General features: G+C 36.5%; 59 protein-coding genes, 1 pseudogene and 1 other annotated feature (1 of these 61 running past the window's edge). Of the genes and pseudogenes, 37 read left to right on the forward strand and 23 right to left on the reverse strand.

The genetic code is table 11. The annotated features are described in order from the left end of the window. From DT250_RS13940 to aceA, 6 genes are all read left to right on the forward strand, one after another. A partial coding sequence (locus DT250_RS13940) for a methyl-accepting chemotaxis protein (RefSeq protein WP_255450141.1) occupies positions 1-643 on the forward strand: 643 nt, incomplete at its 5' end. 212 nt (positions 644-855) lie between these two features. Further along, entirely contained in the window at positions 856-1,758 is a 903-nt protein-coding gene (locus DT250_RS13945) for a DMT family transporter (RefSeq protein ID WP_081253853.1), read from the forward strand. 359 nt (positions 1,759-2,117) lie between these two features. Then, positions 2,118-2,774 (forward strand): S-layer homology domain-containing protein, encoded by a 657-nt coding sequence (locus DT250_RS13950; RefSeq protein ID WP_088095489.1) that lies wholly within the window; start codon positions 2,118-2,120, stop codon positions 2,772-2,774. A 138-nt stretch (positions 2,775-2,912) separates the two neighbouring features. After that, positions 2,913-3,683, forward strand: a complete 771-nt coding sequence (locus tag DT250_RS13955) for an S-layer homology domain-containing protein (protein ID WP_179952842.1) — start codon at positions 2,913-2,915, stop codon at positions 3,681-3,683. A gap of 217 nt (positions 3,684-3,900) precedes the next feature. Then, complete coding sequence (gene aceB, locus DT250_RS13960; protein WP_149213191.1) at positions 3,901-5,490, forward strand: malate synthase A; 1,590 nt, start codon at positions 3,901-3,903, stop codon at positions 5,488-5,490. 23 nt (positions 5,491-5,513) lie between these two features. Beyond that, positions 5,514-6,791, forward strand: a complete 1,278-nt coding sequence (gene aceA / locus DT250_RS13965) for an isocitrate lyase (protein ID WP_000787360.1) — start codon at positions 5,514-5,516, stop codon at positions 6,789-6,791. Between the two features lie 119 nt (positions 6,792-6,910). On the opposite strand, the gene DT250_RS13970 is transcribed toward aceA, so the two are convergent. Continuing rightward, the gene (locus DT250_RS13970; RefSeq protein WP_149213192.1) at positions 6,911-7,702 is read right to left on the reverse strand and encodes a phosphotransferase; all 792 of its coding nucleotides are present in this window, start codon (positions 7,700-7,702) and stop codon (positions 6,911-6,913) included. A 374-nt stretch (positions 7,703-8,076) separates the two neighbouring features. On the opposite strand from DT250_RS13970, the gene cspA reads away from it, so the two are divergent. Further along, on the forward strand, positions 8,077-8,280 hold the full coding sequence (gene cspA, locus DT250_RS13975) for an RNA chaperone/antiterminator CspA (protein WP_000301521.1): 204 nt from the start codon (positions 8,077-8,079) through the stop codon (positions 8,278-8,280). 114 nt (positions 8,281-8,394) lie between these two features. Beyond that, a pseudogene (locus DT250_RS13980) lies at positions 8,395-8,562 on the forward strand (IS5/IS1182 family transposase); the annotation flags it as partial. A gap of 150 nt (positions 8,563-8,712) precedes the next feature. Here the strand turns inward: DT250_RS13980 and DT250_RS13985 are convergent. Together DT250_RS13985 and DT250_RS13990 are read right to left on the reverse strand one after the other, a co-directional pair. After that, positions 8,713-8,925: a hypothetical protein gene (locus DT250_RS13985; protein WP_000412666.1), complete on the reverse strand. Its 213-nt coding sequence runs from the start codon at positions 8,923-8,925 to the stop codon at positions 8,713-8,715. 317 nt (positions 8,926-9,242) lie between these two features. Then, positions 9,243-9,428: a hypothetical protein gene (locus tag DT250_RS13990; RefSeq protein WP_097858136.1), complete on the reverse strand. Its 186-nt coding sequence runs from the start codon at positions 9,426-9,428 to the stop codon at positions 9,243-9,245. Positions 9,429-9,711: 283 nt separating this feature from the next. On the opposite strand from DT250_RS13990, the gene DT250_RS13995 reads away from it, so the two are divergent. From DT250_RS13995 to DT250_RS14025, 6 genes are all read left to right on the forward strand, one after another. Next, positions 9,712-10,293, forward strand: coding sequence for a competence protein ComK (locus DT250_RS13995; RefSeq protein ID WP_149213193.1), 582 nt, complete (start codon positions 9,712-9,714; stop codon positions 10,291-10,293). Between the two features lie 888 nt (positions 10,294-11,181). After that, positions 11,182-11,775: a TVP38/TMEM64 family protein gene (locus tag DT250_RS14005; protein WP_000347517.1), complete on the forward strand. Its 594-nt coding sequence runs from the start codon at positions 11,182-11,184 to the stop codon at positions 11,773-11,775. Positions 11,776-11,971: 196 nt separating this feature from the next. Further along, positions 11,972-12,535 carry a signal peptidase I gene (gene lepB, locus DT250_RS14010; RefSeq protein ID WP_000751908.1) on the forward strand — a complete coding sequence of 188 codons (564 nt, stop codon included), beginning with the start codon at positions 11,972-11,974 and terminating at the stop codon, positions 12,533-12,535. 116 nt (positions 12,536-12,651) lie between these two features. Beyond that, a complete protein-coding gene (addB, locus tag DT250_RS14015; RefSeq protein ID WP_149213194.1) occupies positions 12,652-16,167 on the forward strand; it encodes a helicase-exonuclease AddAB subunit AddB in 3,516 nt (1,171 codons plus the stop codon). Next, positions 16,164-19,889: a helicase-exonuclease AddAB subunit AddA gene (gene addA / locus DT250_RS14020; protein ID WP_149213195.1), complete on the forward strand. Its 3,726-nt coding sequence runs from the start codon at positions 16,164-16,166 to the stop codon at positions 19,887-19,889. The genes addB and addA overlap by 4 nt, the downstream gene beginning before the upstream one ends. 12 nt (positions 19,890-19,901) lie before the next feature. Then, complete coding sequence (locus tag DT250_RS14025; RefSeq protein ID WP_001240558.1) at positions 19,902-20,189, forward strand: RNA polymerase alpha subunit C-terminal domain-containing protein; 288 nt, start codon at positions 19,902-19,904, stop codon at positions 20,187-20,189. 81 nt (positions 20,190-20,270) lie between these two features. Here DT250_RS14025 and gerPF read toward each other — a convergent pair whose 3' ends face one another. The 7 genes from gerPF to DT250_RS14060 all read right to left on the reverse strand — a co-directional run bounded on the left by gerPF (position 20,271) and on the right by DT250_RS14060 (position 22,529). Further along, positions 20,271-20,486 (reverse strand): spore germination protein GerPF, encoded by a 216-nt coding sequence (gerPF, locus tag DT250_RS14030; protein WP_001141570.1) that lies wholly within the window; start codon positions 20,484-20,486, stop codon positions 20,271-20,273. Between the two features lie 42 nt (positions 20,487-20,528). Then, entirely contained in the window at positions 20,529-20,915 is a 387-nt protein-coding gene (locus DT250_RS14035; protein WP_000902337.1) for a spore germination protein GerPE, read from the reverse strand. A gap of 15 nt (positions 20,916-20,930) precedes the next feature. Then, a complete protein-coding gene (gene gerPD / locus DT250_RS14040) occupies positions 20,931-21,125 on the reverse strand; it encodes a spore germination protein GerPD (protein ID WP_001052804.1) in 195 nt (64 codons plus the stop codon). A gap of 6 nt (positions 21,126-21,131) precedes the next feature. Continuing rightward, complete coding sequence (gene gerPC, locus DT250_RS14045) at positions 21,132-21,746, reverse strand: spore germination protein GerPC (RefSeq protein WP_001070746.1); 615 nt, start codon at positions 21,744-21,746, stop codon at positions 21,132-21,134. 68 nt (positions 21,747-21,814) lie between these two features. Further along, a complete protein-coding gene (gerPB, locus tag DT250_RS14050) occupies positions 21,815-22,021 on the reverse strand; it encodes a spore germination protein GerPB (RefSeq protein ID WP_001012506.1) in 207 nt (68 codons plus the stop codon). Positions 22,022-22,035: 14 nt separating this feature from the next. Next, on the reverse strand, positions 22,036-22,257 hold the full coding sequence (gene gerPA, locus DT250_RS14055; RefSeq protein ID WP_001111187.1) for a spore germination protein GerPA: 222 nt from the start codon (positions 22,255-22,257) through the stop codon (positions 22,036-22,038). Positions 22,258-22,349: 92 nt separating this feature from the next. Continuing rightward, complete coding sequence (locus DT250_RS14060) at positions 22,350-22,529, reverse strand: aspartyl-phosphate phosphatase Spo0E family protein (protein WP_000462847.1); 180 nt, start codon at positions 22,527-22,529, stop codon at positions 22,350-22,352. A 246-nt stretch (positions 22,530-22,775) separates the two neighbouring features. Between DT250_RS14060 and DT250_RS14065 the strand changes: the two genes are divergently transcribed. Then, positions 22,776-23,675, forward strand: a complete 900-nt coding sequence (locus DT250_RS14065) for a fumarylacetoacetate hydrolase family protein (RefSeq protein ID WP_179952843.1) — start codon at positions 22,776-22,778, stop codon at positions 23,673-23,675. Positions 23,676-23,709: 34 nt separating this feature from the next. Here the strand turns inward: DT250_RS14065 and DT250_RS14070 are convergent, their stop codons facing one another. Together DT250_RS14070 and rocD are read right to left on the reverse strand one after the other, a co-directional pair. Next, the gene (locus DT250_RS14070) at positions 23,710-23,994 is read right to left on the reverse strand and encodes a hypothetical protein (protein WP_046956998.1); all 285 of its coding nucleotides are present in this window, start codon (positions 23,992-23,994) and stop codon (positions 23,710-23,712) included. A gap of 115 nt (positions 23,995-24,109) precedes the next feature. Further along, positions 24,110-25,300, reverse strand: a complete 1,191-nt coding sequence (rocD, locus tag DT250_RS14075; protein WP_064056843.1) for an ornithine aminotransferase — start codon at positions 25,298-25,300, stop codon at positions 24,110-24,112. Positions 25,301-25,450: 150 nt separating this feature from the next. Here rocD and DT250_RS14080 point away from each other — a divergent pair, with 150 nt between their 5' ends. After that, positions 25,451-25,819 (forward strand): YisL family protein, encoded by a 369-nt coding sequence (locus DT250_RS14080; protein ID WP_000233500.1) that lies wholly within the window; start codon positions 25,451-25,453, stop codon positions 25,817-25,819. A 54-nt stretch (positions 25,820-25,873) separates the two neighbouring features. Here the strand turns inward: DT250_RS14080 and DT250_RS14085 are convergent, their stop codons facing one another. Then, a complete protein-coding gene (locus tag DT250_RS14085) occupies positions 25,874-26,428 on the reverse strand; it encodes a DUF2777 domain-containing protein (RefSeq protein ID WP_048559584.1) in 555 nt (184 codons plus the stop codon). 239 nt (positions 26,429-26,667) lie between these two features. On the opposite strand from DT250_RS14085, the gene asnB reads away from it, so the two are divergent. The 3 genes from asnB to katB all read left to right on the forward strand — a co-directional run bounded on the left by asnB (position 26,668) and on the right by katB (position 31,188). Then, positions 26,668-28,515: an asparagine synthase (glutamine-hydrolyzing) gene (gene asnB, locus DT250_RS14090; RefSeq protein WP_149213196.1), complete on the forward strand. Its 1,848-nt coding sequence runs from the start codon at positions 26,668-26,670 to the stop codon at positions 28,513-28,515. Between the two features lie 188 nt (positions 28,516-28,703). Beyond that, positions 28,704-29,663 (forward strand): ferrochelatase, encoded by a 960-nt coding sequence (gene hemH / locus DT250_RS14095; protein WP_149213197.1) that lies wholly within the window; start codon positions 28,704-28,706, stop codon positions 29,661-29,663. Between the two features lie 58 nt (positions 29,664-29,721). After that, on the forward strand, positions 29,722-31,188 hold the full coding sequence (gene katB, locus DT250_RS14100) for a catalase KatB (RefSeq protein ID WP_149213198.1): 1,467 nt from the start codon (positions 29,722-29,724) through the stop codon (positions 31,186-31,188). A 271-nt stretch (positions 31,189-31,459) separates the two neighbouring features. On the opposite strand, the gene DT250_RS14105 is transcribed toward katB, so the two are convergent. Next, positions 31,460-32,692 carry an ammonium transporter gene (locus tag DT250_RS14105; RefSeq protein ID WP_149213199.1) on the reverse strand — a complete coding sequence of 411 codons (1,233 nt, stop codon included), beginning with the start codon at positions 32,690-32,692 and terminating at the stop codon, positions 31,460-31,462. A 213-nt stretch (positions 32,693-32,905) separates the two neighbouring features. On the opposite strand from DT250_RS14105, the gene DT250_RS14110 reads away from it, so the two are divergent. The 3 genes from DT250_RS14110 (at position 32,906) to DT250_RS14120 (ending at position 35,581) form a co-directional block, all read left to right on the forward strand. Further along, positions 32,906-34,207 carry an alpha-amylase family glycosyl hydrolase gene (locus DT250_RS14110; RefSeq protein ID WP_149213200.1) on the forward strand — a complete coding sequence of 434 codons (1,302 nt, stop codon included), beginning with the start codon at positions 32,906-32,908 and terminating at the stop codon, positions 34,205-34,207. Between the two features lie 45 nt (positions 34,208-34,252). Further along, entirely contained in the window at positions 34,253-34,480 is a 228-nt protein-coding gene (locus DT250_RS14115; protein WP_149213201.1) for a hypothetical protein, read from the forward strand. Between the two features lie 213 nt (positions 34,481-34,693). Beyond that, on the forward strand, positions 34,694-35,581 hold the full coding sequence (locus DT250_RS14120) for a helix-turn-helix domain-containing protein (RefSeq protein ID WP_060489311.1): 888 nt from the start codon (positions 34,694-34,696) through the stop codon (positions 35,579-35,581). 529 nt (positions 35,582-36,110) lie between these two features. On the opposite strand, the gene DT250_RS14130 is transcribed toward DT250_RS14120, so the two are convergent. Next, positions 36,111-36,602 (reverse strand): YajQ family cyclic di-GMP-binding protein, encoded by a 492-nt coding sequence (locus DT250_RS14130; protein ID WP_001040146.1) that lies wholly within the window; start codon positions 36,600-36,602, stop codon positions 36,111-36,113. Positions 36,603-36,841: 239 nt separating this feature from the next. Here DT250_RS14130 and DT250_RS14135 point away from each other — a divergent pair, with 239 nt between their 5' ends. After that, positions 36,842-37,696: a CvfB family protein gene (locus DT250_RS14135; RefSeq protein WP_064056836.1), complete on the forward strand. Its 855-nt coding sequence runs from the start codon at positions 36,842-36,844 to the stop codon at positions 37,694-37,696. Between the two features lie 52 nt (positions 37,697-37,748). Here DT250_RS14135 and prsA read toward each other — a convergent pair whose 3' ends face one another. Next, positions 37,749-38,606 (reverse strand): peptidylprolyl isomerase PrsA, encoded by an 858-nt coding sequence (gene prsA, locus DT250_RS14140; RefSeq protein WP_149213203.1) that lies wholly within the window; start codon positions 38,604-38,606, stop codon positions 37,749-37,751. Between the two features lie 130 nt (positions 38,607-38,736). After that, on the reverse strand, positions 38,737-38,868 hold the full coding sequence (locus DT250_RS14145) for a DUF3941 domain-containing protein (RefSeq protein WP_001120851.1): 132 nt from the start codon (positions 38,866-38,868) through the stop codon (positions 38,737-38,739). Positions 38,869-38,968: 100 nt separating this feature from the next. Here DT250_RS14145 and DT250_RS14150 point away from each other — a divergent pair, with 100 nt between their 5' ends. Beyond that, complete coding sequence (locus DT250_RS14150) at positions 38,969-39,826, forward strand: YitT family protein (protein WP_000364450.1); 858 nt, start codon at positions 38,969-38,971, stop codon at positions 39,824-39,826. Between the two features lie 25 nt (positions 39,827-39,851). On the opposite strand, the gene DT250_RS14155 is transcribed toward DT250_RS14150, so the two are convergent. The 3 genes from DT250_RS14155 to DT250_RS14165 form a co-directional block, all read right to left on the reverse strand. Then, positions 39,852-40,049, reverse strand: a complete 198-nt coding sequence (locus DT250_RS14155) for a DUF3813 domain-containing protein (RefSeq protein WP_046957006.1) — start codon at positions 40,047-40,049, stop codon at positions 39,852-39,854. After that, positions 40,050-40,190, reverse strand: a complete 141-nt coding sequence (locus DT250_RS14160) for a hypothetical protein (RefSeq protein WP_000516816.1) — start codon at positions 40,188-40,190, stop codon at positions 40,050-40,052. It abuts the gene before it with no gap. A gap of 105 nt (positions 40,191-40,295) precedes the next feature. Beyond that, positions 40,296-41,105 (reverse strand): Cof-type HAD-IIB family hydrolase, encoded by an 810-nt coding sequence (locus DT250_RS14165; RefSeq protein WP_048545178.1) that lies wholly within the window; start codon positions 41,103-41,105, stop codon positions 40,296-40,298. A gap of 491 nt (positions 41,106-41,596) precedes the next feature. On the opposite strand from DT250_RS14165, the gene DT250_RS14170 reads away from it, so the two are divergent. Further along, positions 41,597-41,776 (forward strand): YjzC family protein, encoded by a 180-nt coding sequence (locus tag DT250_RS14170; protein WP_000531420.1) that lies wholly within the window; start codon positions 41,597-41,599, stop codon positions 41,774-41,776. Between the two features lie 199 nt (positions 41,777-41,975). Next, the gene (clpB, locus tag DT250_RS14175) at positions 41,976-44,576 is read left to right on the forward strand and encodes an ATP-dependent chaperone ClpB (RefSeq protein ID WP_048545176.1); all 2,601 of its coding nucleotides are present in this window, start codon (positions 41,976-41,978) and stop codon (positions 44,574-44,576) included. Between the two features lie 37 nt (positions 44,577-44,613). Here clpB and DT250_RS14180 read toward each other — a convergent pair whose 3' ends face one another. After that, positions 44,614-44,796: a YjzD family protein gene (locus tag DT250_RS14180; protein WP_001211113.1), complete on the reverse strand. Its 183-nt coding sequence runs from the start codon at positions 44,794-44,796 to the stop codon at positions 44,614-44,616. A gap of 156 nt (positions 44,797-44,952) precedes the next feature. On the opposite strand from DT250_RS14180, the gene DT250_RS14185 reads away from it, so the two are divergent. From DT250_RS14185 to DT250_RS14215, 7 genes are all read left to right on the forward strand, one after another. Next, a complete protein-coding gene (locus DT250_RS14185) occupies positions 44,953-45,687 on the forward strand; it encodes a lipase family protein (protein ID WP_149213204.1) in 735 nt (244 codons plus the stop codon). 29 nt (positions 45,688-45,716) lie between these two features. After that, a complete protein-coding gene (locus DT250_RS14190; protein WP_116300189.1) occupies positions 45,717-46,589 on the forward strand; it encodes an NAD-dependent epimerase/dehydratase family protein in 873 nt (290 codons plus the stop codon). A gap of 53 nt (positions 46,590-46,642) precedes the next feature. Beyond that, positions 46,643-46,819 (forward strand): ComZ family protein, encoded by a 177-nt coding sequence (locus DT250_RS14195; RefSeq protein ID WP_001003337.1) that lies wholly within the window; start codon positions 46,643-46,645, stop codon positions 46,817-46,819. A 231-nt stretch (positions 46,820-47,050) separates the two neighbouring features. Next, positions 47,051-47,983 carry a beta-ketoacyl-ACP synthase III gene (fabH, locus tag DT250_RS14200; RefSeq protein ID WP_001100551.1) on the forward strand — a complete coding sequence of 311 codons (933 nt, stop codon included), beginning with the start codon at positions 47,051-47,053 and terminating at the stop codon, positions 47,981-47,983. Between the two features lie 31 nt (positions 47,984-48,014). After that, positions 48,015-49,253 (forward strand): beta-ketoacyl-ACP synthase II, encoded by a 1,239-nt coding sequence (fabF, locus tag DT250_RS14205; RefSeq protein ID WP_000412643.1) that lies wholly within the window; start codon positions 48,015-48,017, stop codon positions 49,251-49,253. Positions 49,254-49,359: 106 nt separating this feature from the next. Further along, complete coding sequence (locus tag DT250_RS14210; protein ID WP_149213205.1) at positions 49,360-50,148, forward strand: DUF2268 domain-containing putative Zn-dependent protease; 789 nt, start codon at positions 49,360-49,362, stop codon at positions 50,146-50,148. 143 nt (positions 50,149-50,291) lie between these two features. Beyond that, positions 50,292-51,038, forward strand: a complete 747-nt coding sequence (locus DT250_RS14215; RefSeq protein WP_000966116.1) for a YjbA family protein — start codon at positions 50,292-50,294, stop codon at positions 51,036-51,038. A 279-nt stretch (positions 51,039-51,317) separates the two neighbouring features. Here the strand turns inward: DT250_RS14215 and trpS are convergent, their stop codons facing one another. Both trpS and DT250_RS14225 read right to left on the reverse strand, forming a co-directional pair. Further along, positions 51,318-52,307: a tryptophan--tRNA ligase gene (trpS, locus tag DT250_RS14220; protein WP_000110998.1), complete on the reverse strand. Its 990-nt coding sequence runs from the start codon at positions 52,305-52,307 to the stop codon at positions 51,318-51,320. Positions 52,308-52,382: 75 nt separating this feature from the next. Further along, positions 52,383-52,599 (reverse strand) — a binding site (T-box leader). 105 nt (positions 52,600-52,704) lie between these two features. Then, the gene (locus DT250_RS14225; protein WP_088062464.1) at positions 52,705-53,085 is read right to left on the reverse strand and encodes a DUF3899 domain-containing protein; all 381 of its coding nucleotides are present in this window, start codon (positions 53,083-53,085) and stop codon (positions 52,705-52,707) included. Between the two features lie 319 nt (positions 53,086-53,404). On the opposite strand from DT250_RS14225, the gene DT250_RS14235 reads away from it, so the two are divergent. The 4 genes from DT250_RS14235 to DT250_RS14250 form a co-directional block, all read left to right on the forward strand. Then, complete coding sequence (locus DT250_RS14235) at positions 53,405-55,036, forward strand: peptide ABC transporter substrate-binding protein (protein WP_000727226.1); 1,632 nt, start codon at positions 53,405-53,407, stop codon at positions 55,034-55,036. A 127-nt stretch (positions 55,037-55,163) separates the two neighbouring features. Further along, complete coding sequence (gene opp3b, locus DT250_RS14240) at positions 55,164-56,093, forward strand: oligopeptide ABC transporter permease (RefSeq protein ID WP_000534165.1); 930 nt, start codon at positions 55,164-55,166, stop codon at positions 56,091-56,093. Next, a complete protein-coding gene (gene opp3C / locus DT250_RS14245; RefSeq protein WP_000974096.1) occupies positions 56,090-57,106 on the forward strand; it encodes an oligopeptide ABC transporter permease in 1,017 nt (338 codons plus the stop codon). The genes opp3b and opp3C overlap by 4 nt, the downstream gene beginning before the upstream one ends. 18 nt (positions 57,107-57,124) lie before the next feature. Further along, a protein-coding gene (locus tag DT250_RS14250) for an ABC transporter ATP-binding protein (protein WP_000854346.1) crosses the window boundary here: on the forward strand, positions 57,125-57,671 show its 5' portion. Its footprint extends 497 nt past the window's final position; only the first 547 of its 1,044 coding nucleotides appear in the window; its start codon is at positions 57,125-57,127; its stop codon lies off the right edge, out of view.

Genomic DNA, 57,671 nt, shown 5'->3' on the forward strand with positions numbered 1-57,671 from the left:
TCAACAGATGGATACAATCCAGAATTCAGTACATAACGGTGTGAAACAAGTAGAGACTATGAAAGAACAATCAGAAGAAATTGTTAAAATCATTGATGTTATGCAAGGTATTACCTCTCAAATTAACTTATTAGCATTAAACGCCGCAATTGAGGCTGCCCGTGCTGGGGAAAGTGGTAGAGGATTTGCAATTGTGGCAGATGAAGTAAGAAAATTAGCAGAACAATCTAGTGATTCTGCAAAACAAATTGAGAAGCTTATTACTCAAGTTATGGGAACAACGAACCATACGGTACATATGATGGGGAAAGTAGATAATGAGGTACAGGCAGGTACACAAGTAGTAATGCATACAGAAAAAGTATTTGGAAAAATTACAGAAAAAGTACAGCAAGTATCTGAGCAAATTCAAACGGTATCTATGTCTACAGATGAAATTGCAGCGAGTAGTGAAGAGATTTCGGCTTCTGCAGAAGACATGGCTCAAATATCTCAAAGATCATCTGACCGTACTGATAGGGTAAAAGAGTCTATTCAACAGCAAGAAAAATCTGTTCAAGAGATCTCGGTTTCAATTGAACATATGCATAATGCAGCAGGAGGATTAAAACAAATAGTTGCCCAATTTACTCTTCAAAAGTAGTAGTATATTTAAGTTTTAATATAGAAAAATTCCACTCAATAAATAAAAAAATCATCCTATATAACAAAGGATGATTTTTTTATGGGAATTTTGTGCAGTTATCACTTAATATATTCTAATTTTTTACAATTTTCCGATTGTAATATATAATAATACGTAATGTTTTGGAGATTTTTCATTTGTAAAAGATAGTTTATAGGAGGAGAGAAAGGGTGTTCAATAAAAAATCAATGCCGGCTATAAAAATGATCCTTTCGATGTCTATTTTCGGATCAATTGGATTTTTTTCTACTCAAACAGGTTTACCGTCTTTTGAATTAGTATTCGTTCGTTGCATTTGTGCAACTATATTTTTAGCATTGTGTTGGCTCGTAACAGGACAGTATAAAAGTGAGAAATGGAATAAAAAAGAAGTAATGCAAATATTAGCATGCGGTGTATTTCTCGTTTTTAACTGGGTATTTTTATTTAAAGCATTTGAAGTTATGTCGATTACAATTGCGATTTCAGTTTACCATCTTGCACCTATTATCGTATTAATGATTGGTAGTATTGTATTTAAAGAGAGACTTACAGTATTTGCGGTTATGTCCATTGTCATTTGTTTCATCGGTACCGTTTTAGTCGCTGGAGTAGACGGTAGTATGTCGTTAGAGAAATTAATGTCGTCTGGAATGGTATGGGCACTTCTTGCAGCCTTATTTTATGCCTTTACCACTTTATTAGGAAAAGGAATTCAGCATACGAGCGCATATGCGATGACATTTTTACAAACGTTTTTAGGTATATTTTTATTGCTACCATTCGTAGATTTTGGCAAGTTTCAAGGGTTAACAGAGATGAACTGGATGATGATTACAGCAACAGGACTTATACATACGGGATTTGTATATTACTTATTTTTTGACAGTTTAAGAGGTTTATCGACGAGATTAATTTCGGTATTAGTGTTTTTAGATCCTGCGGTTGCAATATTATTAGATACAGTCTTTACCGGGTTTAGACCGACTAGTATGCAAGTAGTAGGGATTGTTCTTATATTTGTAGGAATGGCATTTACTTTTCGCAAGGGAACAGAGAAGGAATTATCGATGAAGGAAAGTGCTACTTTATAATTTGAATAAAATGATATTGAAAAGACGCATATATATACTATTTGCGTCTTTTTGTGTCAATAAAGTGAAATTTAAAAATGTAAAGGAGTTCACAAAGAGATTGTAGAATTTTTAATATATAGCACCTTAGGTGTGACAGCTTCCTTTTTGAAATAAGAAAGAAGGAGGTATAAAGCAGAGAGGTAGTCGAAATGGTTCTTCTAGAAGATTTGCATTTTATCTTACATTCACCAACAAATTAATACTCCTGAAATAATGAAGTTCATTTTATTTGCAAATACTTCATATGTAGTATGGATAACTTCGTATTATCTATTATTTTTCTATTTAACATAAAATAGAAATAGGGAGAGAGGACAATGAAGAAAAAAATATTGGGTGTAATGATGATTGCGACAATGGTAGGCGGTATATTTGCAGGGACGAATGTGGCCCCTGTAAAAGCGGAAGAATATCCGGAAATGATCGTATTCGATGATGTTCCATACGGATTTTGGGCATATGATGCTATTTTAGATTTAGCTTATAATAAAATTATAGTTGGATACGGAAATGGAAAGTATGGTGTTGGAGACCTTACAACACGTGAACAAGTGGCTGGAGTTATTTACAAAACACTTGAAATGAAAGACGAAGGGGCAATAGCGAATCCATACAAAGATATTTCTGGCAGTTCAACTGATTTCCAAAAGGAAATTTTAGCGCTAACAAAACGTGGTGTTTTTAAAGGTGATGCAAACGGAAACTTTAGACCGAAAGCACCAATTACTCGAGCAGAAATGGCAGTAGCGCTTCAAAAGGCATATACTTTCGAAGCAAAACAAAAGCACACATTTAAAGATGTACCAAAAGGACATTGGGCAGAAGCGGCAATTAGTGCACTGCAATCTAATCAAGTTGTGACAGGAACTGGAAAAGGTATGTATGACTTAAATCGCCCTGTACCGAGAGAACAATATGCTCAATTTATAAACAATGCGATTATTAATTATCATTTGAAAGAGGATTGGAAATAGCGTGAAATAGGAAAGCACAAATAGAACTATTTGTGCTTTTTTGTTTGCTTATAAAAGAATTATTATTCGTTTTTATGTATTTTTATTGTTATACATGAGATTTATAATCAACCCTGTAAAAAGGGCATGATGTGTAATATGATTCACAAAACTGTCACGAATTGTGTCGAAAAATCTATTGTGACTATACCATTTGTTATGTATATTTTTAAAAAAACATATACATATTGGGGAGATAATTTGATGAGCAAAAAATTATTAAAAACAGCTACGGCATTAACAATTATGGGTGGGGTGTTATTCTCAGCAGAGAGTAACAATGTAAAAGCGGAAATTGCACCGTTACAAAATACAAATCCAATTGTATTTAAAGATGTACCAAAAGGACATTGGTCAGAAGAGGCAATTCATAATTTAGCGGCAAACGAAATTATTTTTGGATATGGGGATGGAATTTTCGGTTTTGGAGATGACGTAACACGTGAGCAAGTTGCAGCTTTAATTTATCGTGTATTTGATATAGAAGAACAAGAGGAATATGAAAACCCATATGGGGATATCGATGAAAACTCAACAAACTTTATTGAAGAGATATTAGCTTTAACGGAACTAGAAATTTTTATGGGAGACGAGCATGGAAACTTTAGACCGAAAGCAACGTTAACTCGTGCGGAAATGGCGCAAGTGCTTACGAATGCTTTTGATTTACAGGCGAAGGGATCTCATACGTTTAATGATGTTTCAGCAAATTCATGGGCAAAGAATGCAATTAGTGCAATACAAACAAATGGTATTACAGCGGGAATCGGAGATAATAAATTCGGCCCATCCATGAAAGTAAAAAGAGAGCAATACGCACAGTTTTTATACAAAGCAATTTTGCATGATATGGAACAAGGACAGCAATAAGGTTTAACTAGTAAAGTGATATTTGAAAAATAATACAAAAAGGTCATTGTTGTATAACAGTGGCCTTTTTTGTATGGAATAAAGCGCGAAAGAAAGGTATTTTGAAAAAAAAACGAAATGAATTTTCAAAAAAAACTTCCTTTTCTGAAGATTTGTTATATAATATAAAACATAAAATCAAATCTGTTATAAAACAGTTTAAGAAGGGGATGCTAATATGTCGACGCAAACTTCACGGGTTACATTGTCCGGAGAAATGTTACCAGCGTACAACGAAATATTGACACCTGAGGCGCTTAGTTTTTTAAAGGAACTACATGAAAATTTTAATAAGCGCCGCATAGAACTTTTACAAAAGCGTGCGGAGAAACAAAAGAGAATTGATGCAGGAGAGTTTCCGAAGTTTTTAGAAGAAACAAAGCGCATACGTGAAGCGGATTGGACAATTGCTCAATTGCCAAAAGATTTAGAGGATCGCCGCGTAGAGATTACTGGACCAGTGGATAGAAAGATGGTTATTAACGCTTTAAATTCAGGAGCGCATCTTTTTATGGCAGATTTTGAAGATTCGAATTCACCAACTTGGGAAAATGCGATTGAAGGTCAAATAAATTTACGAGATGCAGTGCAGGGAACGATTTCGCATAAAAATGAAAATGGAAAAGAATATCGTTTAAATAGTAAAACAGCAGTATTAATTGTGCGTCCAAGAGGATGGCATTTAGAAGAAAAACATATGCAAGTTGATGGGAAGAATATGTCTGGTAGCTTAGTAGATTTCGGACTTTATTTTTTCCATAATGCGAAAGCTCTTTTAGCAAAAGGAAGCGGTCCATACTTTTACTTACCGAAAATGGAAAGCCATTTAGAAGCAAGGTTATGGAATGATGTTTTCGTATTTTCACAAAAATATATCGGTATTCCAAACGGAACGATTAAAGCGACGGTATTACTGGAAACGATTCACGCTTCGTTTGAAATGGATGAAATTTTGTATGAGCTTAAAGATCATTCTGCTGGGTTAAATTGCGGAAGATGGGATTATATTTTCAGCTTTCTAAAGAGTTTCCGTAATCATAATGAATTTTTGCTTCCAGATAGAGCGCAAGTCACGATGACGGCGCCGTTTATGCGCGCGTATTCTTTGAAAGTTATTCAAACGTGTCACCGCCGTAATGCGCCAGCTATTGGAGGGATGGCAGCACAAATTCCGATTAAAAACAATCCAGAAGCGAATGAAGCAGCTTTTGAAAAAGTGCGTGCAGATAAGGAGCGCGAAGCTTTAGACGGTCATGACGGGACTTGGGTTGCCCATCCGGGACTTGTACCAGTCGCGATGGAAGTATTTAATCACATTATGAAAACACCGAATCAAATTTTTAGAAAACGCGAAGAAATACATGTTACAGAAAAGGATTTATTAGAAGTACCAGTGGGAACGATTACAGAAGAGGGACTTCGCCTAAATATTAGCGTAGGTATTCAATATATCGCATCTTGGTTAAGTGGACGGGGAGCGGCACCAATTTATAACTTAATGGAAGATGCGGCAACAGCGGAAATTTCTAGGGCACAAGTATGGCAATGGATTCGCCATGAAGGTGGAAAACTAAATGACGGCCGTAATATTACGCTTGAATTGATGGAAGAGCTAAAAGAAGAAGAATTAGCAAAAATAGAAAGAGAGATTGGTAAAGAAGCCTTTAAGAAAGGGAGATTCCAAGAGGCGACAACGTTGTTTACAAATCTCGTTCGGAATGATGAATTCGTACTATTTTTAACATTACCGGGTTATGAAATTTTATAAAAAATGAAAAGGGGATGGAACAAATGAAAAACGAAAGAATCGAGAAATTACAAGAGAGCTGGGAACTAGATACGCGCTGGAAAGGGATTACACGTCCATATTCGGCAGAAGATGTAATTCGCTTGCGCGGGTCAATTGATATTGAACATACATTAGCGCGCCGCGGTGCTGAAAAGCTTTGGTCATCGCTTCATACGGAAGATTATATTAACGCACTTGGCGCATTAACAGGAAACCAAGCGATGCAACAAGTGAAAGCTGGGCTAAAAGCAATTTATTTAAGTGGATGGCAAGTCGCTGCGGATGCGAACCTTTCTGGACATATGTATCCAGACCAAAGTTTATATCCAGCGAACAGCGTACCTGCTGTAGTGAAACGAATTAATCAAACACTGCAACGTGCGGATCAAATTCAGCATATGGAAGGAAGCGATGATACAGATTATTTCGTACCGATTGTAGCAGATGCAGAAGCAGGGTTTGGCGGACAATTAAACGTATTTGAACTGATGAAAGGTATGATTGAAGCGGGTGCATCAGGTGTGCACTTTGAAGATCAATTATCTTCAGAGAAAAAATGCGGCCATTTAGGCGGAAAAGTATTACTACCAACGCAAACAGCGGTGCGTAATTTAATTTCAGCACGCCTTGCTGCTGACGTAATGGGAGTGCCGACAATTATTGTTGCAAGAACAGATGCGGATGCAGCAGATTTAATTACGAGCGATATCGATCCAGTTGATAAAGCATTTATTACAGGTGAAAGAACTCCAGAAGGATTTTACCGTACGAAAGCAGGTCTTGATCAAGCAATTGCACGTGGTTTAGCATACGCTCCTTATGCAGATCTCGTTTGGTGTGAAACATCTGAACCAAATTTAGAAGATGCAAAACGATTTGCAGACGCAATTCATAAAGAGCATCCAGGGAAATTGCTTGCATATAACTGTTCACCTTCATTTAACTGGAAACAAAAATTAGATGAAAAAACAATTGCAAGCTTCCAAAAAGAAATCGCATCTTACGGTTATAAGTTCCAGTTCGTAACACTAGCTGGATTCCACTCATTAAACTACGGCATGTTTGAATTAGCACGTGGCTATAAAGAGCGTGGTATGGCAGCGTACTCTGAACTACAACAAGCAGAATTCGCAGCAGAAAAACACGGCTACTCTGCAACTCGTCACCAACGCGAAGTAGGAACAGGTTACTTTGATGAAGTAGCTCAAGTTATTACAGGTGGTACTTCATCAACGACAGCGCTAAAAGGATCTACAGAAGAAGCACAATTTACGAAATAAAAGGAAGGGGCACCTTTTTAAAGGGTGCCCTTATTATTTTCGGAACGATTCGAGAGTAAATGGAAATACATCAACGGTTTTTCAAATATATCGACTTACCGACAAAAAAGACGATAGTATCAAATCCACTCAGCTCTATGATCGCGAATAAACTGCATATCTTTCTTATAATGCTCTAAATGTCCTTCATCAATCATTCTTTGGAAATTCAAGTCGCCTTCTTGTGCTTTTCTTTTCATATATGTACATAATGCTTCTAATCGTAGTAACACTATTCCTAAGTAATCTTCGTCCATACTTTTACCGTAGGACTGGACAAACAATTTCACTTTTTCTTTCATACGGCTAGCATGTTGTGCCGATTCATAATGAACTGCCTCACCCGATTCCGTATAGTACACTCTACTTAAAGGTACACAAGTATAAAGCGTATAAGCGATATCCCAAATTCTTGGACCAGGAGCAGCAACATCGAAATCAATAATACCTACTGGTTTCTCGTCATGAAAAATAATGTTATATATAGCAAAATCGTTATGGCAAATAACCTCAATGTCATTTGGAGTATGATCCATCGGTTGCCATTCATCTGATAAGGGAAAGTCACTTACCGCATCATGATAAAGGCGGAGCATCTTTGCTATTTCCTTTAAAACAGCATTAGACCGCATATATTCTTTTAAAGGATAATTCCCAGCGTCACCTTCAATAAAGGATAAAATCTCTCTATCTTTTTCATCTACACCTAAAAACTTTGGAGCATGATGAAACCCTTTGTTTTCTAAGTGTTGTAATAATGTATGAATTTTTGCACTACCTTGCTTTAATTCTCGCCGAACAGTATTTTCAGAACGATACACATTTGATACATTTCCCCCTGTAAGCTTTTCTTCGTTGGTGTAGTTTGACATATAATCCCCCTCCAATATAACGACTGTACGATTATATTGTAACACTTCAGAACAAGGGATATAATCGTATTCAAATGATGTTTGTGTTCACTTCATAGTGGAATCCACACATACTAAAATCAATTATTTACGAATGTACAATCAATTTAATTTGTCAGTTATTTTCAAAAAAGATTGTACATTTTATTTTAAGTATGCTATGATGAAGTCAGTTGAATAGTTAAATTAAGCAATCCATATATTATCAAGTGCCGAAAAACGAACGAGAAAAAGTATGTGAGAACTAGTTTATGTTTCGTGTTTGATAATGTGTGGATTCTTTTTTTATACAGGAAGACTAAAATAAATTGTGTTTTCTTTAGGAGGAAATAATTATGGCAGTAACAGGACAAGTAAAATGGTTTAACAACGAAAAAGGATTCGGTTTCATCGAAGTTCCAGGCGAAAACGATGTATTCGTACATTTCTCTGCAATCGAAACTGAAGGTTTCAAATCTCTAGAAGAAGGTCAAAAAGTTAGCTTCGAAATCGAAGATGGTAACCGTGGACCTCAAGCTAAAAACGTAATCAAACTATAATTTTATAGTTCATTATGGAAAAAAGGATGGCTGCTGCCATCCTTTTTTTGTTGTGGAGAAAGTCTTTCCATCTCTTTTTTTATGTCAAAATTGATGGAAAAGGAGAGATTTCTTATGATGGAGGTATTCAAAAATCATCGGGGTGAACGCGTATCAGTTTCTATAGAAGAATTAGTTCTGCAGGATCATTTTCTACGTACGATTGAAGTAACAATTCGTTTTCATTTCATTGAAGAAAAATTACGTCCTTATAACTGTGAAAATAATGGTCGTCCTTTTATCATGCACATTAACGGGCAGTTGGTTTCTCCTCTCAAAATTCGGCGGGAGATCAACTGTCTGTTAACGCCCAATTGTTGAGGACTGATTAAAGTTTCACGTTATAAATGAGAAAGTATTAAGTTTATTTGTTCTTAATTTTTTCTTTACAATTCATTGTTTATTTGTTGTTCTGTCTACATCCGAAATGGGTAAATCTACGCCATATAGGCTTTGAGTAACATCTTTTTTGTTAGTATTGTTGTTAGAATTTTGTTCGTCTTGAGATGACGTTTCTAACATTTGTTCTTGCTCTTTACTAGGGGTATTCAGAGCATCTGATGGGACGCTATTAATCTGTTGTCTTAATAGACTTTTTTTCTCCATATTATACAGCTCCTTTTTGGAATTAGATAAAAAACTAATGTAATCATAAATAATCACTTACATATTTTGTGTTTTGAAATGGAATTCTATACAAAACTTATATTGTAGATTTAACGAATTAAAAAGTTGCTAGTGATGTATAAAGTTGAAGTTCTTAATAAAAAATAAAAATGGGTAACACGTACAAGTACTTTTTAACGTAGTGGATAATTTTTCATCGTATTTTTTGTATGTAGTAATATTTTCAAAAAAGGATATGAGGACACTCGGAAGAAAATAGGAAGAAGAGTAAAAGGCTTTCCAAAATGGAAGGCCTTTTACTCTTCTTTTCCCATCTTTTTCTTTTCGCGTTTCTTACATTCAGAGCATTTCGATTTACGAAAAGGCTTTGCAAAGAATAGTAGAATGAAAAATAAGCCGAATATAATGCTAGATGAGTTTTTCACGATCACAATGCTGCTATTTTTCATTTGAATCGTTGGTTGCATTTCTTTTTCTTCCATAATGGACCTCCATTTATTGGATTTTCCTTTTAATTATAGCAAAGTTAATTGTCGTAATGATGCGAAATGAGGAAGCAGTTGTAAATATTTATCGGTAGTATAAATCCATTTTATATAGGTTTTTATTACAAAAACAATATATTGTTATTTTATAATTTGAAAGATGTTTGATAAATGATAAATTATTGTAAAAAAGCGGAATCTGAAAACCATTTCCTTTTCATAGGTGCTAGAATTATATATGCAGCTGCTAATATAAATAGAAAAAAGGAGACAGTAGAATATGGAAAGTAAAGTAGAACGCTATGTTGAAAACTATGTGGTAAATAAAAATACAATGGCCTTACTTCCTGTTATTCTAAGTGAGAAGAAAATTGTTACACGAGTTGTTGAGATGGAAGATTCTTTTTTCGTATTTCAAAGGCCCCTAGATATTATAGAAAGAAGTTGCCGCAAGCATGGCTCTAGTTTCTTAGGTAGAAAAGAAGGAACGAAAGAGTTAACTCATATTACACATAAAGCACCGATTGCGATTAGTCCGGCAGATCAACTTTATTTTTTCCCTACTTATTCTTACTCTAGAAAAGAATGCTCTTGGTTGTCTCAGTTTTATATTGAAAGTAATAAAGAGTTAAAAGATGGAAATGTTATTGTTAGATTTATAAATGGCTTTGCTGTGAAATTAGAAATATCAAAAAGTAGTTTTGAAAATCAACAAAATCGTACAGCGAAATTGCGTACTGAATATGAAGATCGTAGAAAAAAACAAGGAAACCCTTGTTTTAAAGAGATTAATCAAAGGGATGAATCGACATTAAGACCAGCTTATGAGAGAGTGTATGTTGTTAGAGAAGAGGATGTGTAAAAAAGGATTTTAGAAGTAGTTTAAAAAATAGTATTGAGTCTTTTAATATATACGTCTTTCCGAAAAATACATTTCGGAAAGACGCATATATTTTTCGGGAGAATATATATTTTTTTATAATATAATATTAAAAGAGATTATATCGATTTCAAATTATAAAATTAAAAAATAGAAAGTGGGTATTAATTATGAAAAAAGCAGCAAGTGCAGCGGGACCAGAAGCTAAACAAGCGTTGCTAGATTTCTTTGCTTTAGGAAGTATTTATTCTGCTTGTTTTGAATAATGATATAGGAGTGAAATATGACTATCATCAGTACGATTTTCTTCTTTAGTTTTTCAGTATTTTTTATAATTCGTTACTTAAAATTAAAAAAGACATACGATTTATTAATGATATTTGTAAGCTTGTGTGCAGGGATTATGAGTGTGGAATTAATAAGTTTAAGTAAAACGGTATCATATGTTTTAGATACCATAGTTATTGTTCTAGTAATAATTGCTGTAATTCTTTTTCTTAAAGATAAAAAGAATCATTAAATTTTATTATTAAAATTATATTGAAATTCAAAAAGAGTTTGACCCAAAAGTAGCTGAATAGCTACTCGGGTTAACCTCTTTTTTATTTATAGGGTGTATTGTTGATATAAAAACAGCATTATGCACAGCGGATTTATTTTTGAAAAGTACTGAGTGTCACTATGTATATTATTCCTTTCTAAATATTGTCGAATATTGATAGATTATCATAGCATAATAATGAAGGAATTCTCATGAAAGATATGGAAACTTAATAATTACATCTCCATATGTCGTATCTACCATTTCCTCTTTCATATAAGCGATGATACAGTAGAGGTAGTACTTAGAGTAAAGGGGTAAAGTGTAGAATGGATTTTCAGACAATCAAAGAGTATTTTTCACCAGAAAATATGGATCATATTGTTGAAAGCTATAAAGCGTTCGGACCACTTCTTGGTATTGGTTTACCGATGATAGAAGCGTTGATTCCGGCATTGCCACTCATCGTATTTGTACTGGCGAATGCTGTTGCATTTGGATTTTGGCTCGGTTTTCTTTATTCTTGGCTTGGATCAGTAATGGGCGCCTTACTTGTCTTTTTCATTATCCGCCATTTTGGCCGAAGTCGTTTCTTTTCTTTTGTAAATAAGCATGAGAGAGTACGAAAGGCAATGGGGTGGATTGAAAGGAAAGGGTTTGCGCCAATTTTCGTCATATTTTGTTTTCCGTTTACACCGTCTGCGCTTATAAATGTTGTCGCTGGTTTATCTCGCATTAGTGTAAAGCAGTTTGGACTTGCGCTCGCGTTCGGAAAGCTTGTGATGATTTTTATTTTAACGTATATCGGTCATGATTTAATGTCATTTATTCATAATCCGGTGAAATCAGTCATTGTAGCAATTGGTATTTTTATTTTATGGTATGTCGGTAAGAAAATCGAAGTAAAGTTAGAACTACATTAAGAATAGACTTCTTTATCCAGCTATTTGAGGGCAGTAAAACTCCCACCTCAAAACTCGGTTGGATAGGTGAGAGCCTTGTTGCTCGTAAATGCTAGATTGGTGCGGCTGATAAGGAGTGGGATGAACAAAACTTCCGCCGATTCAGTTTCATTTTATAAATGCAGGCTTCATTATTAAAGGATAAGGGGAGAAGCTGATGAAGAAAACTTTGAAAAAAGAAGGCATAGAGTGGATACGAACAATTTTAATTGGTGTATTATTAGCTGTATTTTTTCGAACGTTTTTCTTTTCAACGTACGTTGTAGAGGGGAAGTCAATGATGCCGACATTGCAAGATGGCAATATGCTCGTTGTAAATAAGGTGAGTTATCAAGTAGGGGACTTGAACAGGTTTGATGTTGTTGTGTTTCATGCGAATAAAAAAGAGGACTACGTAAAACGAATTATCGGTTTACCTGGGGATCAAATTGAATATAAGCATGATAAACTGTATATAAACGGACAATTCGTGGATGAACCTTATTTAGAGACATATAAGAAAGAGATAAATGGACGACAACTAACGGGTGATTTTAAACTAGAAGAGTTAACGAAAGAAAATTCGGTGCCGCCTGGATATATTTTTGTAGTAGGTGATAATCGCCTCGGGAGCTGGGATAGTAGACACTTTGGATTTGTAAAAGCTGATACAGTTGTCGGCAAAGTTGATTTACGATATTGGCCAATTCAAGAGGTGCAAACGAATTTTTCAAAAGGTTGATATAATAGGTAGAAGTATAGAAAAAGACAAACTACTCTGTTTGTCTTTTTTCGTGTACTATAATACAATTATAGTAGCAAACTAACGTTCGTTATGTAAGTGAAAGGTGGGGTTACATGTCACTTCGATTTGTAATTGGTAGAGCGGGAAGTGGAAAAAGTACACTTTGTTTACACGAAGTGCAGGAAGAGTTAAAGCAAAGCCCAAGAGGGAAAACAATATTATATCTTGTGCCAGAACAGATGACATTCCAAACGCAGCAGGCGTTAATTGGTAGTGAGGATGTAAGAGGTTCTATTCGGGCACAAGTTTTTAGTTTTTCACGATTAGCGTGGAAGGTACTGCAAGAAGTTGGTGGAGCGAGTCGCCTTCACATTGATGAAGCGGGCGTACATATGTTACTTCGTAAAATTGTAGAGTCTCGTAAAGATGGATTATCGGTGTTCCAAAAAGCAGCGGAGCAAAACGGTTTCTTTGAACATCTTGGTAGTATGATTGCGGAGTTTAAACGTTACAATGTGACGCCATCTAACGTATATGAAATGTGGCAACAATTAGACGCACATAGTAGCAGTGCAGAACAAAAGCTATTAGCGAATAAAGTGTATGATTTACAACTATTATATGATGATTTTGAACGTGCTTTAATCGGAAAATATTTGGATTCAGAAGACTACCTACAATTGCTAGTCGAAAAGCTTCCACAGTCTGAATATGTAAATGGGGCTGAAATTTATATAGATGGATTTCATTCATTTTCACCGCAAGAACTAGAAATTGTAAGACAGCTTATGATTTGCGGTGCGAGAGTTACGATCACGTTAACGATAGATGAAAAAACGTTAGCGCAGCCAGTAAATGAACTAGATTTATTTTATGAAACGACGTTAACGTATGAAAAAATAAAGCAAGTGGCGCGTGAAGAGAAGATAGAAATTGAAAAAACGATTCCACTTATGGAACAACCGCGTTTTCATTCGCAAGCATTAGCGCATTTAGAAACGCATTACGAAGCACGTCAAAATGAAAAGTTTCACGGAGAAGCAAGTGTAACGATTAGTACAGCAGCGAATTTACGAGCTGAAGTAGAAGGTGTTGCGCGTGAAATTCGTAGACTTGTGACGGATGAAGACTATCGTTACCGAGATATTGCAGTCCTTCTTCGTAACGGAGAAAGTTATTACGATGTGATGCGAACGCTATTTACAGATTATAATATCCCGCATTTCATCGATGAAAAACGCCCGATGTCACATCATCCGCTAGTAGAATGCATTCGTTCTGCACTCGAGATTATTAGCGGAAATTGGCGTTATGATGCAGTGTTCCGCTGCGTGAAAACAGAGCTTTTATATCCATTAGACGTAAGAAAAGAAACGATGCGCGAAGAGATGGATGAGTTTGAAAACTACTGTTTAGCGTACGGTGTACAAGGGAAGAGATGGACTTCTGAGGATCCGTGGATGTATCGCCGCTATCGTTCTCTTGACGATACGGACGAGATGATTACAGACAGTGAACGTGAAATGGAAGAGAGAATAAATCGACTGCGCGACGTTGTAAGAACGCCTGTTATTCGTATGCAAAAAAGACTGAAGCGAGCGGGAACAGTGATGCAAATGTGCGAAGCTGTTTATTTATTTTTAGAAGAGCTAGACGTTCCGAGAAAACTAGAAGCATTACGTATTCGTGCAGAAGAGAGCGGAGATTTCTTATTTGCGACAGATCATGAGCAAGTATGGGAAGAAGTAATGAGTCTTCTTGATACGTTCGTTGAGATGCTTGGCGAAGAGAAAATGTCACTTTCTATGTTCACAGATGTTATGTCGACAGGTCTTGAGGCGCTTCAATTCGCAAACATTCCGCCGTCATTAGACCAAGTGTTAATTGCTAATATTGATCGTTCAAGATTATCAAATGTGAAAGCAACATTTGTCATTGGCGTGAATGAAGGAGTTATTCCGGCAGCACCGATGGATGAAGGGATGCTTTCTGATGAGGAAAGAGATGTTCTTAGCTTTGCAGGTATCGAATTAGCACCAACGACGAGACAAACCTTATTAGAAGAACAGTTCGTTATGTACCAAATGGTAACGAGAGCAACTGAGAAATTATATATTTCATGCCCGCTTGCAGATGAGGAAGGGAAGACGTTACTTGCGTCTAGCTTTATTAAGAAAATAAAAAGAATGTTCCCTGATGTGAAAGATACATTTATTACAAATGACGTAAATGATTTATCACGTTCGGAACAAATTTCATACGTAGCAACGCCAGAAGTAACGTTGTCATATGTTATGCAGCAACTTCAAACGTGGAAGCGATATGGATTTGAAGGGAATTTAGATTTTTGGTGGGATGTATATAACTTCTACGTAACTTCAGATGAATGGAAACAAAAAAGTAGCCGCGTATTATCAAGTTTATTCTACCGAAATCGTGCACAAAAGCTAAGTACAGTTGTAAGTAGAGATTTATATGGAGATAAAATAAAAGGAAGCGTATCTCGTATGGAACTATTTAACCGTTGCGCATATGCTCATTTCGCGCAGCACGGTTTATCGTTAAGAGAGCGTGACATTTTCAAACTGGATGCACCCGATATCGGGGAACTATTCCATGCAGCGCTGAAGAGAATTGCGGACAGGCTATTACGTGAAAACCGTACTTGGGCGGATTTATCAATAAAAGAGTGTGAGCATCTTTCTGTTGTAGTAATAGAAGAGATCGCACCGTTATTACAAAGACAAATTTTATTAAGTTCAAATCGTCATTTCTATTTAAAACAAAAACTACAACAAATCATTTTCCGTACATCAATCATTCTTCGTGAACATGCGAAGTCAAGCGGTTTCGTACCAGTTGATTTAGAAGTGCCATTCGGTATGGGCGGTACAGGATCGCTTCCGCCGATGGAATTCTCATTACCAAATGGTGTAAAGATGGAAGTAGTTGGTCGTATTGACCGTGTTGATAAGGCGGAAGATGAAAATGGGACGTTCCTACGTATTATTGATTATAAATCAAGCTCAAAAGCGTTAGACTTAACGGAAGTGTATTACGGATTAGCACTTCAAATGTTAACGTATTTAGATGTTGTTACTTCGAATGCACATACGTGGATGAAAAAGGGAGGTACTGCATCACCGGCTGGTGTACTGTACTTCCATATTCATAACCCGATCGTTGAGATGAAGGGTGACGCATCTGAAGCGGAAATTGAGAAAGAGATTTTAAAGAAATTTAAAATGAAAGGACTTGTACTAGGAGATGCTGATGTTGTTCGTTTAATGGATAACAAACTTTCGACAGGAAGCTCTGATATTATTTCTGCTGGTTTGAAAAAAGACGGCAGTTTTAGTGCGCGTTCGAGTATTGCAAGTGAACAAGAGTTTAACGTACTTCAAAAATACGTACACCATACGTTTGAAAATATCGGAAAAGACATTACAGAAGGCGTTATTGATATTGCTCCTTATAAGAAGGGGAATAAAGCGGCGTGTACGTTCTGTAACTTCAAATCTGTTTGTCAGTTCGATGAATCACTCGAAGATAACCAGTTCCGTACGCTAAAAGATATGAAAGATAGCGAAGCGATGGAGAAAATTAGAGAGGAGGTTGGCGGAGAATGATTGAAAATTGGCCTAAAAAACCAGCAGGTAGTCAGTGGACGGATGACCAGTGGAAAGCGGTTGTAGCGAACGGACGTGATATATTAGTCGCGGCAGCAGCTGGATCAGGGAAAACAGCAGTATTAGTTGAACGTATTATTAAAAAGATTATAAATGAAGAAAATCCAGTCGATGTCGACCGCCTGCTCGTTGTAACATTTACGAATGCAGCGGCGCAAGAGATGAAAAACAGAATTGGGGAAGCGTTAGAAAAGGTATTAATTGATGAGCCAGGATCGCAGCACGTAAGAAAGCAGCTTAGCTTATTAAATAAAGCTTCTATTTCAACGATCCATTCATTTTGTTTACAAGTAATTAGAGGATATTATTACATGCTTGATGTTGATCCTCGTTTCCGCATTGCGAATCAAACAGAAAACGAATTATTAAAAGAAGAAGTGTTAGATGACATATTAGAAGAAGAGTATGGAATCGAAGATAATAGTATTTTCTTTGAACTCGTTGACCGTTATACGAGTGACCGTAGTGATGATGACTTACAGCGTATGATTTTAGCGCTTCATACAGAATCAAGAGCGCATCCAAATCCGGAAAAATGGCTCGATAAATTAGTAGAAGCATACGACGTGGAAGGAAAGACGATTGAAGATTTAGTGTACGCTTCTTACTTATTAGAAGATGTGAAATTCCAGCTTGAAACAGCAGAGACACATATTCGTAAAGCGACTGAACTCGCAATGCTTCCTGACGGTCCGGCGCCCCGCGTTGAAACACTGCAAGCTGATGCAGTTTTACTTGGAACGTTATCATCAGCTGCTTGTGAATCATGGACAAGTGTGTATGAAGCGATGAAAAATGTATCGTGGCAAACGTTAAAGCGTATTAAGAAAAGTGATTACAACGAGGATGTTGTAAAACAAGTAGACTCTCTTCGTAATAAAGCGAAAGATGAAGTGAAGAAATTACAAGAAGAGTTATTTAGCCGCAGACCTGAAAGTTTCTTACGAGATTTTCAAGATATGCATCCTGTATTAGAAAAACTCGTACAGCTTGTAAAAGTATTTACAGAGCGTTTCCAAGCGATGAAGCGGGATAAAGGAATGGTCGATTTCACAGATTTAGAGCATTTCTGTCTACAAATTTTAAGTGAACAAAGTGAAAACGGTGAAATGAAGCCATCAGCAGTAGCACTTCAATATCGTAATAAATTTGCTGAAGTACTAGTCGATGAATATCAAGATACGAACTTTGTGCAGGAATCCATTATTAAATTCGTAACGAAAGATTCTGAGAGTGAAGGGAACTTGTTCATGGTAGGTGACGTGAAGCAGTCGATCTATCGTTTCCGACTAGCAGAACCAGGACTATTCTTAGGAAAGTATAAACGCTTTACGCAAGAAGGATTAGGCGGCGGAATGAAGATAGACTTAGCGAAAAACTTCCGTAGCCGTCATGAAGTGTTAGCGGGTACGAACTTTATTTTTAAACAAATTATGGGTGAAGAAGTCGGAGAAATCGACTACGATGCAGACGCTGAATTGAAGCTAGGTGCTAGCTACCCAGAAGGTGAAGATGTAGCGGCTGAACTACTATGCATTCAGCAAACAGAAGAAGAAGTGCAAGACGGAGAAGAAGGTGCGGAAGTAGAAAAAGCACAACTTGAAGCTCGCCTTATGGCGCAGCGTATTAAAGCGATGGTTGATTCAGGTTATGAAGTGTATGATCGTAAAACGGATAATATGCGCCCTGTACAATACCGCGACTTCGTTATTTTACTTCGCTCTATGCCATGGGCGCCGCAAATTATGGAAGAATTAAAGCTGCAAGGAATTCCAGTATACGCTGATCTTGCGACTGGTTACTTTGAAGCGACAGAAGTAAATATTATGATGAACGTATTCCGAGTGATCGATAATCCGATGCAAGATATTCCGCTTGCCGCCGTACTTCGTTCACCAATCGTTGGACTAAATGATGAAGAACTTGCAACATTGCGTGCTCACGGAAAGAAAGGTTCGTTTTATGAAGTAATGAGCTCATTCTCAAAAGGGGCACCGCTTGAAGAAGAACAAGAATTACATGATAAATTAGAGTGGTTCTATAACTTACTGCAAGGATGGCGTGAATTCGCGCGTCAACAGTCACTTTCTGATTTAATTTGGAAAGTGTACGGTGAGACAGGTTATTACGACTTTGTTGGCGGTTTACCAGCCGGAAAGCAAAGGCAAGCAAACCTGCGTGTACTATATGACCGCGCAAGACAATATGAAGCAACATCGTTTAGAGGATTATTCCGCTTCTTACGCTTTATTGAGCGTATTTTAGAACGCGGTGATGATATGGGAACGGCGAGAGCTTTAGGTGAACAAGAAGATGTCGTTCGTATTATGACGATTCATAAAAGTAAAGGACTTGAGTTCCCAGTCGTATTTGTAGCGGGACTAGGTCGTCGTTTTAATACACAAGATTTAATGAAACGTTTCTTACTGCATAAAGACTTCGGTTTCGGTTCACAATTTATCGATCCTCGTAAACGAATTAAATATACGACATTATCGCAACTAGCAATTAAGCGTAAAATGAAAATGGAATTAATCGCGGAAGAAATGCGCGTGTTATACGTAGCGTTAACGCGTGCGAAAGAGAAGTTAATTTTAATTGGAACGGTTAAAGATGCCAATAAAGAAATGGAAAAATGGCTCGATGCAAGGGAGCATAGTGAATGGTTATTACCAGACCATATACGTGCCGGAGCGTCTTGTTATTTAGACTGGATTGCACCTTCATTATATAGACATCGTGATAGTGAAATGCTTCTTGAATTAGGACAAGGAAGCATTCCGGGTGAAATTTATGGATATGACACGAGCTGGAAAGTAGAAGTTGTTGACGGCAAAACGTTACTTGCACCGGAACCGGTTCAAGAAGAGAAACAAGAATTGTTAGAAGCACTTCGTGAGAAAAAAGCTGTTCCACTACAAAGTGAACGGAAAGAAGAAGTGTACGACAGATTAATGTGGAAGTACGGATATGAGGAAGCAACATCTCACCGTGCGAAACAGTCTGTTACAGAAATAAAGAGAAACTACCAATCAGAAGAAGGTAGCGATAATGCCTTTATTAAAAAACTGCGTGCACCAATTAAAACGCGTCCTCGTTTTATGGAGAAAAAAGGATTGACGTACGCAGAGCGTGGGACAGCAGTCCATGCTGTTATGCAACATGTAGATTTGAAGAAGCCGATTACAGAAGAAGTAATTCGGGAGCAAATTAATGGCATGGTTAATAAAGAATTATTAACATTCGAACAAGCAGACGAAATAGCAATTGAAAAAGTGATTTCATTCTTTGACAGTGACCTAGGTAAAAGGGTATTAGCGGCGAAAAGTGTTGAGCGTGAAGTACCATTTACGATGATGCTTGCAGCAGAAGAGGCGTATCAAGATTGGCAAGGTAAGAGTGACGAAACAATTCTTGTCCAAGGGGTTATCGACTGCATGATTGAAGAGGAAGATGGTATCACTTTAATCGACTTCAAAACGGATACGATTGAAGGGAAATTCCCAGGCGGATTCGATCAAGCGAAACCAATTTTAGAAGATCGATATAAAGTACAGCTTTCGTTATATGCAAAGGCGCTTGAAAAAAGCTTGCAACATCCTGTGAAAGAGAAATGCTTATATTTCTTTGATGGCAATCATGTTGTCAAAGTTGAGGAATAGAGGGACTTGAAAATGGCAATGGAAAAAACTTTAAGAACTTGTGAACAGGGACATGAGTATTATAAAAGTAGCGATTGTCCAACTTGCCCAGATTGTGAGAAAGAAAAGAAACCTAAAACAGGATTTCTTTCACTTCTGTCATCACCAGCACGAAATGCGTTACAACATCATGGAATTCACACTATAGAAGAGCTCTCAAAATACAGTGAAAAAGAGATTTTAAAACTACATGGTATGGGTCCAGCATCTTTGCCAAAGCTTAGAAAGGCTTTGGAGGAGAGCGGATTATCATTTAAATAAAATGAAACAGTAAACAGTGGAGTTTTTTGATAATCTTGAATGAGATGAAAGAAAAAAGTAGGAGAATATCTCCTACTTTTTTTACGCTGTTCCGATCTGATCTTGATCGGCCACATCAGAATCAAACGTATTTGTTGCGCTAACGCCGCTAAAAGTGTTCACGACAAATCCAACATTGGAAGCTCCGGATCCATTATAAGCTTTCGTATTTTCTTTCGGAGACACGTTATAAAAATCCCCTAAATTGAACGAACCATTACTGTTTTGAACGACGAGATTTCCAACAACAGAAGGCATACTATCCACCTACTTTACTAAGATTTTTAATTACTATATGAATTATTGTGCGGAAGGTTCATCCGTAATATATTGGCGGATTTGCATAATACGAGAGTTATTAAAAACATAATCAACATTTCCAATTTGAAAGCAACCAGAATTTAAAAGTGTTCGCAATTCAACATTGTTTACTTCAATAAAGGGGCATTCATTTACAATGTTTAATTTTACATCTGTCGTTCGTTTTGGGATTGTGATGTGTTCATCTGTAAAGATTTCAAATGCGTCTAAGCGGCCTTCGTCTTTTATATAACAAGGAATTTCCCTATGGACGGCAAGAGCTCTACTTTTTAATTCCATTTGATTGGCATCTCCAACTTGAAATACGGCACTAATCCCTAAAGAAATAATAGAAACATTTTGGACAACAGACACATGATGTAACATAGTTTCTCAGTCTCCTTAACCTGGAGTAGGAGGGACATCTGTGACTAATGGTACAAATGGACCCTCTGTAACAGTTTCAAATGGTGTATCAAGAATAGAAGATAGTATGAGGAAATTTGCATCCCCAATTAAAAAGAGTGCGGACGACGATACACCGTTCATTTTAATCTGGCCGACTTTTAATTCGCGATTTACAACGTTAAGATTCATACATACTTACTCCTTTCGGAAATTGCCCGGTATGTGTTGAATAAAAGAGAGGAAAGCTTTGTCGATATCATGTTTCATTGCTTGAATAATGATATCTCGTAAATAATCTGGATCTGTTGAAATCCCTTCATAGGATTGCGTTTGTGATAAATAATAAGGAAGTCTATGCTCCATCTGTTTTTTTATGTCATCAACCATCATTTGTCGATACATTTCATCGAGCGGCGTTCTCTCTTCTTGTTCAAAATGGAGAATTCGATTATATGCTTCTTCATCTAAGTAACGATGCATTTCTTGGAGGATACCTTGGTAAAAATCTGGGTTTGTATCTGTTTCAGGATTTACTTTTAATGTTTCTGTATCCACTTGGAAATCTTCAATTTGCTGTCCTTTTGCTGAAAACGGATTTAAACCGATATTTAAAGTACCATTTAAATTTTCTACTTTTAATTGATCGAATTTGTATTCCACTTTTCCTACAGAAGAGGAGGGGCGATTTTTTAATTCGTTAAGCTCTTCCTGGAGTTGGCGAACTTGATCTTCTAGGTTAAGGATGGTTGCTTGTTGTGCTTGAAGAGCTTGTTGAAGTTGGTGTAAGTAAGTATATATATCTTGATTCATTTTATGAAACCTCCTTTTCAGTAGGGAGGGTAAAAATATTCCTGCTATATATTTATGACGAGGATGTCTTAAGAAGAACTAGTTGATGGTTTGATAGAAATAATTTGTCCTTTCGCCTGCAATGGGCGAAGGGGCTCTGTAAATCCACCACTATTTGAGAATTTAGATAGAGCTTTAATACTTCCTGCAGTACCAATTTGGAATACAGAAGAGGTTGTAATGCTATCAATTTTAATGCTATTAATGATGATGCTTTGGTTTACATAAAAATTCAATGAAATCGCCTCCTCTAAGTTGAACCAATTATCGCTTGATCAATTACATCTGAATCATTGACAGTCGTTGCGCTTTGATAATTGTAGACAGAAACGTTATCTCCAACATTAAAAGAGCCGGCCCCAGCAAAAGCGCGTGAATAACTAATAGGCCTAATCGCAAATACATCTCCAATATGAAAAATACCACTTGATCCAATATTGACGATACGAATATGTCCGACCATAGCTGGCATACAAAACACCTTTCGTTTTTAAAATTTTCTTTTCTACTATTGTATGGGCGTTTTCAATAAAATGTGTTTTTTTTATAAAAGAAACACACACGTTATTGCGTGTGTGTATTGAGTGTTTGATTAGGGTGAAAATCCGTATGTACATGCCAAATTACATTTAAGAGCCTGTCCAGTTCTTGGCTACAATCCACTGTTTTTTGAGAAGTCATTCCGTAGCGTTCAGCAAAATAAATCATTTTTTCACGTTTTTTTTCAATCGCTTGCTCAAACATTGAAATCGGCTCCATCTCTAAATGAAATTTTTAGTATATATGTAGTACATATTATACAAAAAACCAATAAAAAAGAAACACCTTCGCTAAAAAAAGTAAAATTTCTACATTTTATGCCAAATATAAAGGAGTAACGAATAGAATATGAGAAGAATATTGTAAAAATTAGCGTGCATGAGAAGGTTTTTTTCTTACGGATGCGAATACAATTAAAGGTCATGAGTTTTAGGATGGAGAGTGGAAATATTGCGTTTGGTAACGGCGAAAAAAGATGAAAAGGTATTTGTAGGTATTGTGGATGAAGAGGAAGAAAAGGTATTGCATGTAAGAGAAGCGCAAAGACAAAAAGGGGAAAAGGTTACGATTCCGATTACAATGTTAGAGTGTATTGAAAGAGGAACCGAATGCTTTGAAAAAATATGTGACATTGTAAATTGGGCAAAGGAAAATGAAGGGGCGGCGTATTATCCGTTAACTGAGGTGAAAATATTAGCACCAATTCCAAGGCCAAGGAAGAATATTCTTTGCGTTGGAAAGAACTATCGTGAGCATGCGATAGAAATGGGCGGAGTAGAGTCAATTCCGGAAAATATAATGATCTTTACGAAAGCGCCAACGACAGTTATTGGAATGAATGAAAAAATTAATAGTCATCCCCACGCAACGAATGAACTAGACTATGAAGGAGAACTAGCTATCATCATTGGTAAGCGAGGGAAACAAATAAAAAAAGAAAAAGCGCTTGAGCATGTTTTTGGTTATACCATTATAAATGATATAACTGCTCGCGACATTCAAAGGAAGCATAAACAATTTTTTCTTGGAAAAAGTTTCGATACATTTTGTCCGATGGGACCGTATCTAATTCATAAATCAATGGTTGAAACGCCAAATGCGTTAAACCTTGAAACGGTAGTAAATGGGGAAGTAAGACAAACTTCAAATACAAATAAAATGATTTTTTCAATAGAAGAAATCATTTCAACGATAAGTAAAGGAATGACGTTAGAGCCAGGCGATATTATCGCAACAGGAACGCCGGCTGGTGTTGGAAAAGGTTTCACACCACCGAAGTTTTTGCATGCTGGTGATGAAGTGGTCATTACAGTAGAAGGAATTGGTACTTTGCGAAATGTAGTGAAATGAAAAAAGAGCTATCTTGTGAAAAGATAGCTCTTTTCTATGGTCTTGGGTGATAGAGGTAATCGATAACCGAAAAAGTGTAAAGACCGACGAATGCAAGTGTACAAATACCAAATAGTATAACCGTAAGTGCGCTTTTTTCTCGTCCAAAACCAATGATAGTAAGGGTAACAGCAGTCCAAAATGATGCTTTCAGTAGTGTGAATGTAGTAGAAGTTGAGTAGTGACTAAGCAATGTTACGGAAAGGAGGAAGCCAAAGAATGTAACTAAAATAAAAGATGTAGCTAAATAGTTAATATGTTTACCATACCTTAATAACATATCGCACCTGCTTTCTAAAATAAAATAAAATACAGAAAATTACAATTTTTATTTTAGTATAAATCAATATAAAAAGAAAGAGGTTGTCCCAACATGTAGGACAACCTCTCTATTATTACGATAATACCGCTTTAATTTTTTGGAACGCCCACTCTAAATCTTCTTCAGAGATTACTAGAGGTGGTGCGATACGAATTACATTTTCGTGTGTTTCTTTACATAATAGCCCAGCTGCTTTTAATTGTTCACAGTAAGGACGAGCTGGCTCGTTTAATTCGATACCGATGAATAAGCCTTTACCACGAATGTCAGTAATCATTGGGTTATCAATTTCTTTTAATTGCCCAACTAATTTTTCACCTAATTGAAGAGAACGCTCTGTTAATTTTTCTTCTTCTAAAACTTCAAGAGCTGCGATAGAAACAGCACATGCAAGTGGATTACCACCGAATGTAGAACCGTGAGAACCTGGCTCGAATACGCCTAAAATGTCGCGGTTTGCTGCTACACAAGAGATTGGGAATACGCCGCCGCCAAGTGCTTTACCAAGTATGTACATGTCAGGAGTTACACCGTCCCAGTCACAAGCAAATACTTTACCAGTACGGCCTAAGCCAGTTTGGATTTCATCTGCTACGAATAAAACGTTTTCTTTTTTGCATACTGCAAGAGCTTCTTTTAAGAAACCAGCTGGTGGGATGTTAATTCCTGCCTCACCTTGGATAGGCTCTAAAATGAATGCAGCTGTGTTTGGTGTAATAGCAGCTTTTAACGCTTCTAAATCACCGTAAGGAATTACGATAATGCCAGGAAGCATTGGACCGAATCCACGCTTGTACTCTTCGTTTGAAGACATAGAAACAGCACCCATTGTACGGCCGTGGAAGTTATCTTCACAAACGATAATTTCAGCACGGTTTGCTTCTACTTTCTTCACATCATAAGCCCAGCGGCGAGCTGTTTTAATTGCAGTTTCAACAGCTTCTGCACCTGTATTCATTGGAAGTACCATTTCTTTATTAGTTAGTTTCGCAACTTTTTCGTACCAAGGACCTAATTGATCGCTATGGAAAGCACGAGAAGTTAACGTAACACGATTAGCTTGGTCAATTAAAGCGTTAATAATTTTTGGGTGACGATGACCTTGGTTTACTGCAGAATATGCACTTAATAAGTCCATATAGCGATTTCCTTCAGGATCTTCTACCCAAACGCCTTCTGCTTTAGAGATAACGATCGGAAGTGGGTGATAGTTATTTGCTCCGTATGTGTCTGTAAGTTCGATAATATCCTTAGTTTGAATCATGATTGTTCCCCCTTTTGTTATTACAAGAAGTTTGTAAATACTCTAAATATTATATCATTTAAATGTAAAAAAGCGAAACATTTCCTGAAAATAAATGAACATGTTATCATATAGAGTAAAAAAGTGTGAAAAGAGGAGGTAGGGGATACGATGGTACATATGCATATTACAGCATGGGCGTTAGGTTTAATTTTATTCTTCGTTGCGTATTCACTTTATTCAGCAGGAAGAAAAGGTAAAGGTGTACATATGGGGCTTCGTCTTATGTACATTATCATTATTGTGACAGGATTCATGTTGTACATGAGTATTGTGAAGACAGCAACAGGTAGCATGCACATGTGGTACGGCATGAAAATGTTAGCCGGTATTTTAGTTATCGGTGGAATGGAAATGGTTCTTGTAAAAATGAGCAAAAACAAACCAACAGGGGCGGTTTGGGGCTTATTTATTGTTGCGCTAGTAGCAGTATTATACTTAGGACTAAAATTACCACTTGGCTGGTACGTATTCAAATAAAAATAAAACCACCTTATAATCTCAAATGTTTGGGAGATAAGGTGGTTTTTATTTTTATGTCGCATCGATATGCAGCTCTTCTCCGTTTACTTTCGTAAAACGAAACATATTTTTATTTGACGTAGCGTGACGAACAAAATGATGCTGCAGTGTACAAATCATTTCTTCGTTATCGAATAAAAGAATATTTACTCCTTCGCAAGCTTCCTCTTTTGGTAAGAAAGACAAATAATTATGACAATACATGCAATCATATAAAGAGTAATGAAGGGATTGCAATGATTCGGTTAATAATGTAAAGACAGAGTCAGGTAATTCCTCGAGCCATTCCGTATAGCTAAGAAGTAATTTTTTTCGAATTCGTATCATTTCCCCATTTTGCAAATGGTGCTGTTCGTTGGCGATTTGTAATACATCTTGTTCATAGAAACGAGCTGGTAGCCAGTTGTTGTTATATAAAATCTCAAAGCCATCTTCGGCAATATCTTCTAATAAAAATGCTTCATCATTTTCATCATCAAAGAATACCCATTCATTGTTTATATATTCTACATTACCGACTGTATGAGCGCGAGGCTGGTTATATAAAATATGGTTACGTTGTATCATACACGATTTCTCCTTTATAAAAAGTAGTTATTTCTGTTATAGACAGTTCGTGCATTCTTTATAACTAGACACATCTAGACATAGGTGGGCATACAATAAAACACGTTTTACTGAGTGAAAAAGCTATTCCGTATGTGGATAGTAGATTATCGTCAAGTTTGTCATTTTTTTGATCCGCACCTCTAAGGTGTGGATTACTGCTTGTTTAGGAAAAGAAATAAGATGGAAGGATGATTCGTATGTGCGGGATTACAGGATGGGTGGATTATAAACGCTCATTAGAAGGAGAACGGGACGTCGTTACGAAGATGGCTGAGACGTTAGCAAAGCGTGGCCCGGATGATAATAAAGTTTGGATTAAAGGCAATGTCGCATTTGGGCATAAACGGTTAATCGTTGTTGATCCTGAGGGTGGTAAACAACCGATGACTTGTTTAAAAGATGAAACGAATTATGCAATTTGCTATAACGGTGAATTGTATAATACAGAAGATATTCGAAAGGAATTATTAAGAAGAGGATATACGTTCAAAGGTCATTCTGATACGGAGGTGCTATTAGCGTCGTATATTGAATGGAAAGAAGAATGTGTCGATCATTTAAACGGTATATATGCGTTTGCTGTATGGGATGAACAGAAAGAACAAGTATTTATTGCGCGAGATCGACTAGGTGTAAAACCGCTATTTTATAAATATGATAGTGGGCGATTACTATTTGGTTCAGAGTTAAAAGCGATATTAGCGCATCCAGATGTGAAAGCGGAAGTAACGTTAGAAGGGTTATCCGAAATATTCGGTCTTGGACCATCTAGAACACCTGGTCATGGCATTTATGCTGGTATAAAAGAATTACGTCCAGGGCATGCGATGACATTTTCAAAGAACGGTTTATGTATATGGAGATATTGGAATGTGGAAAGCAAAAAACATGAAGACTCCTTTGAAGAAACAGTAGAGAAAACACGCTTTTTATTACAAGATGCGATTACAAGGCAGCTCGTTTCTGATGTACCACTATGTACTTTTCTATCAGGTGGTGTAGATTCGAGCGCCATTACAGCGATTGCTGCGAAAGAATACGCAAAGTCAGGAAAAGGGCAATTACACACATACTCTGTTGATTATGAAGATAATGAAAAATACTTTAAAGCGAATGCGTTTCAGCCGAATTCAGATGCGCCATTTATTCATTTGATGACTGAGACGTTTCAAACAATCCATCATCGCTGCGTCATTTCAAATGAACAATTAGCACAGTATTTAACAGAAGCGGTACTCGTTCGTGATTTGCCTGGTATGGCAGATATCGATTCGTCATTATTATGGTTTTGCCGTGAAATTAAACAAGATTTTGTCGTCGGTTTATCTGGGGAATGTGCAGACGAAATATTTGGTGGTTATCCGTGGTTTTATAGAGAAGATGATTTGCAATCGAGTGCATTTCCGTGGATGCGCTCTACAGAAGCACGTGAACAACTGCTAAAGAAAGAATGGAGAAATAAATTAAACTTACAACAATATGTACAGCAGCGTTATGAAGAATCCATTCAAGAAGTTCCTGTTTTAGAGGGAGAAAGCCCAATTGAAGCAAAGAGACGACAATTATTTTACTTGAACATGGTATGGTTTATGACAACATTATTAGACAGAAAAGACCGTATGAGTATGGGGGCAAGCTTAGAAGTACGTGTTCCATTTGCGGATCACCGACTTGTCGAATATGCGTGGAATATTCCTTGGGAAATGAAAATGTATAAAAACCGCGAAAAAGGTCTATTGCGTAAGGCGTTAGAAGGATTACTTCCAAATGATATCTTATATAGAAAGAAGAGCCCGTATCCGAAAACCCATAATCCGCATTATACAAAAGCGGTAACAGTATGGCTACAAGATTTATTAACAGATAAAGGCTCAATTTTGCATGAACTATTTGATAAAGAACAGCTGAGTGGATTAATTGAGTCAGGTGGCAGTGCATTTCAATCCCCTTGGTTCGGTCAATTAATGACTGGTCCGCAGCTTTTAGCTCATTTAGCGCAAATTCATGTTTGGTTTAAAGAGTATGGGGTAAATATTAAAGAATAGAAGAAAAGCGACTTGCATAAAAGTAAGTCGCTTTTCTATTAAATAAATTATCATATAAAATTCAAAATCATATTAGAAATAATACTTATTTAGAATAATTATTTTGACGTACTTATTATTAGTTGTTATAATTGGAAACAAATGTTCTTGAAAAAGATTCTCATTTATAAAATTGAGGTGTTATATAGATGACAAAGAAAAAAATAGGTTTACTCGTAATGGCGTATGGAACGCCAGAATCATTAGATGATGTAGAAGCATACTATACACATATTCGCCACGGGCATAAACCTTCAGAAGAAGCACTCCAAGACTTAATCAGACGCTATAAAGCGATTGGCGGAATTTCACCACTTGCAAAAATTACGAAAGAGCAAGCGCATAAATTAACAGATTCAATGAATAAAATATTTAAAGAGTATGAATTTACTTGTTACTTAGGATTAAAACATATAGCTCCATTTATAGAGGATGCAGTAGAAGAGATGAAGAAAGATGGAATTGAGCAGGCGATTAGTATCGTATTAGCACCGCATTATTCTACATTTAGCATTAAAGCATATAATGACCGTGCTATTCGTCTTTCGGAAGAAATTGGTGGTCCTGTTATTGAACCGATTGAACAATGGTACGATGAACCGAAATTTATTTCGTATTGGACAGAGCAACTAAAAGAAACATTTACAAAGATTGAAGATAAAGAGAAAGCTGTCGTGATTTTTTCAGCACATAGTTTACCAGAGAAAATTATTGCAGCAGGAGACCCTTATGTGGAGCAATTGCAACATACAGCGGATTTAATTGCGGAGGCTGCCGATATTCCAAACTATACAACGGGTTGGCAAAGTGCTGGAAATACGCCTGACCCATGGATTGGTCCGGATGTGCAAGATTTAACGAGAGATTTATTTGAAAAGCATGGCTATGAATCTTTCGTATACTGTCCGGTTGGGTTTGTGGCAGAGCGTTTAGAAGTTTTATATGACAATGATTACGAATGTAAAGTTGTAACTGATGAATTAAACGTGGCATATTTTAGACCGAATATGCCAAATTCACAATCTGTATTTATTGATTGCTTAGCTGAAATTGTTTCCAAAAAAATGAAGGAAATAGTTGACAAGAATCTAGTTTTAAATAATAATTAGTTTATAATAATTTTAAATAAATAATGATTACTAAAAGAGAAAGAGGAGGATCCCCTAGATGAATCCAAATAATCGCTTAACAACAAACCAAGGTGCTCCGGTTGGAGATAACCAAAATTCTCGTACAGCTGGTCGCCGTGGACCGGTATTATTAGAAGACTATCATTTAGTAGAAAAACTAGCTCACTTTGATCGTGAACGTATTCCAGAGCGTGTTGTGCATGCACGTGGTGCAGGTGCTCATGGTGTATTCGTAACGAAAAACAGCATGAAGCAATATACGAAGGCAGCATTTTTACAAAATGAAGGAACTGAAACGCCTGTATTTGTTCGTTTCTCAACGGTTATTCATGGTCAAGGTTCTCCGGAAACAGCTCGTGACCCACGTGGGTTCGCTGTTAAATTTTATACAGAAGAAGGAAATTACGATATCGTAGGTAACCATTTACCGGTCTTCTTCATTCGTGATGCAATTAAATTTCCTGATATGGTGCATTCTTTAAAACCAGCACCTGATACAAACATTCAAACGCCAGATCGTTACTGGGATTTCATGACGTTAAGCCCGGAATCTACACATATGATGACGTGGGTATTTTCTGATTACGGTACACCAGCAAGCTATCGTGAAATGGAAGGTTTCGGTGTTCACTCATTTAAATGGATTAATGCAGAAGGTAAAATCGTCTACATTAAATATCACTGGAAACCACAGCAAAGTGTACGTAACTTAAGTGCAAAAGAGGTGCAAGAAGTACAAGGAAAAGACTTCAACCATGCAACTCGTGACTTGTTTGATGCAATCGAAAAAGGAAATTATCCGAAGTGGGATTTACACGTACAAGTGATGCAACTAGATGAAACGGATTCTTTAGATTTCGATCCATTAGATCCGACGAAAGTATGGCCAGAAGACCGTTTCCCATTAATTGAAGTGGGGACGATGACGTTAAATCGTAATCCGAAAAATTTCTTTGCGGAAGTAGAGCAAGTGGCGTTCTCTCCAAGTGCAACTGTAAATGGTATTGAACCATCTGAAGATAAATTATTACAAGGTCGTTTATTCTCTTATCCAGATACACAGCGTTACCGTCTTGGTGCAAACTACTTACAAATTCCTGTAAACTGCCCGTACGCAGCTGTTCACAACCAACAACGTGATGGTGCGATGCAAATCAATCAAAACCCATCTACAATTAACTACGAACCGAGCCGTCATGCTGAAAATCCAGTTGAAGACCCAACTTACCGCGATTCAACTATGAAAGTAGAAGGCTATGTATCTCGTGAAAAAATTGACAAACCAAATGATTTCAAACAAGCAGGTGAGCGTTACCGTTCATTCTCTAAAGAAGAGCAAGACAACTTAATTGCAAACTTAACAAATGACTTAAAAGACGTAAATGAGCGCACGAAATTACTAGCTATTTGTAACTTCTTCCGTGCAGATCACGATTACGGAATGCGTTTAGCGCAAGCTTTAAATGTTGATATTACGCAATATGTGGGAAATGCTCCGAAATAAGTAGGAAAAGACGCCTGTTAAACGGTCGTCTTTTTTGTATGTAAAGTTACGCCGGGGGATTTTTCAGTTTCGTCATGTCGGAATTTGTTGGTAAATGGATATATCGTGTCGAAACGTCGATATATTGAAATAATCGCTGATATATTTAAAAAATCGTCGATATATCCGAAGAATCGCTGATATATTCACCGGAATACTAGGTGGGGTATACTGCGCCGACAAGTACAATAAAAAGAGATGCAATCTACTACTAATAGATTGCATCTCTTTTTTAGTTCACCCGCTCAGTATACTCATAAGCTTTCTCCCCGTGCATCGAAATATCAAGTCCCATATGTTCTTCGTGTTCATCTACCCGAACAGGGAGGAAGAAGTTAATCGCTTTAATAATGGCGTACGTCATGATGATCGTGAATGCATATGTTGCGCCGATTGCTACCAGTTGTTTAAACAGTAAAGCAGCGTTTCCGTAAAATAATCCGTTAGCGCCATCAGCATTTACAGTAGTAGTTGCAAATAGTCCTGTTGCAATACCGCCCCAAGTTCCGCCGATACCGTGGCACCCGAATGCATCGAGTGTATCGTCGTATCCGAATTTTGTTTTTAAGAAAAAGACTGCTCCGAAGCATAATACACCGCCAATTGCTCCGATAAGAAGAGCGGAGAAAGGTGTAACGAACCCGCAAGCTGGTGTAATAGCGACTAGACCGGAAACTACACCACAAGCAGCTCCCATCGCAGTCGGTTTTGATTGGAAGAACCATTCTGAAAGCATCCAAGTTAATGCGGATGCAGCTGCTGCTATATTTGTATTAATAAATGCGGTTAAAGCTACGTCGTTTAAAGATAATGCACTTCCGACGTTAAAACCGAACCAGCCGAACCATAGTAAGCCTGCGCCTAACATTGTAAATGGTAAATGGTGAGGAGAAGTACCGTTTATGTTTTTTCGTTTTCCGAGGAAAATAGCTAATACAAGGCCAGCCACGCCAGATGAAATATGAACGACGTTACCACCAGCGAAGTCTAATGCGCCGAGTTCTCTTAGCCATCCGCCAACGCCCCATACCCAATGAGCGACAGGATTGTAAACGATTGTTGTCCATAGAAGGATGAAAATAAGGAAAGCAGAAAATCGCATTCTTTCGGCGAATGCACCTGAAATTAAAGCGGGAGTTAAAATGGCGAACATGAGTTGGAACATCATAAATAAATTGTGAGGAATAGTAGATGAGTAGTCTGGATTTGGTGCGTAGGTAACTCCGTTTAAACCGAACCAATCGAGTGTACCGATAAGTCCGTGCCAATCTGGTCCGAATGATAAAGAATAGCCGATCACAATCCACTGAATCGAAACGATAGCCATTGCACTATAACTATGCATTGTCGTACTGAGTACGTTTTTACTGCGAACCATGCCCCCATAAAAAAGTGCCAATCCTGGTGTCATTAACATGACCATTACTGTCGTTACAAACATAAAAACCGTATCTCCTGTATTCATTCTCTCTCCTCCTGTGATGTTAGAAAAAATAACATCGATTTGTTATGTTTCATATCATATTCGAAATGGAATGAAAAATCAACTAAAAATTCAGAAAACTTTATACTTCATGTTAGAAAATCTAACATGAAGTATTTTAAGGGGAATGAAATCAATGTATGTGATTCGCTCTAAAAATTGGTATAATATTCTTACAATTAAAAAACATGGGGGATGCGTGTGAGGAAAATACGGACTAGGAAACTATTTATTTGTTTTTGTTTAGCTGTCGTTTTGTTTGTGCCAATACATACGTTTGCAGATGAAAAAAGAGAGTGGCGAGACGAAGTCGTATATTCCATTATGATTGATCGCTTCAATAATGGAGAACCGAAAAATGACAAACAGTTAGAAGTTGGAAATTTAGAAGGATATCAGGGTGGAGATATAAGAGGGATTATAAAAAGACTGGATTATATAAAAGAAATGGGTTTTACCACTGTTATGCTTTCACCGTTTTTTGAAAGTGGAAAGTACGATGGGTTAGATGTGCAAAATTTTCAAAAGGTAAATGAACATTTCGGAACAGAAAATGATGTGAAAGAACTTGTACAAGAAGCGCATGCAAAAGGGATGAAAGTTATATTACAATTTCCGCTTGGAGAAAACGAACAACAAGTTATCGACGCGATGAAATGGTGGATCAAAGAAGTCGATTTAGATGGAAGTTATGTGATACATAGTGAAAAAAAGTCGCGTTCTTTCTGGGATGACGTGCAAAAAGATATGCAAGTGATAAAGAAAGATTTTCGTATTATGACAAAAGAAGATAGTGAATACAATGAAAAAATAGTAGAATCGTTTTCCAAAGCGGATGTATCGGTGAAATCTTTATATGATGTGAGTAAAAAAGAAGGGGAATTCGTTACATTTTTAGATAATCAAGATACAAAAAGGTTTGCCCGTATTGCAAAAGAGAATATGAATTATCCACCATCTCGTTTGAAACTAGCCCTTACATATTTATTAACATCACCAGGTATTCCGAATTTTTATTACGGGACTGAAATTGCATTAGATGGAGGGGATACCCCGGATAATAGACGATTAATGGATTTCAAATCAGATGAAAAATTTGTGCAGCACATAACGAAACTCGGTGAGCTTAGACAAGCGAGACCATCTTTACGCCATGGAACGTTTGAGCTTTTATACGATAAAGATGGAATGAGTGTACTGAAACGAAAGTATAAAGATGAAGTAACATTAGTAGCGATTAATAATACGAAAGAAACACAAAAAGTTGCTTTACCTGTAAGTGCAATTGGCGAAAAACAAGAGTTACGAGGATTGTTAGAAGATGAAATTATAAGAGAAGAAAACGGAAAGTTTTATCTTGTTTTAAAGCGTGAGGAATCAAATGTATATAAAGTTAACGGGGAAACAGGTGTGAATTGGCTATTTATCTCTTTAATCGTCGGTGTGAACGTATTGTTTATTGCTTTTTTAATTGCGGTTAAAAAGAGACGGAAATGAGTAGCGTTTTTTTTAGTAGTTCTTCAATTTAAGGTGGTGAGGTATTTGCGGAAAAAGAAGTGGTTCGCTCTATGCTTATGTGTTTTTATCATATTCGTAAGTTTTTATTTTTGGGAAAAGCGTGATGATGGGGAATTTGTTCGGTGGGGCGATAGTGTTCATTCTGTTGATACGGCAGTTCTGAAGAGAAACGATATAAAATACAAAATCGAAAATGATAAAGTATACATACCTAAAAAATCATTTGATAAAGCGATATGGTGTTGCTCTTAATAAATGCGAAATCTCGGTGGGACAGGCTAAGGAGAAGACTTTCTCCCTAGCCTGTTTTTCTGTGAAGTAAGACTCTTGCCTCAAAATGCAGCTGAGCAAAGAAGTGAAAAGACCGATAGAAGAAACAATAATTGCAACTATACTAATTTTACATTACATTAAAGGGTAAAAAATATTCTGTTACTCATTGAGGGCTATATTTGAGGAGGAAAAATGGAATTTTACGATTTGGGTATTACCATTAAAGAACTTAGAATGAAAAAGAATATATCACAATCTGAATTGTGTCATGGAATATGTTCGCAAAGTCAAATTAGCAAAATAGAAAAAGGTATGATTTATCCATCTAGCATATTGTTATATCAATTATCTGAAAGACTTGGTATTGATCCAAATAATATTTTTGCACTAACGCAAAATAAAAAACTAAAATATGTAGAAAATGTAAAATATGTAATGAGAGATTGTACAAAACAAAAACAATATAATGAACTTTACGAAATAGTGAAACAAGAGAAAAACGAAAATAATTTCCAGTTAAAAGAAGATAAACAATTTCTAATATGGCATGAAGCCATTGCTATATTTCATGTAAATAAATCAATAAAAACTGCTTTAAATCTTTTAAATAGTGCACTAAAACTAACTGTAACGAATGTTGATTTTTTATCAGAAAGAGAAATAGATATTATGCAGTCGATGGCTATATTTCATTGGGCAAATAAAGAGTATGAAAAGAGTATTACTATATTAAGAAGGTGTTTAACTAATTTTAATAAGTTAGATTTTCCTAGAGATAAAGAGATTAAATTAAAAATCATTTTTAATTTGGCGAAAATTTTAGGTCTTGCAAATCAACATGAAGAGGCAATAAAATACAATGATATGGGGATTAAATTAGCTATTAATCTAAATACTTTATATTTATTAGGTGAATTATATTATGGAAAAGCTTGGAACTTGCTAAAGCTAGAACAATATAATGAAGAAGATGTGGCTGACAACATGAAAAAAGCATTATTTATCTTTGAACTAACAGAAAAAGAAAATCTAATAAAAATGGTTAAAGAAAAATATTTTGAAAAACAAAATAAAAAATGATTCATAATTTCTGATGAATATCTTATTAATTTCTATAAAAAAGGCACCTTACGGTGTCTTTTTTTATAACTTATATCATCAATTATTACATTTTATAGGTTTCTTATACCAAGCTTTGTTGATGTATTTACACTTCGCAGGTGTTGAAGTTTTAGGTGTATCCTCGGGTACAGTTATATTATTAGAACACCCTGCAATATATAGACAGAATGTAGTTAATAAAAAACATAGTATTAATTTCTTCAAATAACCACTTCTAACTCTTGTTTAATTAACATTTTTTCATAAAATAAATTCCTTACTAATTTTACATTACATGAAAGGGTGGAAAATATTCTTATACTCATAATTTGTTACATTTGAGTAGGGAGGGAGGTTTTGCGCCGATTATTAAAAGGACCTTCTTCATTTATGCATAATAATTAAATACTTATTCTAACTATCCGATTGCTCGTAATCTTAGACTTTGTAATATTTTCTCTACACGCTAAAAAGAAAAACACCCTCTACACAGAGGATGTTTTTCTTTTTAGCGGTAGTTAATAAATTGTACGTCAATCGGTAAGTCAGCACTGCGAACTGCTGCGATAACTGCTTGTAAGTCATCACGGCTTTTCGCTGTAACACGTACTTGGTCATCTTGTACTTGTGTTTTTACTTTTAATTTCATTTCTTTAATGATGTTGTTAATTTTTTTCGCGTTATCTTTATCGATACCTTGTTGAAGTGTTGCGCGTTGGCGAACAGTGTTACCAGTCGCAGCTTCAACTTTTCCGTAGTCCAAGTTTTTAATTGGAACGTTACGTTTTACAAGTTTAGAAATTAGAACGTCTTTTACTTGGTCTAATTTGAACTCATCATCAGAAGTTAAAACAAGTACTTCTTTTTCTAATTTAATATCACTTTTACTTCCTTTAAAGTCATATCGGTTTTGGATTTCTTTTAATGCGATGTTAATTGCGTTTGTTACTTCAGGTAATTCTACTTTCGAAACGATGTCAAAAGAACTATCTTTTGCCATAGTTAGCACCTCCAAATAAATTTCTAATCTTTTTATGTACTGTACATACTAAAGTATAGCTGAAAACGAGCCTAGACTTAAGTGTTTTCATACTTATATTTATGTAACCTCATTTTATTATAGTGAATTTTGGGCAGTTGGACAAATAAAGGAAAAATCGTGTTATAATTAACTTTTGTTTGGAATGATAAAAAATATAAAAAAGTTAATTTTATATATATAGAAGGGAATTAAAAAATATGTATTTACAATTAGGATCGATTGAACAGGTAACTGTTTTACGCGAAACGGAAATCGGCTATATGGTTGGGAATGAAGAAGAAGAAATCTTCTTACATAAAAACGAATTAGTTGGAGAAATTGCAGAAGGCGATACGATTGATGTATTCTTATACCTTGATCACCAAAATCGTATTTCAGCAACAATGAAGGAGCCGCTTATTACAACTTTTGATTGGAACTGGGTAAAGGTTGTAGAAGTTATTCCTAGTTTAGGTGTGTTTGTTAATATTGGTGTATCAAAAGATATACTAATCCCAGCTGATGAGTTCCCGATTTATATGCCAGTATGGCCAGAGGTTGGAGACGAATTATATTGTACGTTAAAATTAACGAATCGTGATCGCCTTATCGCTCTTCCGGCAAGAGACAGTGATATGCAAGAAATTATCGTAGATGCGACGCCATCTATGCGTAATAAAAACGTAAATGGACGTGTGTATCGTTCACTTCAAGTTGGTTCATTCATACTAACTGATGAGCATTTCCGTGCTTTCTTACACCATACTGAAAGAAAAGAACAAGTCCGCATCGGTGAACGTGTAACGGGCCGTATTATTGACGTGAAAGATGACGGTACAATTAACATTTCACTTCTTCCTCGTAAAGAAGAAGGAATGGAAGATGATGCTACTGTAATTTATGCATATATGGAAGAACGAGGCGGAGCAATGCCGTTTTGGGATAAGAGCCACCCAGAAGATATTAAAGAACGTTTCAACATGAGTAAAGCTGCGTTTAAGCGTGCGCTTGGTAAGTTGATGAAAGAAGAAAAGATTTACCAAGAAGAAGGTTGGACGTATTTTAAGAAGTAAATTAAATAAAAAGCACCGCCTTATTTTGCTGTAAAAATAAGGCGGTGCTTTTTTAATTCCCTTGCTCATGCGCAAGAGTAAACGTATCTTCCAAGTCACTATCATTTATTTTAATATTTGCTTTTTTTAATTCCTTTTGTATTAACTTATGACTGAATGTAGGATCGGCAATACGTTCTGCTTCTAAGTTTTTACGAATAGAGTCTTTCACTTCATCATAAGGCTTTAAATCTTTTTTATCAGTTAATTTAATAATATGATAACCGTTTGGTGATTTAACGGGATTGCTAATTTGTCCGACTTTTAGTTTATAGGCAGCTGTTTCAAATTCAGGCGCCATTCTGCCTGAACTGAAGTATCCGAGGTCTCCGCCTTTTTCTTTTGATAGTAGATCTTGTGATTCTTGTTTTGCTAATTCTTCAAATGAAACGCCAGCATCTAATTTTTTCTTTATTTCTTTCGCTTCATTTTCGTCACTTACTAAAATATGACTCGCTTTAATTTCTGGTTTATAGTGGTCTTTCACGTCTTTTTCTGTAACACTTTTCTTAATTGCTTCATTCATAGCAAGTTTGAACTTAATTTGATTTTTGAAATCAGCTTCATCTTTTAAACGATTGTTTTCGAGTACTGCTGTGAATTGATCTCCGTATTGATTTTTCGCTTTTTGTACTTCTTTATCTACATCATCGTCAGATACTTTATATTTTTTCGTGATAACGTCTTGTGCCATCATTTCGTATAGCATGTCTTTTCCGTAACGATCTTTCAACTGCTTTTCGAAGTCGCTCTTCTTAATGGTTGAGTCTGTTGCTGTAGCGACTGTAGCTGAGCTGTTTTTTTGTCCACAAGCAGCTAGCATTAATATACTTATTAGTGCAGTAATAATGAAAATGTGTTTCCCTCTCATGCCAACACCTCATCCGAATATGTTATCGCTATTGTAGAATATAGAAGTGAACATGAAGTGAATTTTTAATGTTTTTTCCCTGTAAAATGTAAAAAAAGTACATCAACAATATTGTTGATGTACGATGGGATCAAAGGTGATCAGTCTTTTTAGAATAGGCACGCTTACCTTGCTGAATATTTTTTTGTTCTTGCTCATTTTTTTGTGTACGCTTTGCATTATTATCGCGTGCTTTTTTGTCGTTATCACTCGTATGTGGCATATGTATCAACTCCATTTCTAACCGTTGTACGTTTATCATTTCCTTTTTCGTAAAGACTATGTATAGCAGTGCATTCATGAATAATAAAGGTGGATTAGAAATGGATTTGAAGTTGAATTATACCGAACTTATAAAGAAGTTAATCGTTGTAATTGTCGCAGGTTTGTTAAACGCGATTGGAATGAATTTATTTTTAACGCCAGCGAAAGTGTACGCGAGTGGCTTTGCTGGATTGTCTCAATTGTTATCACAAATATTAGGGGACTTTTTATCTATTCACATATCAACGGGGGTATTGTTTAGTTTGTTTAATATTCCCGTCGTTATTTTAGCATGGAAAAAGGTTGGAAAGGCCTTTACTTTCTTTAGTTTTCTTTGCGTTATATTTATGACTTTGTTTCTAGAAATTATCCCGGTTAGGGCAGTCTCGAACGACATCATATTGAATGCGATTTTTGGCGGGATTATTTCGGCGATTGGAGTAGGAATTGCTTTAAAGTGGGGGGCTTCTACAGGTGGTTTAGATATTATCGCCATGATTTTATCAAAGATTAAAGACAAGCCTATCGGTACGTATTTTTTCTTCTTTAATGCACTGATTATTATCGCCGCTGGCTATGTGTATGGATGGGAAAAAGCATTATATACTTTGGTGACTTTGTATGTGTCAACACGAATTATCGATGCGATTCATACGCGTCATGTGAAGATTACAGCACTAATCGTTACGAAGAATGGGGCAGATGTACGAAAGGCGATTCATTCTCGCTTAGTGAGGGGGATTACAACTATACCAGCAACAGGCGCTTATACAAATGAAAATAAGGAAATGTTAATGATTGTTATTACGCGTTATGAGTTATATGAATTAGAAAGGGTTATTAGGCAAGTGGACCCAGGTGCATTTACAAACGTATTACAGACGGTTGGGGTGTTTGGCTTGTTTCGAAAAGATTAAAGAGGACCAAAGCTGGTCCTCTTTTTTAATGTAAATTCGTAATATTTTGCAACTGCTCCTGCATTTCACGTAGCTGAACTTTTTCAGCTGTTGAAGAGTTTGCATAAGCAGAGTGCAAAGCGTTTTTTGCTCTATATACGAGATCTTGTTGCTCAGTACCGCTTGAACAAGTGACGGCATTTGCAACGGCATCTCTAGCTTGTTGGAATAGTAAGTTCCCCATTTAAACCCCTCCAAAAGAAGAGTTACTTCTCGCTTTTTCTGCCTCAGCTAATGTACCACGGTACGGGAATCTTGCATCATGCTTCATAACAGCATCGGCTCCTTGTTGGATAAAACGTTTTGATTTGTTCTTTTTACCCATTCGAAAAACCCCCTTTATTTAGCTGAAAACAATCGACGCGCTGACTTTTGCGTCTAATAATAGTATGAGCGTTTGGCGAAAAACTATAAGCAGGTAATTTTTAGATTACAACCCAAGAACCTCTTCTAAATATAGCGCAATACCATCTTCTTCATTCGTTAATGTAGTATGATTTGCGAGTGATTTTAATTCAGGAATTGCATTACCCATTGCGATGCCGTGACCAGCAAATTCAATCATTTCAAAGTCGTTATCTTCATCACCGAAAGCGATAATTCGCTCTTGTGGAATGTTGTAATGACTAGAAATTTTTTGTAATCCGACAGCTTTATTTAACCCACTTTTCACGATTTCAATAATCGGCCAAGGTGCGCCCCATTTTCTATGGTCGATTACTTCAGCATGCATATCAGTTAAATGTTGACGAATTGCACTGGAATGCTCGTCATGTGCGTCAATTAATAAGCAGGTTGGATGATCGTTTAAAATATTTAATAAGTCTCCTGTAAAAATCTTTGGAGAACCGAATTCGAAAATATGTTTTTTATCTTCATCAATTTCACGAACATACACATCGTCCATTACTTCAGCATATATATTCTTTACACCAAAATCAAAGCAAGCTCGGACAATTTCTTGGGCTGTTGCTAGCTCAAGAGGAGAGTGATGTGTTCCCCACTTTGAATCAAGAGGATGATGTACGTAAGCGCCATTAAAGTTTACGATTGGTGTATTAAGACCGAGTTCTTTGTAGTAATCAAAACTAGCACGGAATGGACGTCCCGTTGAAATAACGACAATATGTCCTTGCTCCTTTGCTTTTGCAATTGTATGTTTTGTTCGAGTGGAAATTATTTTGTTGTCTGTTAATAAAGTGCCGTCTAAGTCTAATGCGATTAAATGCTGTTTATTCATAATTTCACCTCTTATAATATTTTTTTGTTTCTATCTGTATTTCCGTTTTTAATATGCAGAAATAAGAGGTTAAACTGGGTGAGAACACCAAAGATGGAAAGTTCACTATATATCCATCTTACGTCGCAAAGTGCTGCGGTGTCTACTATTTCTCGCTGGAAATTAAGAAAAGTCAACGTCTTTTTAGAAAGTTCAAACAATGTTTCTTTCATTATGTACAAATTGTGAAAAGGGTTACATTGCTCGTATGATGAGGCTTATAATGAACATGTAATCTTCTCGTATATGTTTGACTCTCCTTTGAAGCTAGCCTATAGTAGGTTGGTTTCTTTTTTTTCTACAAATAGGAAAGAAATCCCTTCCTAAGCTTGTGTCATTCATGTATATGTACAAGAACGAAATGTAGTACTTGTTTCCTAAACATGACAGAAAAGCTTTCTTTTAAAATGGATATACTAATGAGGCAAAGACGTCATGGAAGGAGAATGGAAATGGGACAAAATCGCAGGTTTCGTTCTGGACAAAAAGCGCCAAACGATGGTATTTACGTAGAAATTGGTGAAACAGGAAGTATGGTAAAAGATCCGCAAATGGTGAAATTAACTGCGGGTGAAAAGTTTCCAGATAACGCGAATCATAACCGTCAGTGGACATATAAAAGAAAACCGTAACAGGAGCCGCAATCATTATTGCGGCTTTTTTGTCGTTACGCATTGCGTATATTTTTTCAGTTGTATAATGAATGTTCCCTTTTTCTTTTTCCAATAATAAGTTTGAAAATACATAAGCAAAATTATTGTATAAAAAAGTAAGTTGGCGTATAATCAAATCAAAGGTCAAAGAAAGTCAAACATTTGGAGGACTGTAAAGATGGACTTAAATCAAATGACAACAAAAACACAAGAGGCGATTATGAGTGCCCAATCTTTAGCGGTATCTCATCATCATCAAGAAGTAGATACTGTTCATCTCTTGTTTACATTATTAGAAGAGCAAGATGGATTAGCAGTGCGTATTTTTCAAAAAATGAATGTCGATATAGAAGCGTTAAAGCAAGGCGCCGAAAGTTTAATTAAGAAAAAGCCTTCTGTAACGGGAAGCGGTGCAGAAGTAGGAAAATTATATATAACAGGTGCTCTGCAACAACTACTTGTAAGAGCAGGAAAAGAAGCAGAGAAATTGCAAGATGACTACATTTCAGTTGAACATGTATTGCTTGCTTTTTCAGAAGAAAAAGGCGATATAAATCAATTACTTACAAGATTTCACATTACAAAAGATAACTTATTACAGTCTTTAATGACAGTTCGGGGGAATCAAAGAGTGACTAGTCAAAATCCAGAAGCAACTTATGAAGCGTTAGAAAAATATGGTCGTGATTTAGTGGCGGAAGTGAGAGCAGGGAAAATTGATCCTGTTATCGGTCGCGATAGTGAAATTCGACGTGTAATCCGCATTCTTTCACGTAAAACGAAAAACAATCCGGTTTTAATTGGTGAACCCGGTGTTGGTAAAACAGCAATCGTTGAAGGATTAGCACAGCGTATTGTGAAGAAGGATGTACCAGAAGGATTAAAAGATAGAACAATCTTCGCATTAGATATGAGTGCGCTTGTAGCTGGAGCGAAATTCCGTGGTGAGTTTGAAGAGCGTCTGCAAGCTGTATTAAATGAAATTAAAAAGAGTGAAGGTCGCATTTTATTATTCATTGATGAACTTCACACAATCGTCGGCGCTGGTAAAACAGAAGGTGCGATGGACGCAGGAAATATGTTAAAACCGATGCTTGCGCGTGGTGAACTGCATTGTATCGGGGCGACAACGTTAGATGAGTATCGTAAATATATTGAGAAAGATCCAGCGCTAGAAAGACGTTTCCAACAAGTATTAGCAGAAGAACCAACTGTTGAAGATACAATTTCCATTTTACGTGGTTTAAAAGAGCGTTTTGAAATTTATCATGGTGTAAATATTCATGACCGCGCGATTGTAGCAGCATCCGTTTTATCAGATCGATATATTTCGGATCGTTTCTTACCAGATAAAGCGATCGATCTTGTTGACGAAGCGTGTGCAACAATTCGAACAGAGATTGATTCTATGCCAACAGAATTAGATGAAGTAACGCGCCGCATTATGCAGCTGGAAATTGAAGAAGCGGCTCTTGGAAAAGAGAAGGACTTTGGTAGCCAAGAACGCCTGAAAACGTTGCAACGTGAATTATCGGATTTAAAAGAAGTTGCAAGTGGTATGAGAGCGAAATGGGAAAAAGAAAAAGAAGATATTCATAAAGTGCGTGACTTACGTGAACATTTAGAGCGTCTGCGCCGTGAATTAGAAGAAGCAGAAGGTAATTACGATTTAAATAAAGCAGCGGAACTTCGTCACGGGAAAATTCCTGCAATTGAAAAAGAGTTAAAAGAAGCAGAAGAAATGGGTGCACATAATAAACAAGAGAATCGCTTATTACGTGAGGAAGTAAGTGAAGAAGAGATTGCTGATATTGTTTCACGCTGGACTGGTATTCCTGTCGCAAAACTCGTTGAAGGTGAACGCGAGAAATTACTACGCTTAGAGCAAATTTTATCAGAGCGTGTCATCGGACAAGAGGAAGCGGTAAGCTTAGTATCAGACGCAGTTCTTCGTGCACGCGCTGGTATTAAAGACCCGAACCGTCCAATTGGTTCCTTCATCTTCTTAGGACCGACAGGTGTTGGTAAAACAGAACTTGCAAAAACGTTAGCGCAGTCTTTATTTGATAGTGAAGAGCAAATGATTCGTATCGACATGTCTGAGTATATGGAGAAACATGCTGTGTCACGCTTAATTGGTGCGCCTCCTGGATATGTTGGATATGAAGAGGGCGGTCAATTAACAGAAGCGGTAAGACGTAAACCGTATTCAGTTATTTTGTTAGACGAAATCGAAAAAGCACATCCAGAAGTATTCAACATTTTATTACAAATGTTAGATGATGGACGCATTACAGATTCGCAAGGACGTACAGTAGACTTTAAAAACACGGTTATTATTATGACTTCAAATATTGGATCTGCTCATTTGTTAGATGGATTAGAAGCAGATGGCTCAATTAAAGAGGAATCAAGAGAACTTGTAATGGGGCAATTAAGAGGACATTTCCGACCAGAGTTTTTAAACCGTGTCGATGAAATTATTTTATTCAAACCTCTTACAACGAATGAAATTAAAGGTATTGTTGATAAAATTGTAAAAGAATTACAAGGTCGTTTAGCTGACCGTCATATTACAGTAGAATTAACAGACGCAGCGAGAGAATTTGTTGTAGAAGCTGGCTTTGATCCGATGTACGGAGCTCGTCCATTAAAACGATATGTACAGCGTCAAGTTGAGACGAAATTAGCGAGAGAATTAATTGCAGGAACAATTACTGATAACAGTCACGTAGTTGTTGATGTAGAAAATAACGAATTAGTCGTTCATGTAAAGTAAAATAAAAAAGAGTTCGGATAAAATCCGGACTCTTTTTTTAGTGTTGTTCTACTGGCTCGTTTGGAATTGTAGCTGAAATTGCTAGTACTAATACCGCAAGAACAACTGAGAAAATAGACGCTTGGTTAAAATCGTATGTACCGCCAGTCATAGAGCCGATTACGTAGCTCATCATATGTACAAGCGCGAACGACCAAATTAATGCCCAAATGAAACGCATATTTTACACCTCTATTCGTTCAATCTGTCCTTATTGTAACACAATTGAAAAAAGAATATAGAAAAATATTTGTAGATTTTTCAACGCAAATTTGCATTCCGTTCATACATTATAGAAGAGTACTTTTATACGTTTAGAAAATAAGGCGGGGGAAAAATGAGTATTACGGAACGTTTTTTTTATTTAGAAAAAGAACCATGTGTCATTTATTTACCGGAGAAGCCAAATGGATTTTCTGTTATGCTTCTCGGTGATTATAACTACTTTATTGAGAATGGTACAAGTTTATGGACACAGCATGCAGGTAGATCTTATTTTTTACATGGCCTTATTGAGGAAGGCTACACGGTCTTTTCCTCTAATTTATACGGAAGACATTGGGGAAACGACCAATCTGTTCGTCTAGCAAAACGTTTATATGACGTTGTTTTGAGAAAAGAGACATTAAATGCGAAAATGCACATTATGGCAGATGGTATGGGTGCACTTGTAGCACTTGAAATGATGAACAAATACCCTGAATGTATACGCTCTGTCATTATGTTAAATCCATGTTTAGATTTACCAGAATATGTGGAGTTTGAAAAAGAGCATAAGTTTTTTTACAAAAGATTAGTGAAGGAATTAAGTTTGGCGTATGATTCCAAAGAAGAAGAATTAGAATCCAAAATAAATAAGAAATCATTTACGCTTCTTCCGTCTTGTGTACCTGTTAAAGTTTTCGTATCAACACAAGAAAAAAGAGGAAGAAAACAGTTGTTACGTAAATATGAGAAAATGAGGCAATTCAATGAATGCGATACTTCTGTCTTATTCCATCTGCAAGATGTGAAATATAAAATGGTTAGGCAAACGACTGATTTCTTTAAAAAATATGAAGAAGAATTGTGAAGCTCCCATATACATAAATGAGGAGCTATTTGTTTCAAGGAGAAAGGGTTGGTGGTATGGAGCGCGTGCTAATTATAGGTGCACTTACGTTTGTAGGTTATCACCTTGTGAATAAAATGATTGCAGAAGAAGTAGAAGTGTACGGTCTTGATTTTGATGAATTCGAGAATATGAAAAAAATTAATGAAGAGAAGTTATTGTTGATTGGACGAAATGCGTTATTTACGTATTATTCGATAAGAGATGAAGATGGATGGAGATCAGTAGAAGGAGAGAAGTTCGATACGGTTTACTTTTGCTTGTATGAGCCAAATCAACAAAGTGGTTTTCGGAATGAAAGAGTTATATTACAGTATTTAAAGCGGATTATAAGACTGTGTGCAGAACAGAAAGTGAAGTTAAATCTAATTTCTTCTATTGAAGTAGGAAACGCAGATGAATCTGAAAATAAACGTTTATTTTTGAAAGTGGAAGAAGGATTGAAAAAAGGAGAGGCACCATATAGTGTATTTCGAGTTCCTACATTATATGGGCCATGGCAACCATCTTTTATGATGTATCATCAGCTCATTTTATCAGAACTGGATGAGAAAGAGTGCCATTATGCGAGCGAGGAAAATGGAAGTGATCTATTGTACGTGGAAGATGTATGTGAATACTTATGGGAAAATGGAATGAACGAGGAGCATCTCGGCATATACAATTTACTTAGTGGTAAAAAGTCATTATGGAAAAAAGGTATGAGCCTTTTACGTGCAGCGGATAAAGTGAATAAAAAGAATGAGGAAGAACGAAATGATGCTGTCGAGGTTATTTCGATAAAAAGAAATACCCCGTTAGAATACGGTTTAAATAAACAATTGGCACATATGAAAAAATATAAAGAGTTATACGAAGGATAGCGAGCGTGTTACACTATGTATGTGAAAGTTTTAATGGAGAGGAAGAACATAATATGAATGAGAAAAGCATGCAATTTTTACAAATCGCAATGAAGCATTTACCAGAAGCAAAGGCCATCTTAGATTCGAATGGAATTGCGCTTGATATGGAGAAAGCACAACCAGTATTAGAGTTATTGATGAAAGTTATGAACGAAGCATATGAGCTTGGGAAAGCAGATAAAGAATAAAACCTTCTTTTTTGGAAGGGAAGAGAGGCTCGAACCGTGGATAGAAGCGGTTCGGGCCTTTTTATATTTCAAAAGAAACAGGAAAGGTATGTTTCTGTTTCTTTTAATAAACAATAAAGTGAATAATGCTGGATTTATGTTTTAGCTGAAATATATTCTAGACAAAAATACATTTATGTTTTAAAATTAGTACCAAGTCATAATAATTGATATAAAACGGAGGGCTGCGATGTGAACGTGGGCATTTTAGGGATCGGAAGATATGTGCCAGAAAAAGTAGTCACAAATCACGATTTAGAGAAAATCGTAGATACATCTGATGAATGGATTCGTACGAGAACGGGAATTGCAGAAAGACGCATTGCCGATGATACAATAGATACTTCATATATGGCGGTAGAGGCTTCTAAAAAAGCACTTGAAGATGCCGGGATTAGCGGAGAGGATATCGACCTGATTTTAGTGGCAACAGTAACACCAGATCGAGCATTCCCAGCAGTAGCTTGTGTCATTCAAGAAGCCATTGGCGCAAAACACGCAGCCGCAATGGATTTAAGTGCAGCGTGTGCTGGTTTTATGTACGGAATGATTACAGCGCAGCAATTTATTCAAACGGGAACTTATAAAAATGTATTAGTAGTTGGTAGTGATAAACTATCTAAAATTGTAGACTGGAATGATCGAAATACAGCAGTACTATTTGGAGACGGAGCCGGTGCTATCGTAATGGGGGCGGTTTCAGAAGGAAGAGGCGTTCTATCTTTCGAATTAGGAGCAGACGGAAGCGGCGGTAAGCATCTTTATCAAGACGAGTATGTTATGATGAACGGCAGAGAAGTCTTTAAATTTGCTGTTCGCCAACTTGGTGATTCCTGTCTTCGCGTGTTAGAAAAAGCGGGACTTACGAAAGAGGATGTGGATTTTTTAGTACCACATCAAGCGAATATTCGTATTATGGAATCTGCAAGAGAGAGATTAAATTTACCACAAGAAAAAATGAGTATGACAATTGAAAAGTTTGGTAATACATCAGCTTCTTCAATTCCAATTGCAATGGTAGAGGAATTGCAAAATGGACGTATTCAAGATGGTGATTTAATTATACTTGTTGGTTTCGGCGGCGGATTAACATGGGGAGCAGTTGCTCTTCGTTGGGGTAAATAAGGACTGAGAGAAAAAAAGGAGTGTATTTTGTATGGAGAAAAAGAGGGTCGTAATTACAGGACTAGGAGCTGTTACACCGATCGGAACAGATGTTGAAACAGCGTGGGAAAACATTAAAAAGGGTGTATCTGGAATCGGACGACTTACAAGAATTGATCCGGAACTGTTTCCAGCAAAAGTAGCAGCAGAAATTAACGACTTTGAAGTCGAGAAATATATTGATAAAAAAGAAGCGCGCCGTATGGATCGCTTTACACAATATGCAGTAGCAGCAGCGAAAATGGCAGTTGCAGATGCAAAGCTTGAAATTACAGAAGAAAACGGACCTCGAATTGGTGTATGGATTGGTTCTGGTATTGGCGGTATGGAAACATACGAAGAACAATTTAAGATTTTTACTGAGAAAGGTCCGCGCCGCGTGAGCCCATTCTTCGTACCAATGATGATCCCAGATATGGCAGCAGGTCAAGTATCGATCGCAACAGGAGCAAAAGGAATTAACACTTGTTCTGTAACGGCTTGTGCATCTGGTGCAAACTCAATTGGTGATGCATTTAAAGCAATTCAACGCGGTGATGCTGATGCAATGATAACAGGCGGAGCAGAAGCGCCGTTAACAAGTATGGCATTTGCAGGATTTAGTTCAGCGAAAGCATTAACATTTAATGAAGATCCAGCAACAGCTTGCCGTCCATTTGATAAAAACCGTAGTGGTTTCGTAATGGGTGAAGGTTCAGGTATTTTAATTCTCGAAGAATTAGAGCACGCATTAGCTCGTGGTGCTCACATTTATGCGGAAATCGCTGGTTACGGTGCAACTGGTGATGCATTCCATATTACAATGCCGGCTCCTGGCGGTGAAGGCGGCGTGCGTGCAATGCGTCAAGCTTTAGCAGATGCAGGTCTACAGCCAGAAGATATTGATTACATTAATGCGCACGGTACAAGTACGGATGCGAATGAAAAGTATGAAACGATGGCAATTAAAGAAACGTTCGGTGAGCATGCGTACAAAGTAGCAATTAGCTCAACGAAATCAATGACAGGTCACTTATTAGGAGCAGCTGGTGCTGTTGAAGCGATCTTCTCAATTAAATCAATTACAGACGGAGTAATCCCTCCAACAATTAACTATGAAACACCAGATCCAGAATGTGACTTAGATTACGTACCGAATAAAGCGAGACAACAAGAAGTAAATGCAGTATTAAGTAACTCACTGGGATTCGGTGGTCATAACGCAGTATTAGTATTTAAATCGTATAAGTAATAGATGAGATAAGGAGTTTTTTCGCACTATATTGCGAAAAAACTCCTTATTTATTTTTACGTCTTTTTCTCCTTTTGCATATACATAAGAAAAAGGAGGGATAAAGATGGGGATTGTTGAAACTGCTGAGTGGTTACATCTATATTATGGACGGCCAGAAAAGCTGTGTGAAAAGTTTACGAAGTATATCCCGCTGCCGAAAGAAAGGTTGTATCGCTTTTTAATTTCTAAAGGTATGTACCGCCCAGTTATAAGAGGAGAACAAGAAGTTAAAGAGTTAGAGAAAAAGGAAGTTTGGAAAGAGTTACGTACGGAGTATGAGAAACTGAAAACCTGGTTAAAAGGTCCAGATGTCCCTGTCTTTATTTTATTATCAGATTCCTATAATCGAACTGTACAAGAAGAGTATAACGGTAGGGCTGGATTATCTATGCGTCACGTTATTTTCTTATTCGTATGTGGACGGAATTCGGTGGAAGAATTAAAGGTGTTATTGGCGCATGAATATCATCACATATGTAGGTTACATCAAATTGAAACGAAAGAAACAGAATATACATTACTTGATACGATGATTATGGAAGGGCTAGCTGAGCAAGCGGTAACGGAAAGATATTCAGAAAAAAACAATGCACCGTGGACGATGTATCTTTCAAAAGAAGAGGCTATTTATTATTGGAAAAATGTTGTACATGAAAGAATAAGTATAAAACGAGGAACAAGGGAGCACGACATCCTATTAAATGGATTTCACTCTTATCCAAAGATGCTTGGCTATGCGCTTGGATTTCATATTGTCAAAGATTGTGTAACATTGGAAGGGGAAGATACACTTTCTTTATTATCTATAGATGCAAAAGAAATATTGAATAAAGCAAATACATTTCATATATAAAAAACAGGAGCTCTATTTCCTGTTTTTTTTAGTATTAATAGAAGAAAAAATAATAATTAGAATATATTTCCTTAGGTGGAATAAAGTTAAGAAAAATTGAACATAATGATTGATACAAACAGTAGTGAAGTGAGGGGTAGTGAATGTTATATCTACATGATGTATGGGTAAATTGGTTTGAAGGTGAAGAGAATGGGTATAACGTTTGTCATTTTTACGAATGGCGGAAAGATGATACGATTGAGCTATTAGATCAAGTGCCATTATTAAAAGTAGATGCCACATTATATCATTACATCGAGGACGAATTGTTAGAGCTTCCGCAAAAATTGTTGGAAGACGTACATCATAAGGCATATATTCGTAAAAATCATGAACGTTTGCAGCAAGAGTATTGCTTTGTTGTTACAGATGGAAAAGGAATTATTGCGATTGACACAATTGGTTACAATGTACCAATTCGAAAGAGCAGACTTATACCGCGCCAAGAGCAGATGGTATATGAGATGGTAGAAAACGTACAAGCAGAAAAGTATGAGTTCCAAGTAGAAGAAATGGAAAAAGAACATCATATTTTATCACCATCACCTTTCATTATGAATGGCTTAACTCGTAAAGAAAGACAGCTGAAACAATTATTATTTATGGCGTTAGATCAATTACATACAACGAAAAACACAGCAGAAATTCGCTATTGGTTCACAGAGTGGGATCCATCAGCATACGGAATGGTTCAACATATGGAATTTGAAGATATTTGGGCTAAACTGTATGATGAAGCGAAAACAGGCTGGTCTGAGAAGCACGAACAATTATGCGAGCGTCTCGTAAAAGGACAGCCATTTTTTGAAAAGTTATGGGAAATGGAAAACGAGCAAAAGGTAAATTAAAAAAACCGCCAATTGGCGGTTTTTTTAATTTGTTGTAACTTAGCTCCAGCGGCAAGAATGTTCGGTGGCTTCGCGCCTTCCTGCGAGGCAAAAAGCGCCTCTACGTCAGGAGCTCCATCCCCCTCACATTCTAAGCGAGCCGCTTCCGCTTTATAAGAAATCCAGCTCCGGCTCCTAGCCCTTCGCGTCTAAGAACCTTCCCCACGAGAAGGTAAAAAGCACCTTCTGTGGGAAAGAACCTTAGCCGTCAGGGCTAAACAGTCGCCTCCGCTTTATATGTTACCTACGTTTTCTGCTTAGTCCCATTGCGTTTTCTACTTTGCGTAGTTGTTTGAATGCAACGCGGTTTGCTTTTTCTGCACCTTTGTCTAGAATTTCGTCTAGTTCTGGTGAGTTGATTAGTTCGTTATATTTGTCTTGGATTGGACGAATTGCTTCTACGACTACTGCTGCTAGGTCGCCTTTGAAGTCTCCGTATCCTTTTCCTTCGTACATTGCTTCTATTTCTTCAACTGTTTTTCCAGAGAATGAAGAGTAGATTGTTAATAAGTTAGAGATTCCAGGTTTGTTTTCTTTATCAAATTTCACGATACCTTCAGAATCAGTTACAGCACTTTTAATTTTCTTTTCAATTGTTTTTGGTTCATCAAGCATACTGATCATTGCTTTTGGATTCGGATCAGATTTACTCATTTTTTTCGTAGGTTCTGTTAATGACATAACGCGAGCTCCTACTTTTGGAATACGAATTTCAGGAACAGTGAACACTTCACGGAAGCGTTTGTTGAAACGCTCTGCTAGGTCGCGTGTTAATTCCATATGTTGTTTTTGATCATCACCAACAGGTACGATTTCAGTGTTGTAAAGTAAAATATCAGCCGCCATTAATGGTGGATACGTTAGTAATCCAGCTGGAACTGAATCTCTACCAGAAGATTTATCTTTATATTGCGTCATACGCTCTAATTCTCCAACGTAAGCAACTGATTGCATAATCCATCCTAGTTGAGCGTGTGCTGGTACTTCTGATTGTACAAATAAAGTAGCTTTTTCAGGATCGATGCCGCATGCTACATAAAGTGCAGCAAGACTGCGGATGTTTTTACGAAGTTGTACGGGATCTTGAGGTACTGTAATCGCATGTTGGTTTACAATACAGAAATAACAGTCGTGTTCATTTTGAAGCTCTGTAAATTGCTTCATAGCTCCTAAATAGTTTCCAAGTGTAATCGTTCCACTCGGCTGAATACCAGAAAAGATAACTGACATAAGTAATTCCTCCTAAATTTGAATGCGTGATAGGGAAGAGAAGGCAAACAAAAAAGCCCATTCATCCCAAAAAACTATAGGGACGAATGGACCGCGGTACCACCCTAATTATTTCACTACTGTGAAATCTCTCTAATCCATAATAACGTTTGGATATAACGCCAAAGCCTACTACTTTCGGTTCGGTTTGGTGCTCAAAAGCCCATTCCACACTGCGCAATTACTTGTTCACACCAGCCACAAGCTCTCTGAAATTGCCTCAATATGTACTCTTCTTTATCATCGCATACATATAAATTTATTTATTGTTACCTGAGCTCTTTTAATATGAAAGAACTAAAGTTTTATAACAAAATGTTTTGCTGATTATTATATCATATGGGATAGTGTTTGCAAACTACATCAAAATAGTAAAGCTAATGAGGGTTGAGAACAGCCCAAGAACGATACCTGTAATACAAATTGGATACGTCCATTTGAATGAATATGTTTTATAAATACGTTCTTTCTTATCGACAGGTTCCTCTGCTTCTTCAATTAAAGAGTCAATTTTTTTGTTCGTACCAAACACTCTTTGAAAGGCGTAAATTGTTACGTTAAAAAATCCATTTTGAAATATGAATAAAAAACCGCCGACAAGAATAAAAAATAGTGCGGCATAAAACGATATATTGACAAAATTCAACAAAAATCGCGATGAAACGAGGATTGCGCCAATACTAGAAGCGATTATCGCTATGAAAATTAGTATACAAGTATGAAAAAAAACTTTATTCAAAATGTTCCCCTCCGTCAAAATATTACTAGAATTATTATACTATAAAAGCTATAATATGTACTAGAATTAATTTTTTGAAAATTATACGCAATTAAAGGTCTGATTTTAAGATGATGGTAGCAATGTTAACGTATCCCTTTACAAAAAAGTAAAAAAATAAATATTTTATTAAAAATTTTAACAAAAAAACAAAAAACTATATTCACAATTGTTATATTATATGTATAATGAAAATTGTAGAAACTTGGAGATTATTCTTTCAATTCTACTTTTTTACAAGTGAGGGTACAGGAAGTGCAATTAGGGGAGGCAACACAACATGAAGAAAAAGATACCGTTATTACTTGCATCGACGTTGACTGTCAGTATGTTAGGAGCTTGTAGTTACCAAAAAGAGGATAATAAAGCAGGCGCAAAAGAAAAATCCTCAAACAAGCAAGTGTTAAATCTAACCGAGACAGCTGAAATCCCAACTATGGATACGACGTTATCAACAGATGCAGCATCTTCTAACATCATGAATAACACAATGGAAGGATTATATCGTCTGGGGAAAGACGATAAGCTTGTTCCAGGTGTCGCTAAATCTTATGAGAAATCAGAAGATGGCAAAAAGTATGTATTTAAGTTGCGTGAAGATGCGAAATGGTCTAATGGTGAACCTGTAACAGCGAAAGACTTCGTTTATTCTTGGCGAAGAGCTGTAGATTCAAACACGGGTGCCAAGTTTGCTTACATACTATTTGATGTTAAAAATGCGGAGAAAGTTAACAAAAAAGAATTACCAGTTGAAGAACTTGGTGTAAAGGCAATTGATGATCATACACTTGAAGTGGAATTAGATAACCCTGTTCCTTATTTTGTAAGTTTAACAGTCTATCCAACATTGTATCCTTTGAATGAGAAGTTTGTAACAGAACAAGGAGCAAAATTTGGATTAGAATCCAATACGACACTTTATAATGGTCCATTCGTATTAAATGAATGGAAGCATGAACAAAGTTTCCAACTTAAGAAAAATCCAACGTATTGGGAAAATAAAGAAGTAAAACTTGAGGAAATAAACTTCAATATTGTTAAGGATCGTTCAACTGCTATAAATTTATATGAAACGAAAGCAATTGATCGTGTAGTCTTAACATCAGAGTTTGTAGACAAATACAAATCAGATGCTGACTTTAAAACGATTAAGAGACCATCTACACAATTTATTCGCTTAAATGAAAAGAATAAATTTTTAGCAAATAAAAATATCCGAAAAGCAATTGCAATGTCCTTTGAGCGTGAAAATATCGGGAAAGTTATCTTAAACGATGGTTCAGAGGGGATATATGGTTTTGTTCCGAAAGGCTTAGCAAAAGGTCCGAATGGAAAAGACTTCCGTGAAGAAAACGGAAAGCTTATAAAAGAGGATATTAAAGAAGCTCAAAAATACTGGGAAGCTGGTAAAAAAGAACTTGGTGTAGACAAAGTAGAGTTAGAGCTATTAAACTTTGATACTGATGATGCTAAAAAAATCGGAGAGTATTTAAAAGGCCAATTTGAAAAGAACTTACCAGGTTTAACAGTTTCAACAAAAATGCAGCCATTTGCACAAAAATTAAAACTTGAAGCAAGTGGAGATTACGCAATGTCATACGCGGGATGGAGTCCAGATTATATGGATCCAATGTCATTCCTTGAAATGTATACGACAGGTAATGCGCAAAACAAAGTAAATTACGCAAATGCAGCGTATGATGATTTAATTAAAAAAGCGAAAACAGAAGTTGATGTACAAGCTCGCTGGGATGCATTATTACAAGCAGAAAAACAACTGCTTGAAGATGCAGCGATTGCTCCAGTATATCAACCAGGAAAAGCTTATTTACAACGTGGCTCAATTACTGGCCTATTAGAACATAAATATGGCGGAGAATTTAGCTATAAGTGGGTTGAACTAAAAAACTAAAAATGGTTTCCATCATGAATAAGGGTATATGCCTATGATGGGCGTATGCTCTTATTTTAAAAAAATAAAAGTAAGAATATTTTAAACTATCTTATTGCTTTTGAGAAAAACGGGGAGGTGCTTGACTATGGGACGTTATGTATTAAAACGTTTCGTGTACATGGCTTTGACATTATTTTTAATTACTACACTGACTTTCTTTTTGATGAAATTACTTCCGGGTTCTCCGCTTAAAAACCAGGAGAAACTATCACCGGCACAAAAAGAAATCATTCTTGAAAAATATGGCTTAAATGATCCAGTACCAGTTCAATATGCACGTTACTTAGGTAACTTAGCAAAAGGTGATTTAGGGGTATCATTCCAATATGATAACCGTCCAGTAACAGATATGATTGTAGATCGCATTGGACCATCAGCACAACTTGGTTTACAAGCGATTATATTAGGAACATTTATCGGTTTAATTTTAGGAATCGTTGCGGCACTTCGTAACAATACGTGGGTCGATTATGGGGCGACAATTATTTCCGTACTCGGGATGTCGGTACCATCGTTCGTATTCGCCGCATTACTACAATATTTCGTAGGGGTAAAACTTGGGTGGTTCCCAGTAGCATTCTGGAAAGGACCAGAGTTTACCGTAATGCCTACAATCGCTTTATCGATGGCAGTTATCGCAACAATCGCACGTTTTGCTCGTGCAGAGTTAATTGAAGTTATGCAAGCTGATTACATTTTAACAGCGAAAGCGAAAGGAATTAGCCAAGGCGTTATCATTATTAAACATGCACTTCGTAACGCGTTAATTCCAGTAGTAACAATTTTAGGACCAATGGTTGCAGGTTTAATTACAGGGACATTAGTTATTGAGCAAATTTATGCTGTACCAGGACTAGGGGAACAGTTCGTTAAATCTATTACAGTGAATGACTATACAGTTATTATGGGAACTACAATTTTCTATAGTGCGATTTTCATCTTAGTTATTTTCATTGTCGATATTTTATACGGAATTATTGATCCTCGTATTCGTTTAGCGGGAGGGAAAAAATGATGAAAGATGTACAAAAATTATCTCCAGATTTATTTCAACAAGCCAATCAAAATAATGTTGATAATGAAGTCATTGCCCGTCCAAGCTTAACGTTTTGGCAAGATGTAAGAAGACGTTTGTTCCAACATAAAGGAGCAATGTTCGGTTTCGTTTTATTAGCGCTTATTATATTACTAGCAATCTTAGGACCGATGGTAAGTAAGCATTCTTATAAAGAGCAAGACTTAGGTCGTGCGAAATTACCACCGAAAATTCCTGTTATTGAAAATGTTCATTGGCTACCATTTGACGGTACGGATCAATATGGTGTTGACCAATATGAAAAACGTGATATTAAAGAGTATTTCTGGTTTGGTACAGATGATCTTGGCCGCGATTTATGGACAAGAACATGGGAAGGTACGCGTGTATCATTATATATCGCTCTTTTAGCAGCGGCGATTGACTTAGTAATTGGGGTTGCTTATGGAGGTATTTCAGCGTTCTATGGCGGTAGAGTAGATAATATTATGCAACGTGTTATGGAGATTATTAACGGTATTCCATACTTAATCATCGTTATTTTAATGGTAATCATTATGGGATCTGGTATATGGTCAATTACACTAGCAATGGCGATTACAGGTTGGATAGGGATGTCACGTATCGTTCGTGGACAAATCCTGAAATTAAAAAATCAAGAATATGTATTAGCATCTCGTACATTAGGTGCAACAAATACACAATTAATTGTAAAACACTTAATCCCGAACGTAATGGGACCAATTATCGTAATGACAATGTTTACAATTCCAACAGCAGTGTTTGGTGAGGCGTTCTTAAGCTTCATCGGTTTAGGTATTCAGCCACCATTCGCATCACTTGGTTCTCTTGTAAATGACGGTTATAAATCAATTCAAACGTATCCACATATGATGTTCATCCCAGCGGTTGTCATCAGTATGTTAATCTTAGCATTCAACTTAATGGCAGACGGATTACGCGACGCGTTAGATCCAAAAATGCGTAAGTAAAAGAGGGGAGAAGTAAAAATGAAAACATTGCTAGAGGTAAAAGATTTGCAAGTCTCCTTTGATACACATGCAGGTGAAGTACAAGCTGTACGCGGTGTTACTTTTGATTTAAAAAAAGGAGAAACATTAGCGATTGTAGGAGAATCTGGTTCTGGTAAATCAGTTACTTCTAAAGCGTTAATGGGATTAATTCCGAATCCTCCAGGGCGTATTAAAAACGGTGAAATCGTATTTGAAGGTCGTGACTTAACGAAACTGACAGAAAAAGAAATGCAGCAAGTGCGCGGGAAAGATATCGCGATGATTTTCCAAGATCCAATGACATCATTAAATCCAACGATGACAATTGGGAATCAAATTATGGAAGGTCTTATTAAACACCAAGGGATGAGTAAAGCAGACGCACGTAAAGTTGCGTTAGAATTAATCGACCTTGTAGGTATTCCGAATCCAGAAGCGCGTTTAAAACAATATCCTCACCAATTCTCAGGTGGTATGAGACAGCGTGTAGTTATTGCGATGGCGTTAGCTTGTAACCCGAAATTATTAATTGCCGATGAGCCGA

The organism is Bacillus sp. AR2-1, assembly GCF_008368755.1.
In the GTDB taxonomy this organism is placed as follows: domain Bacteria; phylum Bacillota; class Bacilli; order Bacillales; family Bacillaceae_G; genus Bacillus_A; species Bacillus_A wiedmannii.

What these genes read in the sequence shown, in the direction of transcription:
- DT250_RS13950 (WP_088095489.1), top strand. Translation starts at nt 2,118, where the DNA reads ATGAAGAAAAAAATATTGGGTGTAATGATGATTGCGACAATGGTAGGC.
- DT250_RS13955 (WP_179952842.1), top strand. Translation starts at nt 2,913, where the DNA reads ATGATTCACAAAACTGTCACGAATTGTGTCGAAAAATCTATTGTGACT.
- aceB (WP_149213191.1), top strand. Translation starts at nt 3,901, where the DNA reads ATGTCGACGCAAACTTCACGGGTTACATTGTCCGGAGAAATGTTACCA.
- aceA (WP_000787360.1), top strand. Translation starts at nt 5,514, where the DNA reads ATGAAAAACGAAAGAATCGAGAAATTACAAGAGAGCTGGGAACTAGAT.
- DT250_RS13970 (WP_149213192.1), bottom strand. Translation starts at nt 7,702, where the DNA reads ATGTCAAACTACACCAACGAAGAAAAGCTTACAGGGGGAAATGTATCA.
- cspA (WP_000301521.1), top strand. Translation starts at nt 8,077, where the DNA reads ATGGCAGTAACAGGACAAGTAAAATGGTTTAACAACGAAAAAGGATTC.
- DT250_RS13985 (WP_000412666.1), bottom strand. Translation starts at nt 8,925, where the DNA reads ATGGAGAAAAAAAGTCTATTAAGACAACAGATTAATAGCGTCCCATCA.
- DT250_RS13990 (WP_097858136.1), bottom strand. Translation starts at nt 9,428, where the DNA reads ATGGAAGAAAAAGAAATGCAACCAACGATTCAAATGAAAAATAGCAGC.
- DT250_RS13995 (WP_149213193.1), top strand. Translation starts at nt 9,712, where the DNA reads ATGGAAAGTAAAGTAGAACGCTATGTTGAAAACTATGTGGTAAATAAA.
- DT250_RS14005 (WP_000347517.1), top strand. Translation starts at nt 11,182, where the DNA reads ATGGATTTTCAGACAATCAAAGAGTATTTTTCACCAGAAAATATGGAT.
- lepB (WP_000751908.1), top strand. Translation starts at nt 11,972, where the DNA reads ATGAAGAAAACTTTGAAAAAAGAAGGCATAGAGTGGATACGAACAATT.
- addB (WP_149213194.1), top strand. Translation starts at nt 12,652, where the DNA reads ATGTCACTTCGATTTGTAATTGGTAGAGCGGGAAGTGGAAAAAGTACA.
- addA (WP_149213195.1), top strand. Translation starts at nt 16,164, where the DNA reads ATGATTGAAAATTGGCCTAAAAAACCAGCAGGTAGTCAGTGGACGGAT.
- DT250_RS14025 (WP_001240558.1), top strand. Translation starts at nt 19,902, where the DNA reads ATGGCAATGGAAAAAACTTTAAGAACTTGTGAACAGGGACATGAGTAT.
- gerPF (WP_001141570.1), bottom strand. Translation starts at nt 20,486, where the DNA reads ATGCCTTCTGTTGTTGGAAATCTCGTCGTTCAAAACAGTAATGGTTCG.
- DT250_RS14035 (WP_000902337.1), bottom strand. Translation starts at nt 20,915, where the DNA reads ATGTTACATCATGTGTCTGTTGTCCAAAATGTTTCTATTATTTCTTTA.
- gerPD (WP_001052804.1), bottom strand. Translation starts at nt 21,125, where the DNA reads ATGAATCTTAACGTTGTAAATCGCGAATTAAAAGTCGGCCAGATTAAA.
- gerPC (WP_001070746.1), bottom strand. Translation starts at nt 21,746, where the DNA reads ATGAATCAAGATATATATACTTACTTACACCAACTTCAACAAGCTCTT.
- gerPA (WP_001111187.1), bottom strand. Translation starts at nt 22,257, where the DNA reads ATGCCAGCTATGGTCGGACATATTCGTATCGTCAATATTGGATCAAGT.
- DT250_RS14060 (WP_000462847.1), bottom strand. Translation starts at nt 22,529, where the DNA reads ATGTTTGAGCAAGCGATTGAAAAAAAACGTGAAAAAATGATTTATTTT.
- DT250_RS14070 (WP_046956998.1), bottom strand. Translation starts at nt 23,994, where the DNA reads ATGTTATTAAGGTATGGTAAACATATTAACTATTTAGCTACATCTTTT.
- rocD (WP_064056843.1), bottom strand. Translation starts at nt 25,300, where the DNA reads ATGATTCAAACTAAGGATATTATCGAACTTACAGACACATACGGAGCA.
- DT250_RS14080 (WP_000233500.1), top strand. Translation starts at nt 25,451, where the DNA reads ATGGTACATATGCATATTACAGCATGGGCGTTAGGTTTAATTTTATTC.
- DT250_RS14085 (WP_048559584.1), bottom strand. Translation starts at nt 26,428, where the DNA reads ATGATACAACGTAACCATATTTTATATAACCAGCCTCGCGCTCATACA.
- asnB (WP_149213196.1), top strand. Translation starts at nt 26,668, where the DNA reads ATGTGCGGGATTACAGGATGGGTGGATTATAAACGCTCATTAGAAGGA.
- hemH (WP_149213197.1), top strand. Translation starts at nt 28,704, where the DNA reads ATGACAAAGAAAAAAATAGGTTTACTCGTAATGGCGTATGGAACGCCA.
- katB (WP_149213198.1), top strand. Translation starts at nt 29,722, where the DNA reads ATGAATCCAAATAATCGCTTAACAACAAACCAAGGTGCTCCGGTTGGA.
- DT250_RS14105 (WP_149213199.1), bottom strand. Translation starts at nt 32,692, where the DNA reads ATGAATACAGGAGATACGGTTTTTATGTTTGTAACGACAGTAATGGTC.
- DT250_RS14110 (WP_149213200.1), top strand. Translation starts at nt 32,906, where the DNA reads ATGCGTGTGAGGAAAATACGGACTAGGAAACTATTTATTTGTTTTTGT.
- DT250_RS14120 (WP_060489311.1), top strand. Translation starts at nt 34,694, where the DNA reads ATGGAATTTTACGATTTGGGTATTACCATTAAAGAACTTAGAATGAAA.
- DT250_RS14130 (WP_001040146.1), bottom strand. Translation starts at nt 36,602, where the DNA reads ATGGCAAAAGATAGTTCTTTTGACATCGTTTCGAAAGTAGAATTACCT.
- DT250_RS14135 (WP_064056836.1), top strand. Translation starts at nt 36,842, where the DNA reads ATGTATTTACAATTAGGATCGATTGAACAGGTAACTGTTTTACGCGAA.
- prsA (WP_149213203.1), bottom strand. Translation starts at nt 38,606, where the DNA reads ATGAGAGGGAAACACATTTTCATTATTACTGCACTAATAAGTATATTA.
- DT250_RS14145 (WP_001120851.1), bottom strand. Translation starts at nt 38,868, where the DNA reads ATGCCACATACGAGTGATAACGACAAAAAAGCACGCGATAATAATGCA.
- DT250_RS14150 (WP_000364450.1), top strand. Translation starts at nt 38,969, where the DNA reads ATGGATTTGAAGTTGAATTATACCGAACTTATAAAGAAGTTAATCGTT.
- DT250_RS14155 (WP_046957006.1), bottom strand. Translation starts at nt 40,049, where the DNA reads ATGGGGAACTTACTATTCCAACAAGCTAGAGATGCCGTTGCAAATGCC.
- DT250_RS14160 (WP_000516816.1), bottom strand. Translation starts at nt 40,190, where the DNA reads ATGGGTAAAAAGAACAAATCAAAACGTTTTATCCAACAAGGAGCCGAT.
- DT250_RS14165 (WP_048545178.1), bottom strand. Translation starts at nt 41,105, where the DNA reads ATGAATAAACAGCATTTAATCGCATTAGACTTAGACGGCACTTTATTA.
- DT250_RS14170 (WP_000531420.1), top strand. Translation starts at nt 41,597, where the DNA reads ATGGGACAAAATCGCAGGTTTCGTTCTGGACAAAAAGCGCCAAACGAT.
- clpB (WP_048545176.1), top strand. Translation starts at nt 41,976, where the DNA reads ATGGACTTAAATCAAATGACAACAAAAACACAAGAGGCGATTATGAGT.
- DT250_RS14180 (WP_001211113.1), bottom strand. Translation starts at nt 44,796, where the DNA reads ATGCGTTTCATTTGGGCATTAATTTGGTCGTTCGCGCTTGTACATATG.
- DT250_RS14185 (WP_149213204.1), top strand. Translation starts at nt 44,953, where the DNA reads ATGAGTATTACGGAACGTTTTTTTTATTTAGAAAAAGAACCATGTGTC.
- DT250_RS14195 (WP_001003337.1), top strand. Translation starts at nt 46,643, where the DNA reads ATGAATGAGAAAAGCATGCAATTTTTACAAATCGCAATGAAGCATTTA.
- fabF (WP_000412643.1), top strand. Translation starts at nt 48,015, where the DNA reads ATGGAGAAAAAGAGGGTCGTAATTACAGGACTAGGAGCTGTTACACCG.
- DT250_RS14210 (WP_149213205.1), top strand. Translation starts at nt 49,360, where the DNA reads ATGGGGATTGTTGAAACTGCTGAGTGGTTACATCTATATTATGGACGG.
- DT250_RS14215 (WP_000966116.1), top strand. Translation starts at nt 50,292, where the DNA reads ATGTTATATCTACATGATGTATGGGTAAATTGGTTTGAAGGTGAAGAG.
- trpS (WP_000110998.1), bottom strand. Translation starts at nt 52,307, where the DNA reads ATGTCAGTTATCTTTTCTGGTATTCAGCCGAGTGGAACGATTACACTT.
- DT250_RS14235 (WP_000727226.1), top strand. Translation starts at nt 53,405, where the DNA reads ATGAAGAAAAAGATACCGTTATTACTTGCATCGACGTTGACTGTCAGT.
- opp3b (WP_000534165.1), top strand. Translation starts at nt 55,164, where the DNA reads ATGGGACGTTATGTATTAAAACGTTTCGTGTACATGGCTTTGACATTA.
- opp3C (WP_000974096.1), top strand. Translation starts at nt 56,090, where the DNA reads ATGATGAAAGATGTACAAAAATTATCTCCAGATTTATTTCAACAAGCC.